At 53.5% G+C, this 57,671-nt stretch carries 55 protein-coding genes and 1 other annotated feature (1 of these 56 running past the window's edge); of the genes, 17 read left to right on the top strand and 38 right to left on the bottom strand.

Features of this window, described 5'->3' with window-relative positions; translation table 11 throughout:
• The 10 genes from M1136_10380 to M1136_10335 all read left to right on the top strand — a co-directional run.
• Positions 1-1,129: the 3' portion of a hypothetical protein gene (locus tag M1136_10380; protein ID MCL5076037.1), read on the top strand. Its footprint begins 236 nt before the window's first position; the window shows 1,129 of its 1,365 coding nt (coding positions 237-1,365); the start codon falls outside the window, past its left edge; its stop codon occupies positions 1,127-1,129.
• 46 nt (positions 1,130-1,175) lie between these two features.
• On the top strand, positions 1,176-1,316 hold the full coding sequence (locus M1136_10375) for a hypothetical protein (protein ID MCL5076036.1): 141 nt from the start codon (positions 1,176-1,178) through the stop codon (positions 1,314-1,316).
• An 87-nt stretch (positions 1,317-1,403) separates the two neighbouring features.
• Positions 1,404-1,622, top strand: coding sequence for a NifU family protein (locus M1136_10370; protein MCL5076035.1), 219 nt, complete (start codon positions 1,404-1,406; stop codon positions 1,620-1,622).
• Positions 1,623-1,718: 96 nt separating this feature from the next.
• Positions 1,719-2,336, top strand: a complete 618-nt coding sequence (locus M1136_10365; GenBank protein ID MCL5076034.1) for a sulfite oxidase-like oxidoreductase — start codon at positions 1,719-1,721, stop codon at positions 2,334-2,336.
• A 33-nt stretch (positions 2,337-2,369) separates the two neighbouring features.
• Positions 2,370-4,958 (top strand): ATP-binding protein, encoded by a 2,589-nt coding sequence (locus tag M1136_10360; GenBank protein MCL5076033.1) that lies wholly within the window; start codon positions 2,370-2,372, stop codon positions 4,956-4,958.
• Positions 4,945-5,892, top strand: coding sequence for a hypothetical protein (locus tag M1136_10355; GenBank protein ID MCL5076032.1), 948 nt, complete (start codon positions 4,945-4,947; stop codon positions 5,890-5,892). The genes M1136_10360 and M1136_10355 overlap by 14 nt, the downstream gene beginning before the upstream one ends.
• A 6-nt stretch (positions 5,893-5,898) precedes the next feature.
• Positions 5,899-6,147 carry a hypothetical protein gene (locus tag M1136_10350; protein MCL5076031.1) on the top strand — a complete coding sequence of 83 codons (249 nt, stop codon included), beginning with the start codon at positions 5,899-5,901 and terminating at the stop codon, positions 6,145-6,147.
• Positions 6,140-6,394 carry a type II toxin-antitoxin system RelE/ParE family toxin gene (locus M1136_10345; GenBank protein MCL5076030.1) on the top strand — a complete coding sequence of 85 codons (255 nt, stop codon included), beginning with the start codon at positions 6,140-6,142 and terminating at the stop codon, positions 6,392-6,394. The genes M1136_10350 and M1136_10345 overlap by 8 nt, the downstream gene beginning before the upstream one ends.
• Positions 6,395-6,404: 10 nt before the next feature.
• On the top strand, positions 6,405-8,993 hold the full coding sequence (locus tag M1136_10340) for a DUF1156 domain-containing protein (protein MCL5076029.1): 2,589 nt from the start codon (positions 6,405-6,407) through the stop codon (positions 8,991-8,993).
• Between the two features lie 9 nt (positions 8,994-9,002).
• The gene (locus tag M1136_10335) at positions 9,003-9,392 is read left to right on the top strand and encodes a hypothetical protein (protein ID MCL5076028.1); all 390 of its coding nucleotides are present in this window, start codon (positions 9,003-9,005) and stop codon (positions 9,390-9,392) included.
• A gap of 39 nt (positions 9,393-9,431) precedes the next feature.
• On the opposite strand, the gene M1136_10330 is transcribed toward M1136_10335, so the two are convergent.
• The 4 genes from M1136_10330 to M1136_10315 form a co-directional block, all read right to left on the bottom strand.
• A complete protein-coding gene (locus tag M1136_10330) occupies positions 9,432-9,908 on the bottom strand; it encodes a hypothetical protein (protein MCL5076027.1) in 477 nt (158 codons plus the stop codon).
• A 78-nt stretch (positions 9,909-9,986) separates the two neighbouring features.
• A complete protein-coding gene (locus M1136_10325) occupies positions 9,987-11,651 on the bottom strand; it encodes a DAK2 domain-containing protein (protein MCL5076026.1) in 1,665 nt (554 codons plus the stop codon).
• A 62-nt stretch (positions 11,652-11,713) separates the two neighbouring features.
• Positions 11,714-12,139: an Asp23/Gls24 family envelope stress response protein gene (locus M1136_10320; GenBank protein ID MCL5076025.1), complete on the bottom strand. Its 426-nt coding sequence runs from the start codon at positions 12,137-12,139 to the stop codon at positions 11,714-11,716.
• Positions 12,136-12,330 (bottom strand): DUF1858 domain-containing protein, encoded by a 195-nt coding sequence (locus M1136_10315; GenBank protein MCL5076024.1) that lies wholly within the window; start codon positions 12,328-12,330, stop codon positions 12,136-12,138. The genes M1136_10320 and M1136_10315 overlap by 4 nt, the downstream gene beginning before the upstream one ends.
• A 121-nt stretch (positions 12,331-12,451) precedes the next feature.
• Between M1136_10315 and rpmB the strand changes: the two genes are divergently transcribed.
• Complete coding sequence (gene rpmB, locus M1136_10310; protein MCL5076023.1) at positions 12,452-12,661, top strand: 50S ribosomal protein L28; 210 nt, start codon at positions 12,452-12,454, stop codon at positions 12,659-12,661.
• Positions 12,662-12,673: 12 nt separating this feature from the next.
• Here the strand turns inward: rpmB and M1136_10305 are convergent, their stop codons facing one another.
• The 12 genes from M1136_10305 to M1136_10250 all read right to left on the bottom strand — a co-directional run bounded on the left by M1136_10305 (position 12,674) and on the right by M1136_10250 (position 23,386).
• Complete coding sequence (locus M1136_10305) at positions 12,674-13,033, bottom strand: hypothetical protein (GenBank protein MCL5076022.1); 360 nt, start codon at positions 13,031-13,033, stop codon at positions 12,674-12,676.
• 43 nt (positions 13,034-13,076) lie between these two features.
• Positions 13,077-13,751, bottom strand: coding sequence for a ribulose-phosphate 3-epimerase (gene rpe / locus M1136_10300; protein ID MCL5076021.1), 675 nt, complete (start codon positions 13,749-13,751; stop codon positions 13,077-13,079).
• Between the two features lie 19 nt (positions 13,752-13,770).
• Positions 13,771-15,150 (bottom strand): dihydropyrimidinase, encoded by a 1,380-nt coding sequence (hydA, locus tag M1136_10295; protein ID MCL5076020.1) that lies wholly within the window; start codon positions 15,148-15,150, stop codon positions 13,771-13,773.
• A 63-nt stretch (positions 15,151-15,213) separates the two neighbouring features.
• The gene (locus M1136_10290; protein ID MCL5076019.1) at positions 15,214-16,731 is read right to left on the bottom strand and encodes a YifB family Mg chelatase-like AAA ATPase; all 1,518 of its coding nucleotides are present in this window, start codon (positions 16,729-16,731) and stop codon (positions 15,214-15,216) included.
• Positions 16,732-16,822: 91 nt separating this feature from the next.
• Positions 16,823-17,329: a hypothetical protein gene (locus M1136_10285; GenBank protein MCL5076018.1), complete on the bottom strand. Its 507-nt coding sequence runs from the start codon at positions 17,327-17,329 to the stop codon at positions 16,823-16,825.
• Positions 17,330-17,493: 164 nt separating this feature from the next.
• The gene (locus M1136_10280; GenBank protein MCL5076017.1) at positions 17,494-18,243 is read right to left on the bottom strand and encodes a glycosyltransferase; all 750 of its coding nucleotides are present in this window, start codon (positions 18,241-18,243) and stop codon (positions 17,494-17,496) included.
• Between the two features lie 140 nt (positions 18,244-18,383).
• Positions 18,384-18,845 (bottom strand): NUDIX hydrolase, encoded by a 462-nt coding sequence (locus M1136_10275; protein MCL5076016.1) that lies wholly within the window; start codon positions 18,843-18,845, stop codon positions 18,384-18,386.
• A 26-nt stretch (positions 18,846-18,871) separates the two neighbouring features.
• Entirely contained in the window at positions 18,872-19,459 is a 588-nt protein-coding gene (locus tag M1136_10270) for an NUDIX hydrolase (protein ID MCL5076015.1), read from the bottom strand.
• Positions 19,440-19,913 (bottom strand): N-acetyltransferase, encoded by a 474-nt coding sequence (locus M1136_10265; protein MCL5076014.1) that lies wholly within the window; start codon positions 19,911-19,913, stop codon positions 19,440-19,442. Before M1136_10265 ends, M1136_10270 begins: the two co-directional genes overlap by 20 nt.
• Positions 19,913-21,673: a DNA repair protein RecN gene (recN, locus tag M1136_10260; GenBank protein ID MCL5076013.1), complete on the bottom strand. Its 1,761-nt coding sequence runs from the start codon at positions 21,671-21,673 to the stop codon at positions 19,913-19,915. The genes M1136_10265 and recN overlap by 1 nt, the downstream gene beginning before the upstream one ends.
• Positions 21,674-21,723: 50 nt before the next feature.
• Complete coding sequence (locus M1136_10255; protein MCL5076012.1) at positions 21,724-22,575, bottom strand: NAD(+)/NADH kinase; 852 nt, start codon at positions 22,573-22,575, stop codon at positions 21,724-21,726.
• A gap of 16 nt (positions 22,576-22,591) precedes the next feature.
• Positions 22,592-23,386 carry a TlyA family RNA methyltransferase gene (locus M1136_10250; protein MCL5076011.1) on the bottom strand — a complete coding sequence of 265 codons (795 nt, stop codon included), beginning with the start codon at positions 23,384-23,386 and terminating at the stop codon, positions 22,592-22,594.
• 191 nt (positions 23,387-23,577) lie between these two features.
• On the opposite strand from M1136_10250, the gene M1136_10245 reads away from it, so the two are divergent.
• The gene (locus M1136_10245; GenBank protein ID MCL5076010.1) at positions 23,578-24,798 is read left to right on the top strand and encodes a S8 family peptidase; all 1,221 of its coding nucleotides are present in this window, start codon (positions 23,578-23,580) and stop codon (positions 24,796-24,798) included.
• Positions 24,799-24,876: 78 nt separating this feature from the next.
• Here the strand turns inward: M1136_10245 and M1136_10240 are convergent, their stop codons facing one another.
• From M1136_10240 to M1136_10185, 12 genes are all read right to left on the bottom strand, one after another.
• Positions 24,877-25,614 (bottom strand): class I SAM-dependent methyltransferase, encoded by a 738-nt coding sequence (locus M1136_10240; protein ID MCL5076009.1) that lies wholly within the window; start codon positions 25,612-25,614, stop codon positions 24,877-24,879.
• A 118-nt stretch (positions 25,615-25,732) separates the two neighbouring features.
• Entirely contained in the window at positions 25,733-27,244 is a 1,512-nt protein-coding gene (locus tag M1136_10235; GenBank protein ID MCL5076008.1) for an FGGY family carbohydrate kinase, read from the bottom strand.
• Complete coding sequence (locus M1136_10230) at positions 27,231-28,511, bottom strand: glycine hydroxymethyltransferase (protein ID MCL5076007.1); 1,281 nt, start codon at positions 28,509-28,511, stop codon at positions 27,231-27,233. Before M1136_10230 ends, M1136_10235 begins: the two co-directional genes overlap by 14 nt.
• A gap of 189 nt (positions 28,512-28,700) precedes the next feature.
• A complete protein-coding gene (locus tag M1136_10225) occupies positions 28,701-29,489 on the bottom strand; it encodes an ABC transporter permease (GenBank protein ID MCL5076006.1) in 789 nt (262 codons plus the stop codon).
• Positions 29,490-29,741: 252 nt separating this feature from the next.
• Positions 29,742-30,686, bottom strand: a complete 945-nt coding sequence (locus tag M1136_10220) for an ABC transporter permease (protein ID MCL5076005.1) — start codon at positions 30,684-30,686, stop codon at positions 29,742-29,744.
• 6 nt (positions 30,687-30,692) lie between these two features.
• Positions 30,693-31,808, bottom strand: a complete 1,116-nt coding sequence (locus M1136_10215) for a hypothetical protein (protein ID MCL5076004.1) — start codon at positions 31,806-31,808, stop codon at positions 30,693-30,695.
• Between the two features lie 187 nt (positions 31,809-31,995).
• Positions 31,996-33,720 (bottom strand): ABC transporter substrate-binding protein, encoded by a 1,725-nt coding sequence (locus M1136_10210; GenBank protein MCL5076003.1) that lies wholly within the window; start codon positions 33,718-33,720, stop codon positions 31,996-31,998.
• Positions 33,721-33,818: 98 nt separating this feature from the next.
• Positions 33,819-35,270, bottom strand: a complete 1,452-nt coding sequence (locus M1136_10205) for a trimethylamine methyltransferase family protein (GenBank protein MCL5076002.1) — start codon at positions 35,268-35,270, stop codon at positions 33,819-33,821.
• 51 nt (positions 35,271-35,321) lie between these two features.
• Positions 35,322-36,476, bottom strand: coding sequence for an amidohydrolase/deacetylase family metallohydrolase (locus tag M1136_10200; protein ID MCL5076001.1), 1,155 nt, complete (start codon positions 36,474-36,476; stop codon positions 35,322-35,324).
• Positions 36,473-37,540: a D-cysteine desulfhydrase family protein gene (locus M1136_10195; protein MCL5076000.1), complete on the bottom strand. Its 1,068-nt coding sequence runs from the start codon at positions 37,538-37,540 to the stop codon at positions 36,473-36,475. The genes M1136_10200 and M1136_10195 overlap by 4 nt, the downstream gene beginning before the upstream one ends.
• 67 nt (positions 37,541-37,607) lie before the next feature.
• On the bottom strand, positions 37,608-38,417 hold the full coding sequence (locus tag M1136_10190) for a creatininase family protein (protein MCL5075999.1): 810 nt from the start codon (positions 38,415-38,417) through the stop codon (positions 37,608-37,610).
• Positions 38,418-38,469: 52 nt separating this feature from the next.
• Entirely contained in the window at positions 38,470-39,162 is a 693-nt protein-coding gene (locus M1136_10185; GenBank protein MCL5075998.1) for a FadR family transcriptional regulator, read from the bottom strand.
• Between the two features lie 148 nt (positions 39,163-39,310).
• Positions 39,311-39,578, top strand: a binding site (T-box leader).
• Positions 39,579-39,636: 58 nt separating this feature from the next.
• Here M1136_10185 and leuS point away from each other — a divergent pair.
• Positions 39,637-42,090, top strand: coding sequence for a leucine--tRNA ligase (gene leuS, locus M1136_10180; GenBank protein MCL5075997.1), 2,454 nt, complete (start codon positions 39,637-39,639; stop codon positions 42,088-42,090).
• Between the two features lie 51 nt (positions 42,091-42,141).
• Here the strand turns inward: leuS and M1136_10175 are convergent, their stop codons facing one another.
• Positions 42,142-42,375, bottom strand: a complete 234-nt coding sequence (locus M1136_10175; protein MCL5075996.1) for a hypothetical protein — start codon at positions 42,373-42,375, stop codon at positions 42,142-42,144.
• Positions 42,376-42,397: 22 nt separating this feature from the next.
• The gene (locus M1136_10170) at positions 42,398-43,573 is read right to left on the bottom strand and encodes an ArsA family ATPase (GenBank protein ID MCL5075995.1); all 1,176 of its coding nucleotides are present in this window, start codon (positions 43,571-43,573) and stop codon (positions 42,398-42,400) included.
• Positions 43,574-43,768: 195 nt separating this feature from the next.
• Between M1136_10170 and M1136_10165 the strand changes: the two genes are divergently transcribed.
• From M1136_10165 to M1136_10150, 4 genes are all read left to right on the top strand, one after another.
• Entirely contained in the window at positions 43,769-44,305 is a 537-nt protein-coding gene (locus M1136_10165; GenBank protein MCL5075994.1) for a cupin domain-containing protein, read from the top strand.
• Between the two features lie 110 nt (positions 44,306-44,415).
• The gene (locus M1136_10160) at positions 44,416-45,618 is read left to right on the top strand and encodes a YgeY family selenium metabolism-linked hydrolase (protein ID MCL5075993.1); all 1,203 of its coding nucleotides are present in this window, start codon (positions 44,416-44,418) and stop codon (positions 45,616-45,618) included.
• Positions 45,619-45,675: 57 nt separating this feature from the next.
• Positions 45,676-47,985: a molybdopterin-dependent oxidoreductase gene (locus M1136_10155; protein ID MCL5075992.1), complete on the top strand. Its 2,310-nt coding sequence runs from the start codon at positions 45,676-45,678 to the stop codon at positions 47,983-47,985.
• Positions 47,986-48,036: 51 nt separating this feature from the next.
• Positions 48,037-49,212 carry a pyridoxal phosphate-dependent aminotransferase gene (locus M1136_10150; protein MCL5075991.1) on the top strand — a complete coding sequence of 392 codons (1,176 nt, stop codon included), beginning with the start codon at positions 48,037-48,039 and terminating at the stop codon, positions 49,210-49,212.
• 166 nt (positions 49,213-49,378) lie between these two features.
• Here the strand turns inward: M1136_10150 and M1136_10145 are convergent, their stop codons facing one another.
• The 8 genes from M1136_10145 to M1136_10110 form a co-directional block, all read right to left on the bottom strand.
• Complete coding sequence (locus tag M1136_10145) at positions 49,379-50,218, bottom strand: CehA/McbA family metallohydrolase (protein ID MCL5075990.1); 840 nt, start codon at positions 50,216-50,218, stop codon at positions 49,379-49,381.
• A 16-nt stretch (positions 50,219-50,234) separates the two neighbouring features.
• Complete coding sequence (locus tag M1136_10140; GenBank protein MCL5075989.1) at positions 50,235-51,104, bottom strand: carbohydrate ABC transporter permease; 870 nt, start codon at positions 51,102-51,104, stop codon at positions 50,235-50,237.
• 1 nt (position 51,105) lies between these two features.
• The gene (locus M1136_10135) at positions 51,106-51,939 is read right to left on the bottom strand and encodes a sugar ABC transporter permease (protein ID MCL5075988.1); all 834 of its coding nucleotides are present in this window, start codon (positions 51,937-51,939) and stop codon (positions 51,106-51,108) included.
• A gap of 148 nt (positions 51,940-52,087) precedes the next feature.
• Complete coding sequence (locus tag M1136_10130; protein MCL5075987.1) at positions 52,088-53,389, bottom strand: sugar ABC transporter substrate-binding protein; 1,302 nt, start codon at positions 53,387-53,389, stop codon at positions 52,088-52,090.
• A 144-nt stretch (positions 53,390-53,533) separates the two neighbouring features.
• Positions 53,534-54,538 carry a D-glycerate dehydrogenase gene (locus M1136_10125; GenBank protein ID MCL5075986.1) on the bottom strand — a complete coding sequence of 335 codons (1,005 nt, stop codon included), beginning with the start codon at positions 54,536-54,538 and terminating at the stop codon, positions 53,534-53,536.
• Between the two features lie 24 nt (positions 54,539-54,562).
• Positions 54,563-55,639, bottom strand: coding sequence for a zinc-binding dehydrogenase (locus M1136_10120; GenBank protein ID MCL5075985.1), 1,077 nt, complete (start codon positions 55,637-55,639; stop codon positions 54,563-54,565).
• A gap of 26 nt (positions 55,640-55,665) precedes the next feature.
• Positions 55,666-56,310 (bottom strand): class II aldolase/adducin family protein, encoded by a 645-nt coding sequence (locus tag M1136_10115; protein ID MCL5075984.1) that lies wholly within the window; start codon positions 56,308-56,310, stop codon positions 55,666-55,668.
• A 116-nt stretch (positions 56,311-56,426) separates the two neighbouring features.
• Positions 56,427-57,437 carry a LacI family transcriptional regulator gene (locus tag M1136_10110; protein ID MCL5075983.1) on the bottom strand — a complete coding sequence of 337 codons (1,011 nt, stop codon included), beginning with the start codon at positions 57,435-57,437 and terminating at the stop codon, positions 56,427-56,429.
• Between the last annotated feature and the right edge of the window lie 234 nt (positions 57,438-57,671).

The raw sequence follows: 57,671 nt of genomic DNA, 5'->3' as shown, positions 1-57,671 counted from the left end.
CGGCGACTGGAATATCTACTACAGCCAGCGAAGCTGGGACACAGGTACGTGGTCTCCAAGCGTGAAGGCGAATGACGATACGACCACAAACATACAGGATTCACCATCCATAGCCGTCGACAAGTGGGGCAACGTCTATGCGGTCTGGCGAGACCTTCGAGACGATCCCAGCAACAGTGTCCATTCCGGCAATGCCAACATCTATTTTTCGCGACTGGTCACTGGAACACTTAGCTGGGGTAGTAACATCAAGCTCAGCGACGACATGAACAATACCGGCCAGCACGGGCCGGTGATTGCCGTCGATTCAAGTGGGAACGCCCACGTCGCCTGGTGGGATCGCCGCAATTCGCCACCTAATACGCAATGGATGTTTTCGGATATCTACTATACCAAGCTCGCCTTTGGAAGCAGCACCCCTGGCCCAAACCAAAGGATAAATGATGACCCCGCTGGTTCTACCGGCCATTTGTGGCCCCAGATTGCGCTAGATACTCAGGACACGGTGCACCTCGTCTGGACCGACTATCGAGGGGGAGCGGGGAGGCCGTATTACTCGAAGCTTCCTGCCGGTTCGTCTACTTGGACGTCGAATCAAAGGATAGTCGACGACTTTCCCTACACCAACGCCATCGCAGTGGATGGCGATGGTAACATGCAGGTGTTGTACCAGGACATAAACTTTGACGTATTTAACGTCAGGTGGGACACCCTTGTGGGAAGCTGGGGTGCCCCGGTCAAGGTGAACGATCAGCCTAAGTCGTCAGGCTCTTCAGGAACTCTGGTGTTTACGATTTCAGTGAAAACCGACTCCTCGGGCAAGGTGTATGCGGCTTGGACCGACTACCGCACTGCGGGTCCGGGTGGCACTTACTGCGGCAATATCTACTTCTCAACGTTAGAGAAGGGCGCGGGCTCGTGGGCAGCGAACGTGCGCGTTAACGACGGGTCAAGCACTTTGTATCACAGGAGTCCTAGCCTCGCCCTGGACGATGCTGGTCACGTCTACGTCGCGTGGCAAGACTACCGCAATGGGACAAGGCCTGACATCTTCTTCGCCGCTGCCGCCGCGCTGCCCTACTGGCCGACAAACAATTACCACGTTTATTTGCCAGCTATTCTCAGATAGCGGCTCTAGCAGCGCTCGCACTGCACGTCAGCTGCATTCTGAAATCGTGACCAAGCACATCTACGCCCTGGACAACCCTGTGGCCTTGAAGCGCAACGGCGTGGTACACTACATCGTGACCGATCATCTGGGGAGAGCGGCAATGAGAATCAGCCTGCGTCCTCGAAAGGTGGACGAACCGTCTTGAACACCTTCAGCAAATGGAAGACGGTTCCGGTCGACCTTGTTGGACAATTACAACGAACCTGTGTAATATAGCAGGGGGGTGATAAAGATGTACGACAGGGTAGAAGAGGCCCTTAACCAAATCAGACCAGCCTTACAGGCCGACGGCGGTGACGTCGAGCTGGTTGAAGTTGCTGATGGGATTGTAAAAGTGCGCTTGACCGGGGCATGTGGCGGTTGTCCCATGTCCCAGCTGACCCTACAATATGGCCTTGAGCGATTCCTGAAGGAGCACGTACCAGAGGTCAAACAGGTATTAGCCATTTGATGTCTTCTTCAGGATATCCAATCCGGACCGTCTGCCTGGTTATATTCCTGTCTTAAATCATCAGTAGCACTATTAAAGATAAGGAGAGGATAAAACGTGGGTAGTGAAAGAAGCGGGATTCCCCCAGGACAGGCGATAACGGAGAAGTTTCCGGTACTGCACTATGGCCCTATCCCCTCTTTCAACGAGGAGGAATGGGACTTACGTGTCTTTGGCCTGGTCGAAGAACCGCTACGACTCTCATACAAAGAGTTTAGGGAGCTGCCCGCGGTAACGGTTGTCTCCGATATCCACTGTGTGACGGGTTGGAGCAGGCTCGCCAACGTCTGGGAAGGTGTACTGTTTTCCGAGCTACTCCAGCATATTCGACTCAAGTCTGAAGCGAAGTACGTTATGGTCCACTGCGATGGTGGATATACGACAAATCTACCGTTAGAGGTTATGTTGGACGATGATGTCCTTTTCGCCTATCGCCACAATGGAGCGGATCTTACCCCGGAGCATGGTCGGCCCCTACGCCTGGTAGTCCCTAAGAGATACTTCTGGAAAAGTGCTAAATGGGTGCGGGCCCTGGAGTTTATGCCTGAGGACCAGTTGGGCTTCTGGGAGCAACGAGGCTATCACAACAATGCTGACCCCTGGAAAGAGGAGAGATACTCCAACCAAACGAGGGAAGATAGACCAGTGGGTGGAGAGCCAAGGGACAGTCCCTAAAAGACAAACTTCAGACAGGGGAGGAAGATAAGCATGCCAACTATAATTGAGGTGGCTACGCTTTCTGACGAAGCGCGGAAGGGCGATATTTTCGGCATAGTAAAGCTATACAACATAAATAACCCGACCAAACCAGAAGCCTCAGCGGACCGCATCCTGTCTATCACCTACCCCTCGCACCCTCTCTCCCAAGCGCTAAAGGCGGTAGCCGAAAGACTCTCAGGCAAAAGAGCTCAGGGCGCCTTCATCTTCGCTGGGGGCTACGGCACAGGCAAGTCGCATTGTCTGCTCACCCTATTCCACATGTTTTCCTCTCCCAATGTGGCCAAGGCCTGGCAAAACAGGTGGTCCATCAAGGTCCAACTGCCACAGGTTGTGCCGGTCGTATTGCAGTTAATGGAGGGCGAAGAGGGGAATCCAGAGTTCTTATGGGAGCCAGTATTCAAGAGGCTGGGGAAGAACTCTATGCTTGGCCAGATTCGTGACTATCCCACAATCACCCAGTTCAAAGAGGCTATTGGCAAAGAACCCACCGTTATCATCCTGGATGAGCTGGAATCCTGGTATGAAGCCATCGCTGACCCGGTGAGGAAGACCAGGAATCTCAACTTTCTCCAAGTCCTCTCAGAGGTAAGCTCAGATAGCGATTGCCGGTTGGTTGTCTTGGCTTCGCTATATGGCAGAAACGAAGAAATCTTGGGAAGACTGGGCAGGGAGCAGGTCTTTATCCAAGACTTGGGAGCTTCGGAGGACAAGGCCGAGGTAATTCGGTTCAGACTCCTTCAAAGCATTGATCAGGCCAAGGCCAAGCGAGTGGTCGAGTCCTACGTCCAACGCTATACAGACCTCAAAAGATCTCTGGGGACTATGGTTGAGCCTATTGACGAATATCGTTCCCGGATGCTCAATTATTATCCACTGCACCCTGAGCTCCTGGAGGTGCTCTTCCAAAGCTTTAGCGCTTCCCGAAACTACCAAAACACCCGGGGCATCCTTTACCTTCTGTCCAGCGTCCTCCGAGACCGAGCCTCGGAGAGGGACTTGCTGCTTTCCTCGGACATAAACCCGGAGAATGAAGAGGTGCAAGACGACCTCTTTAAGCTGGAGCCTCGTTTGGTGGAGCGGTGCCTCGAAGACATCCGGCGGACCAAAGACGAAAATCTGGCCAGAGGCATTCTGTCCACAATCCTCCTTCGTTCCTTTGTTGCGGGCCAGCCTGGCGCTAATGAGGGACAAATAGTTCTGGGGAACCTTGCCCCGGGCAGGGACATCAACGAGATTCATAGGGTGCTGGCCAAGCTGGAGCGCAGCGCCTGGTTCCTGCATCGTTCAAACGGGCGGTATCTGATTAAGGCTGAGGAGAACCTGCCCGTTAGTATCAACGCCCGGGCTGAGCGGCAGCTTGCCGAATACCCCAAACCCGCTCAGGACAAGGTGGCTGAGGTCATCGAAAGCTTCCTCAAGGGCATGGAGGTCAGCATCTACCCGTTAGATGCGGAAATCCCTGATACGCGGCAACTTAGGGTGGTGGTGTCAACAAAATTCCTGGAGAGCGACGAAATAAGGGACAAAGTCTTCCACGGCAGGGAATGGAGAAATATGGTTATCCTGGTTCGCCCCAAAACCGGCAGGGACCTGGCCCAAAGTGAGGAGCTGCTGATCAGGGCGCAGCGACTCCTGGTCTGCAAGGCTATGGAGCAAGAGGTATCCGACGACAAGAAGAAGGTGCTCTTTGAGTATCAGCAGCAGCAAGAGGATGAACTGCGAGAGCGGGTGCAGCGAGCCTACGGGGAGTGGATGAAGGCCAGTGGTAAAGGAGCCCAGGTCTATTTTCGCCCAGTGGCCTGTGAGCTTAGCACTGAGGACATCGTAGAAAAAGTCAGGGGCGCCGCCAGCACTGAGGTGGTAGACGAGGCCATAATAGCGGAGTTGGACGAAGCTCGGGAGCAGGGTAGAAGATTCGATGAACTGAAGAGCATGTTCATGAAGCAGGCAGGCAGACCTCTCCTACTGGATGCCGCAACCTTACCCTCTCGCGTGCGTAGCCTCTGTGCCAGCGGTGAGATAGTGCTGGAGCTGGAGAAGCGCCTTTACGACAAAAACAATCCCGCTCGTGAGGTCTTGGACGAGATGCGACTGTACCTACCGCAATACGGGCCTTCGGCCCCCACGGGGGTTGTCATTGCGCCTGAGAAGGAGGCAGAGAAGGTAGCCCGTGGGGAGAAACTGGCGTACCAAGTGGGGGTTGGGGTCGAGGGCACAGCGGTGAAAGAGAAGGAGACCGTCGTTGAGGTGGAGAGGGTGCCGCTGACCAGCCAAGAGCACACCACTCCCTTCAAGATGATCACCGAACTGGAAGGACGCCTCTCCTCGGACGACAAGGTGGCCTCGGTGACCATCGTACTCCGGGGTGCAGCAATGGAGGAGGCAGACAACCTGGAACAGCTCCTTGCCGACTTCAAGAGCAAGGAGGGCGTGACTCAGGTCGAACTATCGGTCAAGCTCTGGATGCCGCGGGCAATGGCCAAGGATGAGCTTATGAAGCTCCTCGGCAAGCTACCAGTCCCTACAGAGGGCACCATAAGGGCTACCCTGGAGGTCGAGAAGCATGAACCTGAGTAGCCTGGCCACACATCTTCTCGCCCCGGATGATCCCGTCCAGCTATTGTTCCAGGCTCTGAACGAGGTATGGGCGCCTCAAGGCTCGGCTGACCTGGACCCCTTCTATGCCCAGCAGGAGCGGGAGACCAACCATCTGGAGGAGTTCATACGGGACACCTATTTTGAGCTCTACGATGTGCTGTTGGAGCGGGCGAGATCCCAGAACAGGGCAGCCGAGTTCAGTTCTCTGGATGCTTCCATCGTTGTCCTGGATGGCCTCTCTATCAGGGAGGCGAACTGGCTGATGCCCCGGCTCAGGGAAAGGGGCTATGAGATTGCAGATTACTCCTATGCCTTCTCAGGAATGCCCTCCACGACGCAGACCTTCTTCAGGGATGTCTTTGGCGTTTCAGGGGCAGCGGCTATGCCCAAGAAGTGGCAGGGATTCAACTTCCGCTCCATCAGGTCGGGCGATGTTCCCGCCTTCATGGATGGGCCGAAGGCTCTGGTGTGGCTTTCCTTCCCCGACGAGCTGATGCACCCCATGAGGGGCAAGGGTGTAACTCCTTCCTTCGCCTTACAGCGAACCGAGGAAGCCCTTCTGAAGATTCTCAATCTCCTGGAAACCCCAGAGGTGGTGCTTACCTCGGACCACGGCTACATATATGCTCAGTCGGCGGCGCTCTTCTGGCACGCCCCCATCTCCAACCGCAAGGTGCTTCTCAAGCTCTTCGGTGCCCAGCGGGGGCTTCCGGCCGACAGCGCCAAAGCCCAGGAGTTTGAGGGGCTGCGTGCCCTGCCCAAGGATCAGACCTATGTCCTGTTTGACGATAAGGGCTGCTACGTCCGAGGGCGCTATTACTGGAGTGCACCGGGCAAGCAGTCGGATGTAGCTCATGGTGGCATCTCCTTAATGGAGTGCTTGGTGCCGGTAGTCAAGGTGAGAAGGGGGTGATGAATCATGGCTAAGGCCGGTGGTTACAAAGGTAAGCTACTGGAACAGGTGAAGTCGCTCTCCGAGGAAAGGGTCAAGGCGCTGGCCGACTTCGCCGCCTATCTCAAGGAAAGGGAGGAGTGGGAGGCAACGGCGGAAATTCTGGGGAACGAGGAGCTGGCCCAGCAGGTGAAGACGTCTCGGAAAGCCTGGGCTGAGAGCAGGAAGGGGGAATTTGTCTCTCTGGAGGAGCTAAAGGCGAAGCTGAATGTATGAGCTGGTCTTCAGCAGGGAAGCGGTAAAGAGCCTGGAAAGGGCTACTCCGCAGATGAGGCGGCGCATCATCAGGGCACTGGAGCGGACGAGAGCCGATCCCCTGAAGGGAAGGAGGCTCCGGGGCGAGCTGGAGGGGCTGTTTAGCCTGCGCATCGGCGGGCTGCGTGCCGTCTACGAGGTGGACGCCGAGGCAAGAGCAATGATAGTCCATGCCATCGGCCCCTGGGGCGACATCTACAAGAAGTGAGAGATAGCTTATGCGCTATATAGAGCGTGACCTGCCCATAGAAGGTCTTAACGCCATAGCTGAGAAGGAAGGCAACGCCAAGAAGCCCATCTACCAGATTCACAAATGGTGGGCCAGGCGACTGGGCAGCGTCTTTCGCATGCTCATCCTGGCCACCTTCACCGAGTGGGACGATACCCTTTCTCCCGAGGAGAACCAGCGTCGCCTCTGGAACCGCTTCTACTCCAGGAACGAGCTCAAGAACAAAGAGGGCAAGCCACCCATCATCCTGGACCCCTTTATGGGCGGCGGCACCACGGTGGTGGAGGCGTTGCGCCTGGGCTGCAAGGTCATCGGCATTGACCTCAACCCGGTGGCCTGGTTCGTCACCAAGAAGGAGATAGACCCAGTAGACTTCAACGCCCTAGACGCCGCCTTCAAGCACCTCGAGAGCTCTGTTGCGCCCCGCATCAAGCACTACTACCGCACCACCTGCCCCAGGGGACATGAGGCGGACATCATGTATGTCTTCTGGGTGAAGAAGGTGCCCTGCCTGGCCTGTGGCGAGGAGGTGAGGCTCTTTCCCTCCTTCCGCATCGCTACCAGGAACGACCAGCACACCGTCTTCTGCCCTCAGTGCTATCACATCAAGGGCGATGTCTCCTCCCTGGATAGCCAGGTGGAGTGCCCTGAGTGCGGCACGGAATACATACCCGAGGAAGGCTACTCAGGGGGCGGCAAATACACCTGCCCCGCCTGTGGGCAGAAGGAGACCATCCTCAAAGCTGTCCAGAGGCGGGAGGGGCCGCCCGAGGCCGAGATGTTTGCCCTGGAGTACTACTGCAAGGTCTGCGGACGGGGCTACAAGGGGGTCACCGGCAGCGACCGGGCCCTCTACGAGGAGGCCAGGGCTGAGTTTCAGCGGCTTAGAGACAGGCTGCCTTTCCCCAGGCAAGCTGTTCCAGAAGGGCTGAAGACGAGAGAGCTCCTTAATCATGGCTACAAATACTTCTACCAGATGTTCAACGAGCGCCAGCTCCTGTGCCTGTCGCTGCTGCTGGAGGAGATTTTGAAGATTGAGGACGAGAATACCAGGGAGTATATGCTGCTAACTCTTTCTGACTGTACCAACTTCAATAATATGTTCTGCCGATACGATGGAACGAAACAGCATAGCACAGATCTTTTTTCTCGGCACGCCTACTGGCCTACTAGTCAGCCTGTAGAAAACAATGTTTGGGGAACCAAACTAGGGCGGAACACGTTTGTCAAGACGTATGAAAAACTACTGCAAGCCAAAGAGTATGCCATCAAGCCATACGAATTGGAATCGCTTTACAATCCGGCGAGGAAAGTTATCGGTGACTCGGCGCTGTCAGTAGTAAGTGATGAGCAATTCGATGGCTCTAATACTGTGCTAAAGGCCGAGACTTCTGAGGATATGTCGTTTATCAGGCAGAAGGTGGATGCTGTCATCACAGACCCACCTTACTGCGATAATGTGATGTATTCGGAACTGGCTGACTTCTTCTATGTCTGGCTCAGGCCTGCTCTTAAAGATCGCTATCAGTGTTTCGAGACGGAGATTTCACCGAGGGCCAGGGAGATAGTAAAGAACCCCGCCCGCCACGACACCAGCAAGAAGCCCGGGCAGGCGGATAAGGATGCCGAGGAGTTCTTCTTCCAGGGCCTGACTCGGGTCTTTAGGGAATCACATCGGGTACTACGCGATGATGGGCCTTTTGTCTTCACCTTCCACCACAAGGAGCCCTGGGCCTGGAAAGCGGTGCTACACAGTATCGTGGAGGCAGGTTTCTATGTTACAGTTGTGTACCCTGTTCATGCCGAGATGAAGACCTCTACCCATCTTCTGGAAACAGGCGGCATCGCCTATGACATTCCCTTTGTCTGCCGCAAGCGGCTGGAGGAGCCCAGGAGAGTTGCCTGGGAGAGCCTCAAGGATGAAATATACGCCAGGGTGGAGGAGACAGTTGCCTCCATCCGCCGCTCGGGGCGGCGCATCAGCGACTCTGACCTCTTCGTCATCGCCATGGGGCGCTGCCTGGAGGTCTATTCCAAACACTGGCCCAATGTGATGCAGGGTGGCCAGCCCGTGGATGTGGATACGGCCGTGGACGAAATTGAGGCCATGGTGGACTCCTTCATCAAGTCCCACGAGCTTAAGCTGCTACCGGCTGGCCTGGATGAGATCACCCAACTTTACCTCCTCTACGTCGCCGGGGAGAGAGGTCTGACCTGGGACGACCTGCGCAAGCGCTTTACCACCGGCGGCGGCTTCAGCCTGGAGGAGTTCAACCGCCGCCAGTATCTCGAGGAGCGCAAGGGACGGACCTTGGTGCCAATGGCACCCTCAAAGCGCCTGGAGTTCATTGAGAAGGAGATAGAGCGGGGACGGCCCTTACCCCTTATTGATGTTGTCCACTACCTGTATTCAGTTCTGGAGAGCGGGCTGGATATTCGCCCTGAGCTGGAGCGCTGGCGGCGAGATGGTCTGGTGCAGGTGCTGGATTTGCTCTACAAGAAGACCGGAGTGAGGGTCTACGACCGACTGCGGGAGCACGCCGAGGCGGTGGGCGCCGGACAGCGGAGGCTGATGTAGAGGCAGGTCATGGAAGGATTGAAGGCGGGCTACAACCTGGTGGAAAGGGCGCTCATCGGTCAGCGCTACGAGGATGCTTCCGAAGTGATGAGCATCGTTCAATTCCTTCGGCATCTGGAGAGTGGGGAGAACCTGCCCAGGCGGTTCAAGGTCACCGGGCTGGACCGGCTAATGGCCGCAATAGACGACTCTGGGACGATCCGTAGCATTCTCTACGAGGCTGGTGAGAAGCTGTTACGTCGTAGCCCGGTCGTCCTCTTCCCTGTGGATAAGCTAACGATGGATGCTGAGCCTAAAATGTACTGGCGCAACCAGGAGATTCGCCTGCGGCCCCTCTTCGGCAACCGCCTTGAGCCGCAGGGCGTGGGCTATTTCTACAGTCCGTTTAATATACCATGATTGGAATAGAAAAGATGAATCATTCGAACTCTTATGCCCCTAAGTTGCCAAAATGCGCTTTATATAGCCCGCAAGCTCTGACTGTTTTTGGGGGTCCAGGAGATGGAGTTCCCCTACCCTGAAGAGATCTGAAGGCTTTTTGGGTAGTATCTCAACCACCTCTTCCACTTTTCCTGCTGAAACGCTAAGCAATCCGATGCCGAGTTTTTCCAGAATCCTAAACCTTTGGCATTGTTCTTCCGGGTAAGCCAAGTATACGAACGAAGCAGTGGTTTTCAGGAGCATGCATTTTCCTATAGCTCCGAGAACCTTATCCGCGTCCGTCTCGACTTCCACAACGGCAACGTCAGAGTCTTTGATCCCAATGAGATCCGGAACGATGTACGGCTTTGTAGGAAGTAAGTCCTTTACAGGTATTACTATCCCTATTGACTTATCACCTGTAATCAAAGCCTTGAATCCCTTGGACTCAAGCCATTTCTTAATAGGCTCAAAGAGTTCTGCTTGATCCTTCATGCTTTCCTCTGGCATCGCCAGGCAACCGAAGGGGGCTTCTATAGCTAGATTTTACCTTGGTAGTAAGGTGAGAACGCCTTACTCAACGGAGATAATGTAACTATAGAAAGGCTGACCGCCCTCGACTAACTCCACCCGCTGCTGGGGATATTCTGCTCGGACAAGCGAGGCCACCCCCTCAGCTTGTGCCTCGCCCACCGTCTCCCCATAATAGATGGTGATGAGCTCTGCCTCCGCAGCCCACATCTTCCGCAGCGCTCCTTCGACGACACCCAGCTCATCCCCGCCCGCAACAGCCAGCTCCCCATCGACCAGAGCGATAGGTTGCCCCTCCTCAACCTGTAGATCCTTATATCTCGTCGAGCGCACTGCCCTAGTTATCTCGGCAGTCTTGATGCTTCGGGCTGCCTTCTCCATCATCTCCGCATTAACGGCCAGATCGGCGTCGAGATTAAAGGCGAGCAGAGCAGCGATCCCCTGGGCGAGATTTGTGGTCGGGACAATAGCTAACGTTTTCGAGGTATGAGCCTGAGCCTGCTGGGCAGTAGGAAGTATGTTACTGTTGTTGGGCAAGATGATCGCCTGTGCGGTCGGTAATCCTTCAATCGCCTGAAGCAACTCCTCCGTACTCGGATTCATCGTTTGCCCACCGGGTATTACGGCTGTTGCTCCCAAGCTTTGAAACACCTCCATCATCCCTGTACCAGCGGCCACAGCAACGATAGCGATGCCACTAATCTGCTCCACAGTAACCTTAGGACTGATCGGAGTTACACGTTTGATTAAGAGCTCACGATGCTGCTCCTGCATATTGTCGACCTTGATCTGATGAAGCGTGCCGAGAGCAACCGCATAATCAATAACAAGCCCAGGACGAAAGGTGTGAATATGCACCCTAACCGTATTGTCATCACCGACCACCAGGGCCGAATCACCGAATGAGACAATGTCTGAGCGGATCTTCTCAATATCTAGATCCTTGCCGCACAAGACGAACTCCGTGCAGTAGCCGTAGGGCTCCCCGCTTCCATCAGATGGGGCTACCTCAGCCCCACCGATTGTCATTCCAACGACCGCCCTGGATACAGCGGTCGGCTCGGTGCGTTCGCCACGGAGATGCCGCAAAATGCCCTCCAAGATGATAAATAATCCTTCTCCCCCAGCATCGACCACGCCGGCCTCTCGTAATACAGAGAGGAGGGTTGGTGTCCTGGCTACCGAAACCTTGGCGGCACGTACAGCCGCTTCCAGAACGTACAAAAGGTCTCTGTTTTCTTTAGTCGCAGCCATGGCTGCCTCAGCTATATCCTTACTCACCGTCAACATGGTCCCTTCGACAGGCTTGATGACCCCTTTATAGGCCATAGCCGAGGCCATGGAGAAGCCGCTGGCCAGATCTGCACCATCGATGGCCTCCCTCTTCTCCCAAGCCTTGGCCAAACCCCGCAAAAACTGGGAGAGGATAACTCCGGAGTTGCCTCGAGCACCCATAAGGGCACCGTAGGATACGGCTTGAATGATGGCCCCAATGGAATTATCCGTGGAAACATCAATCCTTCTCAGGGCCGCTTGCATCGTCAAGAGCATATTTGTTCCCGTGTCACCGTCGGGAACGGGGAACACGTTCAGCAGGTTTACTTCCTCTGCTTTTTGTTCCAACCAGGTCGTGGCCGCAGCCAGGCTTTCTTTTAATGTCTGTCCATCACACGCCGTCATCCGCCATAAAGCTAAGTCGTTCCCCAATACCTCTCCAAACACCCCTTCGCCAGTCGCTTTCTATCACCAGAACAGAGAGTTTTTGCTCCCTAGTCTTGACTAACCCTTAACCCTCGCACATTTACGTTCACTCGCACCACCGGCAACCCCAAGGACTTTTCAACGATGAATTTCACATTGCTGGCAATATTATGGGCCACTTCCGAGATGCGTGTGCCGTATTCGATTATTACGTAAAGATCGATGACGATCTGTTGATTCACAAATTTAACCTCGACGCCGCGGCGATAGTTCTCTATGCGCAAGATCCTGGCTAGCCTATCCTTTAGGCCATGGGAGGCCATGCCAACCACACCATAACACTCTATTACTGCACGTGCGGCGATATTAGAGATAGCGCGAGCGGAGACTTCAACCCTACCTATCTGCCTATTTTCTTCCATCGGCAACTCACTCTTGGCCTTCTTTCCATAAAATCGTTTCAAACCGACAAGAATCCAGTTCATACCTTTCATTTTTCAGCCACCTTATTGAGCTCCTCCAGTAGCCGCTGGAGGTCAATCCGATGCATGCGGGCCCCACTCTCGATCGTCTCTTCGAAGGCCCCCATACAAACGAGACAACCCATACCATGCATCATAAACACAGACCTAGCTTCTGGATAGCAACGGATAACCTCGCTGATGACCGATTCCTTAGTGATCACGCCCATCGCCATTCCTCTCCTACAACTTTACGACCCTTGCTAATCCCTACGCTCTTATGCTATCATTAGCCCACTTACATCATACCGAAAACAACCGACCTCGTCAAAGGAGAGAATGCGAGTGGCTAAGTGTGAAATCTGTGGGAAGGGAACCACCTTTGGTCGTCATATCCGTCATAAGGCATCCGGACGATGGGCCAGACGAGCTCCAAAAACAAGCAGAACCTTCAAGGCCAATATCCAGAAAGCCCTGTTACAGATCGATGGCGAAACAAGAAGGATGCATGTCTGTACACGCTGCTTGCGAACACAGCGGAAAGCAGCGCGCTGAGAGAACTACCACTCACCGGTAAGAAAGTTTCTGCTTGACGGCGCTTTTTAGGCGACCCGTCAATGTTCTTGTTCTCCACCAGCATATCAGGAGGAGGATACCAGGGCTAAGGAAGGGTAGACTGTAGATCAGCGCGGCGAGAATCTTATTACGCCAGGCCACTGTATAGACGAAGGTGCCCAGCGCAATGGCGCCAACCACCGTCACCATCCCGCCAATCCCCTCCCAGCGCCAGGCAGTGAGGACACCCAGTACCGCCAGACCCAGGAGGAGCAGTAGCACTCCCGGTGTCGCACCTTCGGTGGTGTCCTCGCCGATGGCGAAAACTAAGAAGAAGCCCCCGCCAGCAGCCCTAGCCCTCGCCCGCTCCAACGCAGCCAGCTTGTTACACGGTCTTTGGTATGCTGGATGCCTATCACGATTTACACCCTATCCCTCTTAAACCTTCACGTAATTCCTCAATGGCATAAATAATGCCACGCTTGTGATGGAAAATGGCCGATCCGGCCACTAAAACATTGGCTCCTGCCGCCGCAACCCTAGGTGCTGTCTCCTTGTTTATGCCCCCATCAACAGCGATCTCCACGCTCAGACCTCTCTCAGAGATCAGCGTGTGCAACCTCTCTATCTTCAGGATGGAGCTGGGGATAAAAGATTGTCCCCCAAAACCAGGGTTTACGCTCATCAGAAGAACGAGGTCCACATGTTCTATTATCTCGCTTAGATGGTCGACCGGTGTCGCTGGATTCAGGGAGACGCCAGGCTTGGCTCCTAACGATCTGATCATCTGGACAACGCGGTGAAGATGAGGACAGGCCTCGTAATGGACGGTCAACATCGCTGCTCCGGCCGCAACGAAGCTCTCCAGGAAACGCTCTGGCGCGGTTATCATAAGGTGCACATCAAGGGGTACCTTAACCAGGGAACGGATACTCTTGAGCACCGACGGCCCGATCGTAATGTTAGGCACGAATACGCCATCCATCACGTCGACATGGATACGATCTATACCGGCTTTCTGCACCTCCTCAACCTGCTCGCCTAGGCGGCTGAAGTCAGCCGAGAGAATTGATGGGGCAATCTTATACAAGGTTATTCTCCTTCGTATGCTACAGTAGGGTGAGCCCATGCTCAAAGGGTTGACGCAAAAGGAAGCGTCCCATTCCTGGCTCGCCCAGAAAGTGGCCATCGCGGACGATGACCCGTCCACGGGAGAGGGTCACAGACGGATAACCCCTGACGGTCAGATGGGCATAAGGGTTATGGTCTACCCTCTGATGTAGACTCTCCGCCGTAAGTCGTACCTCCCTATGCGGATCAAAGATCACTAAATCAGCATCGCTCCCAGGCATGATCGTGCCTTTCTGGGGAAAAAGGCCGAAGATTTTGGCCGGGTTTGTCGAGGTAACGGCTGCCAGCCTATTGAGGGAGAGGTGGCCGGTTCTAACCCCAAAGGTATATAGCAAGGGCAATCTGGTCTCGATGCCCGGCAATCCACCGGGTATCTGGGTGAAATTCTCCGCCTGGTCCTTTTGCCCGCGCAGCCACCAGGAACAATGGTCAGTGGAGACCACTTGCAGATTGCCCCTGGCCAGGCCTGGCCAAAGGTGCTCCTGATGTGAAGGGTCCCGCAAAGGGGGAGAGCAAACGTAGCGCTCTGGCTCCGGTTCGTCAAAGCAAGCACTGGAAAGGAGCAGGTACTGGGGACAGGTTTCGGCAAAAACCATTAATCCATTATGCTGCGCCGCAGTGATTTTGGCTAACGTTTCAGAGCAAGACACGTGGGCGATGTAGACTGGGCAACCCACCAGTTCACCAGCCAGGATGATGCGGCCAGCGGCCTCAGCCTCGCCCTCTGGCGGTCTGCTGAGCGGATGATAAGCGGTGGCCGTCTTGCCCTTACTTAATAGACGGCGCACCTTCTGCCTGATATACCAGGCATTCTCTGTATGCACCATCGGTATACCGCCAGACTCAGCCAGCTGGTTTAAGACGCTCAGCAAGTCATCCTGTTGCAACATGATCTCTTCGTAGGCCATGTAGAGCTTGAAGCTGGGATAACCAGACTTTACTAATTCGTTGATCTCCGCCAATACCCGCTCATTGACCTCGATGATTTCCAGATGAAGAGCATAATCGATCACGGTCTTCGAATCGGCGACAGCCCGACGTGTCGCGATGGCCTGAGAGAGCGGCTTGCCTCTTTCCTGCGTGGCGAAGTCGATGATACAGGTCGTTCCACCGTGGGCCGCAGCGACGGTGCCGCTGAAAAAGTCATCACTGGTGACCAGAGCACCACTAGGCATCTCCAGATGGACGTGGACATCTATAGCCCCAGGAAAAACATACTTCCCAGTGGCATCGATGATCTCATCTGCCCCTTCCAGTCCAGTACCTATTTGGACGATCTTACCGGCCTCGATAGCGATATCACCTGTATAACATTCGCTGGCTGTGACTATAAGTCCATTCCTAATAAGCGTATCCAAAGACTCCTCCCACTTTTATCGCTCTCAATGATTGGTCATGGGCAGGTCATTAGGCCGGTGTCCCTACCCTCTTCCTCTCGGCCGGTATTGTACAGCCTCGGCAAGGTGAGCTGCGGAGATGGTCTCTGCCCCGGCCAGGTCTGCGATCGTTCGGGCCAGCTTCAACACCCGATGATAACCCCGCGCTGATAGATGCAACTGGTTCATGGCCGCCCGCAGTATCCCTTGGGCGCCTGCTTCCATCCGACAGAGCTCCCGTACCTCCCCCGGCCCCATCTCGGCATTGCAGGTAAGCCTGGTGTCCTTGAACCGCCATCGCTGAATCTCTCGGGCTGCTTCCACCCTTTCCCTCACCCGCTCCGAAGGCTCCCCCAAACGCTCATCGGCCAGTTTTTCGTATTCGACGCGGGGCACTTCCACATGGATGTCAATGCGATCCAGCAAGGGACCGGAGATACGCCGCTGATAGCGGCTGACGGTCGCCTCGCTACAGGTACACTCCTTGACCGGATCACCATAATAGCCACATGGGCAGGGATTCATCGCGGCCACAAGCATAAATTTAGTCGGGAAGCTGACCGTCCCCTGCGCTCGACTAATGGTCACCACCCCATCTTCCAGAGGCTGGCGCAACACCTCCAATACGTGCTGCCCAAACTCGGGCAACTCGTCCAGGAAGAGAACCCCACGATGGGCTAGACTGATCTCCCCCGGCCTTGGCCAACGCCCGCCCCCCACTAACCCAGCATGACTGATCGTATGATGAGGAGCACGGAAGGGGCGTTGCCTAATAAGGGGCGTGTCTGCCGGTAATAAACCAGCCACACTGTATATTTTTGTTACCTCAAGAGACTCTCTGATATCCATCCTGGGCAGGATAGAGGGCAAGGCCCGCGCCAGAAGCGTCTTTCCTGCACCCGGAGGGCCGCTCATCATAACATTGTGTCCACCCGCCGCCGCCACCTCCAGGGCCCGCTTCGCATGCTCCTGCCCTTTAATGTGCGTAAGATCGCCGGCGACGATATCACTCCATTCCAGTAGATGATCATCAGGCTCATAGGCGGGGATGACTCTCTCATTGCGCAGGTGATCGACCAGCTCAGCTAGGGTCTGTACGGGGATGATCCGAATACCATCTACTAAAGAGGACTCTTTGGCGTTAATCGCCGGGACGAAGACCTGGGTGACGTCTCGCTCCTGGGCAAAGGAAACCATCGGTAAGATGCCAGTGGTATGACGTAAGGTACCATCTAACGAGAGTTCACCCAAGAAGAGCTGCCCAGTGGCTTCGAGAGGGACCTGTTCAGAGGCTAATAAAATACCGATCGCTATCGGTAGATCGTAAGCTGGACCCTCTTTTTTCAGATCGGCGGGGGCTAAGTTCACCGTGATGCGTTTGAGAGGAAAAAGACAGCCTGAATTTTTGATCGCTGCCCGCACACGCTCCTTTGCTTCCTGAACAGCTGTGTCCGGCAGCCCTACTATTGTAAATGCCGGCAGTCCTTGCGCGATATCTACCTCAACCTCAACGATGGCACCCTCCAGGCCAACCACAGCACAAGTCAGGGCTCTGGCGAGCACAGCCGGCTAACCTCCCACAAACTGGATATATAGTTTTGAGAGGAGAGAAGAACAAGTTATCTCAGCGGAGCCGATCACTCTGAAGAGCATCCTAACGTCGCTGTTGCCCCCGGGGCCGTCTCTCAATGAAGCGCTCCTCCACCTCCCCAGACCTAGTCCAAATGTTCTTCCAGTAGGGGCGTGAGTACTCGCTTCCCTCCAGATGGAAACCTGGTAATTCCTGAAAGATATTATTCCAAGCGGTGAGGTCTGATCTGATCTTGACCGTCACCGCCGGAGGCCAAAATAGATGAAGCAACTCTCGGACAAGACGCTTAATTATGACCGGATGAGGCTCATCACCCACCGAACCAGCATCCTTGATGGCCACCGTACCATCCACCCGCGTACGCCACTCCAGGAAGCCATTGACCTTGCACCCTCGTTCTTTAGGATCATAGCGCTCCAATACCAGCATCTCTCTGCGAAGGACAGCACCTTCGTAGTGTTTCCGCAGCACCTTGCCCTCTGGGCTGGCCAAGGTACAGTGTATCTCTTTCTTGATGTCCTCGATATCTTCTAATGTCGCCAATCTGATACGGTAGGTAGCCTCTTCCATTTTTCCCTTCGATTTCTGCTACTAGGTGCCCGTCCATCGCTGCCCTCATTCTAGCACGCCCAGACATGGTGTCAAGGTAGCCGCCAGTCTGAAAGATGATTGATGGAGAAAGAATAGGTCTTTCAGGGAACATGCCACCAGAGTCGAACGTTGAAAACCCATCCTTACCGTCTCGTGCGCATCCCTGGGGCGCTATCCAGGGGCCTCTTCGCCATTCTCCTCCAATGAGATGACTCCAGACCTAGATAGAGCCTCAATAAAACAGGCTTATCCTGTACTTGTCTGCGCATTAACCGCCAGAACCCCTCACCGTGCGAATGATACACAGCCGCTGCTGGCTCGTAGACGATGGCATAGCCCAGATCCTGAACCTGCTTAGCCCAAACAAAATCCTCGCCACCACTCAAACTCTCATCAAAAGGAATAAATTCCCAAATCTGCCGTCTGATAGCACCATTAGCGTTCGAGAATCTGAAATCTCGCGTTTGTCGCCTTCTCTGTCCGTCTATGGTGCCACCCCAATGCATCCCCCACACCTCCAGCTTGGTGGCGTTGGCCCGTGGCACGTGACGGCCATAGACGCCCGCTACCGTCAGATCAGCGAAGGCAGCCAGTAAATGTCTCAACCACTGTCCATCGGTCGGTAAGGCATGCGCACTGAGACTAACGATGAAGTCGCCCGTTGAGTTCCTGATGCCAATATTCAGCGCTCGGCCATAAGTAAAAATCGTTTCTCTAATACGAATGATCTTGACTGGGTAGCTGCTGGCGATCTCCAAGGTCTTATCTCTGGATCCAGAATCTACAATAATGACTTCGAAATCCTGTTCGTCCTGCTCAAAAATAGCGCCTAGAGTTTGGCCGATATAAGATTCTTCATTTTTGGATCTGATTACGATAGATGTTTTCGGCACAAAAAACCCTCCTCCTGCATTGAGACACGCTGAAATATGGCTGATGAGTTAGAGACTAACGAAAGAAAGGCGGCACGCCCGCCGCTCTTATATATCAGACCAGCGAAGCCGCTTATCTTGTGTTGATACCGCGATCATGACTACTGAGAGCTACGGGAGGCTATGCCTCCTGTTGCATATCTCCCGATGAGCTCTAGTGCACGTTGCACTATTCCGGACTCATTGGCATAAGTTAATTGCTGCAGAGCATCTTGTGCAGAGAACCATTCGACGAGATCATACTCAGGGTCATGTCTGGAAATATCGCCACCGGTCACTTCCATTAGAAAGAAATAAACCGTCTTGTGAAAACGATGCCCTTTCAGGACAAACCAGTATTCAATCTCCCCAATAGGTTCAAGAAGACGAACAACCAGACCAGTCTCTTCGGATACTTCTCGCAGAGCCGTCTCCTCCAAGCTCTCACCTTGCCGAGGTGTTCCTTTCGGCAAACCCCATGTTCTCGGCTCATTCCGTCCCACTAGAACTATCTGTATCTCTCCGTCTTGACGAAAGGCAACTCCTCCAGCGGAAACGGCTCTTACTGTTTTCAATTTGCTCACTACCGACCCCTAACCAAGGCAGTTATTTAACCATACCTGAGTTGGGCATACTGCGCGTCCAACGCCAACAGCCCGATGATGGTCTTGCCATCATAAATACAGCCATCGCGCAACAGTTCGAGGGCCCTTTTCAGCGGCAATTTGGCCAGTTCGACGCGCTCATCTTCTTCCAAAACGGGCTTGCCGAGCCTAAGGTCCTTAGCCAAATAGATATGGAGATACTCGCTACAAAAACCAGGCGTGGGATAGAAGTCAAGAAGACGCTCGATTCTACCGGCTTGATACCCCGTTTCCTCCTGCAACTCACGCCGCACACACTGCTCGATATCTTCATCCTCCTCCAATGTGCCGGCCGGTATCTCTAACAACACCCGACCTACTGGATGACGATATTGCCTGACCAGTAGGATGTTTTCATCCGCATCCAAGGCCACGATGCCTACGGAACCGCGATGCTCAACAACCTCGCGCTTAGCGGTGTGTCCACTGGGCAAGCGAACCGTGTCTACACGCAGATTCAAAATGCGCCCACTGTAGATCCGTTCACTGCCAATAACCAATTCCTTACCAGCCTGCTCATCCATAGGAGCACGGTCAGGAGTTCGTGAGCTCATATACCAAAGGCACCTCATCACAGTTCGGAAACTTGGGACAGCGAAAACATTCTCCCCACATCTTGCGGGGCAGAGCAGCGAGGTCGATCCGTTTAAAACCCAACTTCTCAAAGAATTCAGGCTTCAAGGTCAGAGTCGATACAGTCTTGAAGCCCATCTCCCGTGCTTCACATAGGCATGCCTGGACAAGGTCGGCCCCAACCCCCTCTCCCTGATAATCCTGGTGCACAGCCAAAGCCCTGATCTCAACAAGATCCTCCCAAATTATATGCAAAGAACAGCAGGCCAGGATCTGGCCATCATGGATGGCCACCATAAAATCTCTCAAGTTTTCGTAGATCTCGGCCAGGGAGCGGTGAAGCATCTGTCCTTGATCAGCAAAGTAATTCACTAACTCGTGGATGCTCCTTACATCCTCGATCTTCGCCTTCCGTAGCTCCATGACACACCCCATCACGCTGTAACCTTCACCTGCTCCGCCTGTTTCCAACGCCGTGCTTCCTCCAAAAGATCCGTAGCGCTGCGCCGAGCTGACTCGCTACCCTTCGTCGCTCCAAGCATAGTGGCCATCTCCTCGATGCGCTCCTCCTCAGAGAGCAAACATACCTGCGCTACCGCTCGGTCGGCCACGATCTCTTTGCTGACATTATAATGGGCATCCCCAAAGCAGGCAATCTGGGGGAGATGCGTAATACAGATTACCTGGCGATAGCGACCGAGATTCGCCAGCTTTTGGCCGATTATACGCCCGCTCCGTCCTCCAATACCTATGTCAATCTCATCGAAGACGAGCGTAGGCACACTGTCAACAGAGGCCAAGATCGTCTTTAGGGCCAGCATGACCCGTGCTGTTTCTCCACCTGAAGCAATTTTAATCAAAGGTTTTAACGGCTCGCCAGGGTTCGGCGCGATCAAGAATTCGACTCGATCAATCCCCGTGGCCATAAAGGCGTAGGTCGGACTGCCCTCAACGGAGATACCATCAGCGGCAGGCACCTGCTCGATAGAAACAGCAAAACGCGCCCTGCTCATATTCAGGTCAGCCAATTCTTGCTCTACAAGCGGCGCGAGGCGGGAGGCCGCCTCCCGACGGGCGAGGGACAACCGCCAGGATAGCTCTCCAATCTTTTGCAACAGCTCCCTTTCCTGTTCTCTCAGCTGAGCGAGGCGCTCCTCCCTCCCTGAAATACCCTCCAATTCTGCGGCGGCGCGCTCCGCAAACTGTAGTATCTCTTCAACAGAATTACCATATTTACGTTTAAGGTTGTAGATAAGATTTAAGCGTTCCTCCACAATGTCCAGGCGGCTGCGATCGTACCCAAGGCTGTCCCGATAAGTTCGTAATGTCCTGGCCAGGTCCTGTACCTGCCAGGTCAAATCTTCCAGTGTCTGCCGCTGTGTGCTGAGCTGCGGATCGATGTTACTTATCTCAGATACCTTAGCTGCCGCCGTTCCCAGCAAGTCGATCACCGATCTCTGTTGCTCTTCTCCCTCGTAAAGCATGCCGTAAGCTGAATCGGCCGCCAATATCAGACGCTCGGCATTACTCAATATCGTTTGCTCCCTTTTTAGTTCTTCCTCCTCACCCGGCTGCAACTGCGCTGCCCTTATCTCAGCGATCTGAAACTGCAATAGATCGATCCGTCTGGCCAGCTCGCGCTCATCTCCAACCAGCGCCTGTATCCCCTGTCTTGTTTGCCGCAGGGCAGCTACCTTATTGGACAAATCTCTTCTCAGATCAGTTAAGCCAGCATACTTATCAAGCAGCTCCAGGTGATAAGGCACCCGTAGAAGAGAGAGATGCTCGCTCTGAGTGTTGATATCAACTAGCCAACGCCCCACCTCTTGCAAGACACCAATCGACACAGGTCGGCCATTTATACGCGCCACACTGCGCCCGATGCACGCTATTTCGCGGGTCAAGATCAACACGTCATCTCCCTCGCCACCCAGACCGAGATCCCGTAGCAAGGACCCTACAGTCAGACAGACTTCTCCCTCCGGCAGATCGAAAATGCCCTCGATCCGGGCCTGCTCCGCTCCACTCCGCACAAACTCGGTACCCCATCTTCCACCTAATAGAGCGCTAATGGCGTCAACCACGATCGATTTTCCCGCACCAGTCTCCCCGCTAAAAGAGTTTAAACCCGCCGCGAAGGATAGGGAGAGATGATCAATGATGGCAAAGTTCTTAATATCTAATTCAATTAACAACCTAGCTGTTCCTTCCAGGACGATAGTGAAATCGCCTGCGACCTGCTTCTTTACCGTAGCTTCTCAGCTATGGCTTGATAGAAGTAGTCAGGCGGCTTCCTGCGCGCGAAGCGGCTCACCACAGGGGCCACCGTCACCTCAACCTTATCACCGTTTCGCAGAGGCACATCGATTTGACCATCGACACTCATCGCCGCCTCATAGCTGGTGAAGACTTGCAATCCAATTCTCACTTCCGCCGGCAAAACAAGAGGCACACTCCAGGTGAGATGGGGACAGATCGGGATTAACACCAGATTCTTCGACTCCGGATGCAGGATGGGACCACCCGCTGCTAGCGAGTAGGCTGTTGTCCCGGTGGGCGTAGACACAATTACCCCATCGGCTTTATAAGTGGTCCAAAGCTCATCGTTGATCGTAGTACGCACCCGTACTACTCGCCAGGCTCCTATACGTCCGACGGCGATGTCATTCAAGGCCAAATACGATTCTTCAGGTGCAGAAACAGCAGTGGATGGCTCAGCTGCATCGGCGCAGCGGCTTACTTTCGCCTGGAGCATGAGGCGCTCCTCTAGCCAATAATCCCCTTTCAAGAAGAGAGGCACCTTCCCCATAGTCTCTTCAACCGTCAATTCGGATAGCAAACCCAATTGCCCACAATTGATCCCCAGAATGGATACCCCATAAGGGGCTACCCACTTGGCTATCCGAACGATCGTGCCATCACCTCCCAGAACCACGGCTAAGTCGAGCCCACCAGCCTGACTTCGGATGGTCACCTCGTCCTCGGCTGTTCCGAGCCACGCTTGCGAGACCACACCGACGATAGATTGGTACAAATCTCTAGCTAGGCCAACAGCCACAGCCAGCTGCCGATTGTAGATTACAGCGACGCTCTGCACAGAACGTCCCTCCGGATTATAGGTCGGAATGGCCCATCGCCTCCTTTATTGCCCTCTCTATCGCTTGATCAATACTCACACCCTTGTCACCCTTGGCCAGACAGATCAGAAATTCTCGATTGCCAGCCGGGCCTCTCAAGGGCGAGGGAATCAAACCGCGCACCGATAGACCCTGGTCCTTGGCCCAGGTGCAGATCTTTTCCAGGACAGCCCGTAATATGGCTGGATCTTTGACTACACCACCTTTGCCTACCTGTTCCCGGCCGGCCTCAAATTGAGGCTTGATCAGGGCAATTATCCAGGCATCTGGCTTGGTTAACTTTAAGACCTGGGGCAGAACTAAAATAAGCGAAATGAAAGAGACGTCCACTACTGCCGCATCTATCGGTTCAGGGAACGAATCTAGATAGCGGATATTGGTGCGCTCAAGAGGAACGACGCGGGGATCACTGCGCAGATTCCAATCCAGTTGCCCATATCCCACATCAACGGCATATACCCGTTGGGCACCGTTACACAGAAGACAATCAGTGAATCCACCCGTGGAGGCACCAACATCGAGCATAACCAGTCCGCGCACATCCAGACTGAACCGCTCCAGGGCTGCGGCCAATTTGAGTCCGCCCCTACTGACGTAGGGTAACCGTTTCTTAACGAATATTGGGCTCTCCTCGCTCACCAGAAAGCCCGCTTTATTGACAACACGCCCCTCAACAAGCACGTCCCCGGCCATGATGAGGGCACGGGCCTTTTCCCGGCTCTCAGCCAGCCCTCTTTCGACGAGGAGTACATCCAGTCGCCGCTTGCTCATGTTTGGACAGGATTCCCTCCGTTAGGATAGACTTGGCAAGATCAAAAGTCAAGCTTGATTACAGACCATATAAATGATATAATATAAATATACAGAAAATATACTTATGGGGGGTGAGATGGCGCACGTTCGATTGCCTGGTGAAAGTGGGACGTAGGCTTAGTTGTTAGTTGAGTGAAGGGGAGCACACGATGAATGTTAAGATGTGGAGGATCGGCCTCGCTGTAGCCGTAGCGTTTCTGATGATGTTCAGTTTAGTTGGTCTGGCCGGAGCTGACAAAGCCCCCCCAGGAACCATCCCGACACGTCATATCGTGGTGTTTCAGGATTGGGTAGTGAATGAGGCCGCTCAACAAACCATCATCGAGCGTACCGGAGGGCGTTGGGTCAAGTCGTTGCCACTGATTAATGCCGCTGTCGTGCTGGCTTATCCAGCGAACGAAAGAGCGCTCGAAACACACCCAGGAGTGCTCCGGGTAGACAAGGATACGGTCGTTTATGCCTTACCAGGGCCAGTGACAGTAACAGCTAAACCCCCTAAGCCAACCCCAACTCCCCAGCCCGCAGAGGTGCTGCCCTGGGGCGTTGACCGTATCGATGCTGACCTGGCCTGGGCTACCAGTAGAGGGGCAGGTGTAAAGGTAGCGGTTTTGGATACGGGGATCGACCTGGATCACCCTGACCTCCAGGCCAACATTAAGGGTGGAATCAATACCATCAATAGCCTGAAAAGCGCCAATGACGATAATGGACATGGCACCCACATAGCCGGGATCATAGCCGCCGTAGATAACGACATTGGCGTGATTGGTGTGGCCCCCGAGGCTCACCTTTATGCTGTAAAGGTATTGAACCGCCAGGGGTCTGGGTTCGTCTCAGACGTTATCGAAGGATTACAATGGTCTATCGACAACGGAATGCAAGTGGTCAATATGAGCTTCGGATCATCCGCCGATAACCAGTCCCTCCATGATGCCGTTATCAAGGCTTACAACGCTGGAATCGTATTGGTGGCGGCAGCTGGCAATAGTGGGCCAGCTGATAATACCGTAAATTACCCTGCCAAATACGCAGAAGTCATCGCCGTCTCCGCTACGGATAAGACAGATGCTCTGGCTAATTTCAGCAGCCGAGGACCAGAAGTAGAATTGGCCGCTCCAGGCGTGGATGTCTATTCCACCTGGAAAGGCGATGGTTATAATACCCTCTCTGGCACCTCCATGGCTACACCTCATGTGAGCGGTACAGCTGCCCTGTCCATCGCTTCCCATCCTGGTTACACCAACCTCCAAATTCGTACATTGTTGCAGAATACAGCTGATGACCTGGGTGCCGTTGGCCGGGATAACCTGTATGGCTATGGATTGGTGGACGCGGAAGAGGCTACGACCGGCGTTCAAACCCATCCGTAACAAATCGATTCTCATCGGTACGGGCAAAAAGACACCCCTCCTCTCACGAGGGGGTGTCTTTTTTTATGGGCGACTGATCTAGGATAAAACCTTGCGCGCTATCAGGAGATGTGAAAGGCCAAAGATGCGCAGGGGCGTTCTTTCCAGAAAATACATAATGCGGCGCAACGCCGCACCCAGGCGCTTATGTCCAGCCGTTACGTTATCGAAACCCGGATAAACATAGGTATGGACAACGTACTGCACCGCTAACCCAGAAAAGAGCCGCCGCAGGGTGTTATGAGTGTAGACACGGGCATGGGGACAGAATATCCGCCGCAATCGATCCGGCAAGTAGTTTACCAAGGGCACAAGCCGAAAAATGAACCGTCTGCCCCAATAAATGCCGTGAGTCTCGAAAGGATAGAGTCGATTGGGGGCATAAACGACGATGTGCCCACCAAGTTTCGTCACCCGTACGGCTTCTTTTATAGCCAGAGCATCATCCGTTACATGCTCGATTACTTCGTGGAGATAGACCACATCAAACAACTCATTCGGAAATGGCAGCGACTCGGCCGGGGCAACCGAAATATTGGGCAATGCCTGACTAGCTAAGGCCACCTTCTCTGCATCTATGTCCACCCCATACACCTCGTCGCTGAACTCACGAAACTTGCGTACATAGAGCCCCAGGCCGCAACCAACATCGAGGATTTTTTTGCCTTCCAGAGGAATGTAGGTGCGGACCAGATTCAAACGACGGTCCTGCCCAAATCGCCAAACATAACTGGGGTGTCCTAAGGTTATCCATTTTGCTTCATCGGCAGTGGACATTGCTTTATCCCAAGTCGCCCCAGGGCTTCTCGAATCGGCCCTGGCGGAAGAATAGATGCCCCTTCAGGAGAGAATACTACCAGAAGCAGCTGCAATCGTGCAAGCGAGCGGAGAACCCCTATGGACAACTCATTGTGGCCAATTTAGGGAATAAAGGTCGATTTCTCTGATAGATATCTTTATATAGGCTATATAATTGAATATAGGGGGCGATTAACTCTCCCTTTGGATTAATCGATTTCTCGATAGTGATGGTTCTTCTCACGCCTTCTGCCACATTCGCAAACAGGCCGATGCCGACGCCAGCCAGGATCATGGCTCCTAATGCCGTCGGTTCGCTGGACTGTGGAAACAGCAAAGCCTTACCATATACGTTGGCCCGTAGACTCGCCCACGCTGGATCCCTGGCAAAGGTGCCTGTTACCACTATACCCTTAGGGGATAGGCCAGCATCCAGAATAGCTTCCAATATGTGATTCAAGGAAAAAGCGATGCCCTCGAAAACTGCCTGTATCAAGTCATTACGTGTATGATTATGGTTTAAACCAAAGAAGACACCCCTGGCGTTAGCATCCCAGATTGGGCAGCGTTCTCCATTTAAATAGGGCAGGAAGACTAAGGGGTTATTAACCTGGGGATAGGCCTTGTCTGGTAAATTTAGCTCACGCCTTGACTCATCTTCATAAAGTATTTCTGTAGCCCAAGCCAAAGCCCCACCAGCATTACTAGTAGAACCACCAAGGAACCATCGTCCAGTCTCAACGTGCGGGTACACGTCTAACCTCATCTGGGGATCCAATACGATTTGATCTGTACAGATCATTATGGATCCGGTGGTACCCAGATGCTCCAGACACATACCTGGCTCTATAACGCCAGCACCTAAGGCCACAACATCATCACCGGCGCCCACTACGACAGGCACTCCCGCAGACAGGCCCAATTGGGCAGCTACGGCGCTGTTCAGTCTGCCAGCAAGGGCTGATGAAGACGATATAGGCGGCAATTTCGCTAGGGGAATTCCGATGGCCATCAATAATGGTGCAGCCCAATCGCCTCTATGTAGATCAAAGAGCAGCATGCCGGATGCGTCTATAGGATCCGTTGCAAATCGTCCGCTAAGCCGGTAGCGTATATAATCCTTGGGAGGCAAAAAGACCTGTACTCGGTCGAATAGGGAAGGATGATGCTTTTTCAGCCAAAGCAATTTGGCAATCGGAGCCGAAGGATCTAATCTCCCTCCGGTAAGATGGTAGACTTTCTCTGCCTCTAAAGAGGTTAGGATTTCGACTACTTCAACGGTACTTCGCTGGTCCCTGAGGGTTAAACAGGGGCCAAGAACCTGGTCATCCTTTCCTAAAGCAACCACACCATGCATCTGTCCAGTCACGCTTATGGCGGCCAGGTTCAGATTGGTTGACCGTTGTCGCTGGACTAACTCTTTAACCGTCTTGATAACAGCAGCCCACCATTCCTCAGGATCCTGTTCAACCCGACCCGGTCCAGGATAATAGGTTGGATAGGAATCAATGGACTGATCAGCTATTCCCCCCTCAAGGGAGAAAAGAGTAGATTTACAATTTGTTGTCCCTACATCAATAGTCAAAATATACTCATTAATCTGAGCCATAGTAGGACCCTTTCAAGGACGGAGAGTCCCAGGAGAAATGCAGCCCCTTAAATCGCTCAGCGTATCGCTTAGAGCGAGGACGCACCTCTTCAGGTTTTTTCTTTTGCATAACGACATCGGTAATCAGTTCGGCGAGATCCGGCATATCCTCCTCTTTCGCTCCACGGCGGGTAATCTCTTGCACACCTAAGCGCACCCCTTCGCTCCCTAGCTCTTCTGGCAACCCTGTAGGATTAGCGATAATGCCTGCTTCTTCCAGCAGGGATCCGACCTCCCTAGCCGTTCCAAAGGGGCTTGTCTGCAAGAGAATAGTATGTGAGGCCGTATAACCGAGCTGTGCTCCAACAACCTTAACCCCGCGCCTATGGATTTCCCTGGCCAGACTTTGGGCATTGCTAATCGTCTGAGCCGCATAGCTCTCCCCCCATGTGATCATCTCCAATAGAGCCATACCAAGGCTGGGGGAGCGAGCAATATGGTGGTTTGTAACTAAGCCGGGATAGACCATCTCGCTAACCCTCTCGATAAGTGGGGCTGAATTTGAGAGAATCATTCCCCCTTGAGGTCCGGGGAATGTTTTGTGCGTGCTACCAAAGACGATATGGGCCCCTTCTCTTAGTGGATCTTGGAACCTTTTACCAGCGATTAGTCCGAAGACGTGTGAGGCATCGTAGGCCAACACTATGTCCCCCATTTCCTGTATCACCTCAGCGATCTGCTGCACCGGATGAGGGAAAAGGAAATTACTGGAACCCAGGATGATTAACCTTGGCCTGCTTTCTCTGATAAGGGTGATGGTACGTGTGATATCGATGTTGTAAGTTGTCGGGTCAAAGGGCAAGAACTGAACGTCTAACCTAACCAGCAGACTAGTTGTCAGCTTTTCGGCTAAGCGATGGCCGCCACCTTCCCGACCCAGCTCCAGGACTGTATCACCTGGCTGTGTAAGGCCCATGATTACGGCGCTGCCCGCCACGTGACCTGACAGGGGACGCGTTTCTACACATGATGCTCCAAATAACTCCCCGGCTAGATTATTGACTAGCTGCTCTATCTCGATCAAAAATTGATTTCCAAAGTATTTTCTCGCCCTGAGGTCTCGACCAACGTAGTCCCCATAGCGCTGTGCGAGGTCAGAGTATAAGAACTGCTTAACCTCGGTACTCATGACATTTTCAGCAGCGATGAGGTTAATACAAGCCTGCCGCCAGTTTTCATGTTCCCTCACCAACTGCTCCAACGTTTCCTTTTCTCGACGTGTATTCATTCGATATAAGCCTCCTCTAGCCATCAGCCCTCCTCCCCAGTGATTACAGTTTGGTGACTGTGAATCAGGGCTCAAATGGCCTAAAATTTTTCCAACTCAAGCCCGATTGGTACGAATCTCTGTCCCTGAAAATCTACCTCGCCAAGCTTAAGGCAGTGGATAAAACAACTACATATGGAGATGCGCAACCTATTTAGCCCTCCGTAATAACGTGGGATCAAGAGCATCACGTAGCGAATCGGCCAGAAAACTTAGCCCGAGTATCAATGTTGTGATAGCTACGCCGGGAAAGATACCGTACCACGGATTGGCATTAAGGTGAATGCGTGCGTATTGCAGCATAGTACCGAGAGATGGCTCAGGTGGTTGTGCTCCCAAGCCAAGAAAGCTAAAGGCCGCTTCCAGAAGGATAGCCTGTGCTGTAGACACCGTCACTTGTACCAAAAGTGGGGGCGTAGCATTGGGAAGGATGTGCTTGAACATAATATGATTACTGCTTGCGCCGATCACTTGTGCGGCCTGCACATATAGCTTCCCTCTCTCAGCCAGTGTGCTGGCCCTGCTTACTCGAGAGAAGATGGGGATGTTGACGATGGCCACGGCCAAAGCTACATTAGAGGAGCTGGGGCCTAGAATAGCCATGATTGTAAGTCCTAGCAGGATGATCGGAAAGGCCAGTAAAAAATCCCAGAGCCGCATGATCACTGCATCGACCATACCCCCAAAGTAGCCAGAAATGAGCCCAGTTGGGACACCAACGGAAACGGCTATGACTACGGCGCTCACAGCCACACCCAGGGATATCCTGATCCCATAAATGATTCGACTGAGGATATCTCGTCCAAACTCATCAGTTCCAAGGAGGTACTTCGCTGAAGGTGACTGAAGCCGTTCAGCCATATGTAGCTCTAGCGGATTATAAGGTACCAGCAGTGGAGCAAGAATGGCCGCAGCCAACATCGACAAAATTATAACCATTCCAATCGCGCCGGTTCTCTCCTGCACAACCCGGCCCAGGGTTAAGAACCATGAGCTGTCACTAATTTGGATTCGGTGTTTGAGAAAGAATCCCCTATCAGACAGAATGGTTCTTACGGAATTCATAACTGACCTTTCTAAACCGGCGCAAGAGCACTTAATAAATGAATTAATCGACTCCGCCAACTCGGGAAGGTTGCCATAATTCTGACCGTGCCCAAAGGATGGCTAAGAATATCGATTCCATGGAACTTATCCATAGCGAATGCGGGGATCAAGAAAGGCATAGATGATATCCGTGATCAGATTGATGAAGATGAAGATAATAAGGTAGAGGAGTATAGCGCCCTGCACAACGGTATAATCTTTTTGAATGATCGAGTAGAGAATCAAATTACCTACCCCTGGCCAGTCAAACACGGCTTCCGTGACTACAGATCCGCCCAGGAGAGTGCCGAACTGAAGCCCAAAGGCTGTTACCACAGGGATAAGAGCGTTCTTCAGCACATGTCTGTAAGTGATCAAGGCCGTCGGGAGCCCTTTCGCCCTAGCCGTCCGGATGAAATCCTGGTTGACTACCTCCAGTACGCTGGATCTTACATAGCGCATTAAGACCGCGGAAAGCGCCACTCCTAAGGTGATAGCAGGCAGAGCTAAATGGCGCATAGCCTCCCAGGGATCGGACAGAAGGACAGCACGTCCTGTTGCAGGTAGCCAGTGCAATTTGATGCTGAACAACAGTATTAGAAGGACACCAAGCCAGAAGGTGGGCACAGCCAATGATATGGCCGTGAAGCTGGAGCCAAAGTAGTCGATCCAGGAGCGGTGCTTTAGAGCGCAGAGGATCCCTCCGGGGAAAGAGATGATCAATGTGACGGCGATGGCGGCGAGCGCCAGCTCGACCGTCGCTGGGGCCTTGAAAAGTATTAGGTCCAAAACAGGGAAATCGTTGATATAAGAGAGCCCTAGGTCGCCGCGGATAACGTGACTGAGCCAGATCAGATATTGCTCAGCTAAAGACTTATTTAATCCCATCTGCGTGCGCAGGGCCTCTACCCGTTCCGGCGTTGCTTCAAAGCCCAGCATAATTACGGCCGGATCCCCTGGAATGAGATGGATAATAAGGAATACGACCACAGAGGACAGGAAAAGTACCGGAACAGCTTGGAGTAGCCGCCGAATTATATAGATCGTCATCTCGGTCTAAACAACCTCAGGTAGGTCTAAAGGGTAATCGCCTAATTCTCTCACGATCTCTCGAAAGTACTCATAGTTAGCGATGGGTACATCTACTCCCACCGAATGAGAAGAGCCAATAATGTAGCCCCCGCCCCTTGCTGCATGCAGTTTGTGGATAACCTCTTTTCTGATATCCTCCCTTGAGCCCACTCTCAAAGTCCCGGTGTTATCAATATTGCCAATAAAGGACAATTTATCCCCGTACATATCTTTAAGTTCAAGCACATCCATCCCTGCTCGGACCTCTAATGGTTGAATAGCATCGACGCCCGCCTCGATTAGCATGGGGATGATCGCTCTGAAATCACCATCGGAGTGATGGACGATAAACTTGGCCCCGTTTTTCTTCAACACCTGGCACATCATTCGGAGAGAAGGGAAATATAGTTGCCGGTATAGCTCAGGGGAGAATAGCATACCATTATTGTAGGCTACATCGTCAAAGATCCAGACCCCCAATAGGTCGCCGATCATTTGCAATTGGGCAACGCCGGCCGCCGTCATAAAAGCCATTGACTTCGTAACTATCCGTTCAACGAACTCAGGTTTCTCAACCATGTCAAAGAAACTTTGCAGAGGACCGCGCATCTGCCAGTGGGTCCGGTATGGCCCCAGAATTCGCCCAAAGAAAGCGAAGCTGTCCTTTTCACGCGCCACCTGTTGAATACATGAGTGGTACCTTCTTAAATCACGGGGAGGGTCAAAATGGAAGGCTTCAAGATCCTGCTCATCTTTGATTGGGAAATCCTGCATTTGTGGTGGAGAATAACTATCGAAGAGCCTTCTTTGTACAATCCCCCAGCCATCTCGGATGATTTCAAAGGCGGAGGTCTTCTCCAATAGTACCTCACCACCGATGCGTGGGTCTATATCAGGCGAAAGAAATCTGACATCGATCTCATAGTATCGATAAATATCTATATTTGGGGAAAAGCCCTTTTCTCTTCGCCATTTTTCCTCAAACTGGGGCCAAAACCACTCCCAGGTCGGCACACGATCTGGCTCTTGGTGGCTCAAGGTCGCTGTCACTCGTTCCTTAGACGTCATTCTTCTTGTCCCTGTGGCCCATATCTTTATCATAGCATCATCACACAGGCCATTTCACTCAATGGAAGACGACCCGTATAACTCGCTGCCTAAAAAGCTGAGGGCTATCTGAGCCAGAGCATGCTGTAGGCAAGTAAGCGGATAGCTACATGGCTAGAGCACCCCCTCAAAATAGCCCTCACGTCATAACAAAGGCCACCGAGTACCTATGCCTAATCTACTACCCCAGCCATGACCTATGGAACATCCAATAAGTATCGACGTCGTTGCGGAAATCGTGCAGGTTGGATGTGCGGACGCCGTAGAGCATGACCGCACGGGCAATGATGATCTCGAAAGCCTCGTCCAGCAAGATCTCCTGTATCTTCTTATAGACTTCCTTGCGCTTGGCTTGGTCGAACTCCCTTGTGCCCTCCCGAAGCAGGCGCTCATACTCATCAGATTGCCAGCCGAGCATGTTGCCCCCAGTGCGATAGGCAGGCTGTATGGCGAGTGGATAGGCAGGATCCTTATGGCCACGGCCCGAGGAGCTCATCATGACCTCGAAGTTGCCCGCGAATAGTCTGTCGTAGTATTCGGCGGAGGCAACCTCCTGGAGATTTAGCTTAACCCCGATCTTGGCCAGGTCAGATTGCCAAATCAATGCGTTTTGCGTGAACTCAGCGAAGATAGGCGAGCCGATAGCGGTGAATTCGAAGCCCTTATCATAACCGGCTTCCTTCAGCAATGCCCTGGCCCGGTCCAGGTCAAAGCCGTAGTGGCGGTTCAATACTGGATCGTGGGCCCAAGAGGTCTTAGGGTAGGGTGTACAGGCTGGCTCACTCCATCCAGATAGAACCTTGTCCACGATGGTTTGGCGATCGATCGACCAGGCCATAGCCTGCCGAACCTTCTTATTATCGAAGGGTTTCTTCTTTGTGTGTATATACACATTAAAGAAGAAGAGATCTACCGGCCGAAACACCTTAAAGCCAGGCTTCTTATCTATCCGTGGAGCATCACTGTAGGGCAGTGACCTGACTACATCCAGCTCACCCGCCTCCAAACTAAGAACCATGGAGGGAATATCCTTGAAGGATCTGATGCGGAAGGCGTCCACACAGGGTAGGCCAGGTTCCCAATAGTTCTCGTTCCTGACGAATAGCGACTCCTGACCCGGAATCCACTTCTCAAGCTTAAAGGGGCCGGTGCCAACCGCCTTCGACTTAATCTCTGCGACAGCCTCCTTCGCCACCATGCCCATGAAGGTCAAGACGTCGAACAGATTGGCCGTTGGTTCCTTGTAAAGGATTTCAACGGTATATTTGTCTACGGCCCTGGCGCCCTTCATAGTCAGGGTCTGGGGGTATACAGAGCGGCCCGTCTCCTTGCTCATGCCCCGCTCTATGTTGAAGACCACATCATCAGCTACAAACTCTCGACCGTTGTGCCACTTGACTCCCCCCCGCAGTTTCACCGTCAAGGTGAGCTTGTCATCGCTCAACTTGTAGCTCTCCGCCAAGGCTGGGATCACCTTCAGATCCTTGTCATAGTAGAATAGCGGAGTGTACACGTTATGATGGAAGGGGAACCGTATAGCGCCAGTCTCAAAGGGGTCGAAGTCGGTGTAATCACCCGTTTGAGCACCAACGATAGTCCCACCTCGCTTGGGCACTACCCCCGGCGGATTTGGGTCAAGGATAAGCCCAACCTTGGCCAGTGGGCCTGTATCTACAAATGGGGTGGCTGTGGGAGTCGGCTTCGGTGGCGCAGGCGTCGGAGTCGCCACGACGACTTTAGTCGGCGTCGGTGGAACTGGTGTTGGTGATGGTGCCGGGACGCAGCTGGCGAGTAGTGAATCGAGAGCTAGTGCACCCACTGCACCAGCGCTTAGCTTGAGAAGCGTTCGGCGGTCAATCTTCTTTTTCGACAACTTATCGATGCTATCTAACACTTGCCGATCCATTGTCTAATCTCCTTTTCTAAACCTCTACATTCTAAACCCATACACTACACCCAGAAGACATCCGTCCGATCGCAAATTAGCCTCTATGTCTTGATATCTCACCCCCTTCTTTCCCCCAGCCTTCCCTGGACATACCCCTTGACCCTTTCTACTATACGTTCCGGTACGGCGGGCACGTGTTCTCGCAATATCTCTTTTACTTTTTCACCTGCCGCAGCGATCATTTGTTTGCCCTCTTTTTCCCAGGCAGCTGGGAAAAACAATTGGGAATAATAGTGCTCTCCACTCCTCAACCATTTCAAGGTATGCTCTTCCGCCAGATAATGCCCGCCATGCCCAACTTTCTCAATAGTCGTTAAAGCTAATGTTTCCTCATCTACTGCTATCCCCTTCAAGAAGCGGCTAGCCACGTTGTAGAATTCGTTGTCGAGTATTAGTTGTTCGCCTGAGGCCACCTTTGCCGAAGCAAGTTGACCAGCCCCAATAGATATATTTGCTCCGCTGGCTAAGCCGCTGAAGATACAAAACATTTTCTGGCCTCCGTTATAGCCATCGAGCTCCGCTGACTCGGTCATAGCGTGAACCCCATACGAGGGGAGGCCATAGAATCTGGCTAGTTGAGAGGTTGCGCATGCCAGTAGGGCATACTCCGCGCCTCCCCTGGAGATGTTGCCCGTCCTCATATCCATGATGGATGAGACAGCTCCATATATTACTGGGGTCCCCTTGTTCATGATCTGTGACAGTGTCAGGGAGAAGAGGAATTCCGCATTTTGGATAAGGAGTGTGCCCGCCAGGGTGAGGGGAGAGGTTCCGCCGGCCATCGGCACCGGGAGGGTGATAAAGGGGATATTCCTCTCGGCGATGAGGGCGAGCATCCTCGCACTCTCTTGATCAAATCGCAGGGGGCTCGTCGTAGAAATAGCCATACTCAGGATCGGATTCGTAGCTAGACCTCCATCACCACATATAACTTCGGCCAATTCCACACATATCTTCGCTTCGTCACAGGTCTGCGGGGCAGCCAACCAGTGCTTAGCAGTGTTCAGAAGCAAGGCTTCATATTCATATAGGGCAGACAATTGTTCGGGAACATCACTGGCATGGACAGGGGTAGCTATTATCCTAATGCTAGAGAGGGCATCGGCCAGACGAACGAGGTCGGCCACATCCTGCCTAGTTGCCCTCCTTGTTTCACCTGTATCTGGCTGCCAAACATACGGTACATTTGCACAGGTTCCGAAGTAATTTCTCCCCCCTGTAAGATCTAGAGTATTCCCGGCTATGTCACAGAGCTTGACCTCGTGCGGGACTGCTTGAAGAGCGTCTATAATCATGGCTTCTGGTAATCTGGCTACCCATGTTGTTTCGTCAACATCAGCCCCGGCCTCTCTCAGAATATGGCGAGCCTCACCGTCTTCGATCCATAACCCCACCCGTTTGAGGACATCGACGGAATCGTCGTGGATTCTCCGTATATCCTTTTCACCCAAAGGGTTAAATAACGCCGTATACTGTTTGGCTGTTTCCATCTGTACCAGATCCTTCACCCTGTTAGGCTTCCCGGGCCAATCCATACGGACAAGAGCACCTATCGCCCCCTATATGGCCTTGTTGCCTTCGAACACCTTACCATCCCGCACTGTCAGTATCGGCTCTAATCTTCGTTGTCCAATCATTGAGTTGTTGTGGGCATCGCGGAACTCAAACTCCCCTTCCAGCATATCGAACACCGCTATGTCACCCACTGCACCGATGCGCAGGCTGCCCAACTCTTTCCCCCAACCAATGGCCTTGGCTGCATCTATGGTGGTAGCCTTCACCACTTCTGGCAATGAGAGCCCCAAGGCTATAAATTTCGACATAGTGGTGGGAAGGTCGTAAACTGGACCCTTGATGCTAAGGCTCTGTAAGTCGGTGCTGATCGTCGGTCTGAGGCCTTGAGCGAGGGCTAGCTTGGCCACATTGAAGCTAAAGCTTCCAGAACCATGCCCGACATCCAGGATCACCCCTCGGTCCAGCGCCTCTTGTATGGCCGGGATAACCTTACCAGCATAATCAAGTATACCGTTGGCTAGGCCGGTGAAGCAGTGAGTCAAGATGTCCCCTGGACGCATCAGTCCAAGGAACTCCGTCAATGGCGTCGGCGTATTGCCGATATGGATCATCAAGGGGCATTGAGCCTTGTCAGCCACGAAGCGTGCCAGCCATAACGGTTGTAATCCCTTGTTCCAAACATAATGTTGACTCAAGAGGACCTTGATGCCAATGATGACGTCTCGATTCTCCTGAGCTAAGCGAATCGGGCTGACGACATCAGCGTATTGCAGGCTGCCATACAGATCGCTGGGATAAAAGGTCGGAAGGCCAGTGGGGGCGATATTGAGGAAGCATAGAATCCTGGTTTGGGATCTTTCTACCACATACCGCTTAAGACCGGGGAAATTAATCGCTCCCGCCGTTCCGGCGTCAACAGCGGTAGTTACCCCTTTGGCCAAACATGCTGGATCCGCCTCAACTGCCGTGTCGGATACACCCCAATATACATGAGTATGAAGGTCTATTAGCCCTGGTGTCACTATTTTCCCAGATACATCGATCGTTCTTAAAGATTGGGATACAGGAATGTCTTTATCTATCTTGGCTATCTGTCCACCAGTTACCGCTATATCCTGATAATCATCGATGGACTGGCTGGGATCAATTACTCGGCCACCTTTTAGAAGAAGATCGTACATCGCAACCGGACCTTTCACTGGGCTGACATTCCACCTTTAACGAGATGCGGGGTCAATTCCATACGATAGGCGAACAGGAGCGGTGTTCCACCAGTGTGAAGAAATGTCACCGTCTCCCCCCGTCCAATTTTACCTCTCCGAATGTGATCGATCAGGCCAGCCATGGCCTTACCGGTGTACACCGGGTCCAGTAGGATCCCCTCGGTCTCAGCCACGAGGCTGATAGCTTCTCGACACTCTCTAGTCATAACCCCATAGCCCTCTCCCACATAGTCCTCATAGTTTGTGATTTCATCCGGAGCTATGACCAGATCGATTCCTAAAAATTTGGCCGTATCGCTGGCAATGCGGGCGATGCGGGAGGTCGCCCTCTCCTTCAAATGGGCCGGGGATATACCTACCACCCGAAAGCCAGGGTTGAGCAATTTAGTCCCCAGGGCCAGCCCAGCTGGTGTCGCATCTGTCGCCGCCGTAAATATGTGATCGACGCTTAATTTCATTTCGTCTAATTGTTGACAAAATTCCAATACGAAGTTCACGTAACCTACCGTGGCCAGCGTCCCGGCGAAAGACCAGGGATTAATAATGTATGACTTTTGGCCTCTCTGGCGGCATTCGACAGCCACCGCCTCATAGAACGTTGGCAATTGATAAAAATCCGCCGTATCGACGAATCTCACCTCTGCTCCGAAGAGGCCGTCTAGCAGAAGATTACCCTCTATGTCTTGACTCTTGTCGTCTCGCATCAGCACTAAGATGGCTCTCATCCCCAGTTTACAGGCAGCGGCCGCGGTCAAGCAGCAGAGATTCGACTGAGAGCCGGCGCCGACGATGACCATCTCACTCCCCTTGGCCAGCGCATCGGCCATGATGAACTCCAGTTGGCGTACCTTATTTCCCCCAAGGGCCAGCCCAGTTAGATCGTCACGCTTAAAGAGGATACGGGGACCGCCTAACGTCTCGGATAATCGTGGACAGTCGTGTAAAGGGGTGGGGAGATTGGCCAGTTGCACTCGAGGTACCCGGTCGACCAGCACTTGCAGATCCCCTGGCGCAAATAGTTTTTCCTCTCTGCTTGTCATTTCACTTCTCATATAGGGCAACTCAGAGCACTACTCAAAGACAACGAGAAATGACTAACCTATTTGGTCACCCCCGATTCCTCTTAATGATGTGTCTTTGGCGTGGAGTCAAATCCATATCCTTAAAGTATTTGGCGAAGGCGATCAAGTTATCCACAGCGGCTTCAAACAGCGTTTTCCCCTTCTCGGCGGTGGCTAGGGTTGGCATCCCTTCGACACCCCATCTCGACCTCTGGCTCCAGAACGGCATAAAATGGACGGGGCCCCAACCTAACAGGTCATGAACTATCCACGGCGATTGATCGGGGGCAGGCTCGTCCTTTATTTTGTCTCTTTTGACCAGTTCAGGACAAAGGTACATATACAAAGAGGTTTCAAACTCGCAGGCGTGCGCCACACCACCCAATTTGGACTCCCTGATCTTTTCACCAACCTCTCTGAACAGGTCAAAATAGTTCACCGCCGCAGAGAGAGCAGATGTTTCATTAGTTACCCTGCGGGCCACTACCTGACAAAGGGGGCTATTACTCCCGTGACCATTCACCCAGATTATCCGTTCGAATCCCTGCCGGGCGAAGCTCTCGCCCACGTCAAAAAGGTAGTTGATGAAGTTCTCAGGTTTAACCGTGATTGTACCGGGAAAGTCCATATTGTGCTCATTGAAGCCATAGTGTATTGGCGGAGCACAAATAAGCACACCTGGTGATCTTTTGGCTGCTTTTTCACATACAGATAACGTAGCGAGGTTGTCCATGTCGATGGGCAGGTGAGGACCGTGCTGTTCGATGGCCGCCACGGGGATCACCACTACCCGCCCTTCCCGTACCGCCTCATTGACCTCCTCCCAAGTCATCTGAGCATAAAGGTGTTTCCTCATAGACGATTATGCCCCTTTCACTTATATTACCCTATGCGTCATTGGTACCATCCTAAGCAATTTCCCTGGCGGCCAGGCTGCGTACATACTGCAGATGACTGTACATCACCCGCTTAGCCTTCTCCGCATCCCGGCTGCGGATGCTTTCATAGATCTCCCAATGAGCCTTAACCTCCACCTGAGGGTCGCTATAGCGTTCATATGCTGGCCTTTGATGCGCCTGCAGCAGGCTCATTATTGGGCGATAGAGCTTAACCAGAACGGCGTTATGAGCTGCCTTAGTCAGGGCGAGGTGGAAGGCCATCCCTGGGTCGTAGACACTATGGCTGGTCTTTGCGGCCCAATCCATATCCTCCAGTGCCTTCTCCATAGCTATAAAGTCCTCCGGTATGGCGCGCTGAGCAGCCAGGCCGGCGATCTGAATCTCCAGCAGTTCTCTTGCTTCGTGAAGGGCGATGGCTGTCTCGTCAGCCAAGAGCAGGTGCAGTACATCCACGTCCACAACGGCTTCCGGACTGATCTCTTTCACGATAGAGCCTCGACCAGGACGAGCCTCTATCAGTCTCATGGCCATCAGGGTGCGCTTAGCCTCCCTGACGCTAGACCTACCCACCCCCAGCATCTTCCCCAGCTCATCCTCCGAGGGCAGCTTGCTACCCGGCTTGAGGTAGCCGCTCTTGATCAGGGATATCAGCTGTTCCACAATGGCCTGTGTGGCACTGATTGTTTGAACCTCTTTCAACATATCGTTCCATCCTATTATCATATTGTCTGATAATCTGAATTAATTATAACAACCAAGGAGGAATCTGTCAAGCTGCACTGCCCCAGAGAGCCATTTGGCCCTTGCAATCAAGACGAATTTTGGTTAAAATTGAGCCCAAGTGAACAAGATAAATGCGTTGAACAGGAGTAGTAGGCTAATACCCTTCAGAGAGTCACGTTGCGGTGGAAGCGTGACAAACCAATGGCCGAACTCGCCTGGGAGCAGCAGCGGCGAAGGGGAAACTTGCGTAGCCGTTGCCGGAAGGGCCACCGTTAATACGCTTGAGTGGATGAGAGCGGGCCTGTAGATAGTGATCTTTGGCTAGCGGAAAAAGCAGGTCCAGGCTAATACTCATCAAACAGGGTGGTACCGCGGAGCAACCCTTCGTCCCTGAGCTGTAGACGAAGGGTCTTTTGTTTAATCTTTCTGAAGGCATTAAGGAGGGTTAAAACCGTGAGGGCTAAGTATGAGCCAGCAAAGGTCGAGGGGAAATGGCAGGCCAGATGGGAGGCTGATAAACTCTACGAGGTAACCGAGACGAACGATAGGGCAAAATGGTATGCCTTAAATATGTTTCCTTACACCTCCGGTGATATCCATATTGGTCACTGGTATCATTTCGCACCGGCCGATACGCACGCTCGTCACAAGCGTATGCAGGGCTACAACGTAATGGAGCCTATAGGTTTCGACGCCTTCGGACTACCAGCTGAGAATGCGGCTATTAGAAGCGGCATTCATCCTTACATTTGGACGACGCGTAATATTGAGAATATGCGCCGCCAATTAAAAAATATGGGGGCGATGTACGACTGGAGCCGGGAAGTAGCTACGTGCCTGCCCGATTACTATAAGTGGACACAATGGTTCTTCCTTCAACTATATAAGCACGGTCTCGCTTACAGGGCCAAGGCCCCGGCCAACTGGTGTCCTTCCTGCGCCACAGTGTTGGCCAATGAGCAGGTGATCGACGGCCGTTGCGAGCGCTGCGACTCCATCGTTACCCGAAGGGACCTGGAGCAATGGTTCTTCCGCATCACGGCCTACGCTGAGGAGCTGCTTGATCATAGTAAGATCGACTGGCCCGAGAGGGTATGCACTATGCAGAAGAACTGGATCGGCAAGAGCGTTGGCGTAGAGATCATGTTCCAAGCCGAGAGCGGACAGGAGATGCCAGTATTCACCACCCGTCCGGATACTGTTTACGGGGTAACCTTCATGGTGCTGGCTCCGGAGCATCCGCTTGTGAGTAAGTTAACAGCACCTGATCGCCGTGCGGCGGTAGAAGAATATGTGGAATTGGCGCGGCGTGAGTCGGAGATAGAGCGCTTAGCCACGGAGAGGGAAAGGACCGGCGTCTTCATTGGGGCGTACGCCCTAAACCCCGTAAATGGGGAGCGAGTGCCAATCTGGATCGCCGACTACGTCCTTCTGACCTACGGCACGGGCATAGTCATGGGCGTGCCCGGACACGACCAACGGGATTTCGAGTTTGCCAAACAGTTTGACTTGCCCATAAGAGTGGTTATCGCCCCACCTGGTTGGCAGGGAGAGGAGCTTGCCCAGGCCTTCATTGATGAAGGGACCATGGTCAACTCCGGACCATTCGATGGCCTACCTTCAGCGGAGGGTAAGGAGCGGATAGCCGAGTACCTAGAGCGGGAGGGAAGCGGCCAGCGTAGGGTCAATTATCGCCTCCGTGATTGGCTCGTGTCTCGCCAACGTTACTGGGGCGCGCCGATCCCAATCATCTACTGCCCCCAATGCGGTATCGTCCCTGTGCCTGAGGAACAGTTACCCGTGTTACTGCCGGCTGACGCCGAGTTTCGCCCGACCGGTGAATCACCACTTAAACTGAGCCGCTCCTTTGTGGAAACGGTATGCCCGGCTTGTGGTGGCCCGGCCGAACGCGAGACGGATACTATGGATACCTTCGTTTGCAGTTCCTGGTATTTCCTACGCTATTGCAGTCCTAAGTATCAGCAGGGACCCTTTGATCCAGAGAAGGTCCGCTATTGGATGCCTGTCGATCAGTATATCGGTGGGGTCGAACACGCCACGATGCATCTTTTGTATGCCAGATTTTTCACTAAGGCCCTACGAGATATAGGATTAGTAGATTTTGACGAGCCTTTCACTCGTCTCTTCAATCAAGGATTGATCATCTGCCAGAGTCGTAAGATGTCGAAATCCAGAGGTAATGTTATCGCCCCGGACAACTTCGTCGCCGAGTTAGGTTCCGATACCGTCCGCGCTTACCTGATGTTCATCGGTCCCTGGGATCAGGGTGGGGAGTGGAGCGATGAGGGCATTAATGGAATCTATCGCTTCCTCAATCGGGTTTGGAACCTAGTGCAGAACGAACTCCATCAATCTGAGCGAAGAAGTGCCGACCCCGTTTTCTATTGCGCCGAGGCGGAACGAGAATTACAACGGATGACGCATAAGAAGATCAAGCGGGTTAGTGAGGATATAGAAAAATTCCGCTACAATACGATGTTATCCACCCTGATGGAATTTACCAATTACTTAGTCAAGGCCCAAAACACAGATGTCGTCCGTTCCCCATCCTGGCCGAAGGCGATCGAAACCCTTCTACTGTTGCTGGCGCCTACTGCCCCGCATTTAACGGAGGAGCTTTGGGCCCGGCTGGGCCTGCCCTACAGTATCCATCAGCAATCCTGGCCAAAATGGGATGAGGATTTTGTCACCGAGGAGATGATAGTCCTCGTCATCCAGGTGAATGGTAAGGTACGAGATAAGGTAAGCGCACTGGTCTCATTAACTGAAGCTGAGGCTAAGGAACTAGCCCTGCGCAGCAAAAAGGTACAGAATTTCATTAACGGCCGACGGGTGACCAACGTCGTTTACGTCCCAGGCCGTTTGGTTAACCTGGTAGTAGCGTAGATTCATCCCCCGCTTGAAGAGCGGTCGAGCGTCGCCTATCAGCGGCGTTCCTTACTGTACTTCTACTTTGGTTACCTTCTTGCCTTTCTGACCCTCAGCCTCTTCCAGGTGCTCAATACAGCTATCGATGAGGCTTCGCAGCGCGAGCAGGAATTCCTTACGAGACGCTCGCAGGTGGCGCCTTGCTTCTTCTGGTATAATGCCACGCATCCTATCCCTGAGCTTGGCCACTCGCTCAGCTATCTCGTATTCGATCCGCTCCTCCCTCTCCTTTTCCGCAGCCATTTTCACTCACCCCCTAAAGGTGTCACCTCGCACTACCATCCACAAAAGTGACTTTAAGAACGTTGTCCTCCAGCTTCGCCTCCTTCGTCTCCAGGCTGATTAAGGCTCGTGGCAAAGTAAGGTTACGCTTCTGGTTACCGATTCTGGCGATCAACTCGTCGCCACTACGGGTCAGCTCTACCTCTTCTTTGGTCACAAACGGTAGGATGATGCGTAAGATATAACCCCCATCGACTCTTTCAACAGTATGAGTCTGACCCTGAAAGTAGATCTTACTCGGGTCATCGTGACCAAAGAGAGCTAAAGCCATATCATGTAGCATCCGCTGTCCAAGCACCTCTGACCGAAACAGAGGCGCGGAGAGAATAGGTAGAGGAGCAAAGGACTCCTCTATAAGATTTCTATATCTTCCTTGAATATCCTTCCAGTCCTCAAAGTGGGCATCGCTAACGGACTGGGGGATGACTCGGTTACAGATGATAGCGTCGGTGGGATAGCTGTAGAGATTAAGATAGGTGAAAGTACGCTGTGCTTCCTTAATCACCATCTTCTCCGCATTAAGAACCAAGCGAATAGAAGACTTATTACGGTCAATAAGTAGACACCGCATCGTATCCAGTTTCCCGAACAGATCCTCGATGGCCCCAAAGACGTCATCCGCAGGCAAGGGGATATCAGAAATAGTGCGAACCACAGGGCGAATCAGCTTGTAGGCCTGGCGCTGTATAGGCAAGATCTTCTCCAGCCACCAGCGAGCCACCTCTGGGAAGGTCAGTAATCGTAGCGTCTCCCCGGTGGGAGCACAATCGACGATGATGACATCATATTGTCCGCTGTCGTGATGATCGGTAATGAGTAGTAGGCTGGAGAGCTCCTCCATTCCCGGCAGCACCGTCATCTCTTCGGCCACGATCTCCTCTAAGCCACGCCAAGCCAGAAGGGTTGCCAGGTAGCTCTGAATAGTGCCCCAATGTTCCTCGATTTCATGATAGATGTTTACCTCTTGTCCCCACAGGTTGGGGATGATCGGCGTAGGGTCGGCTCCCAGAGGAATATCAAACGAATCAGCCAGGCTGTGAGCGGCATCGGTGCTGAGAACAATCGTCCGATAGCCCATCTCTGCGCAGCACAGGGCGGTAGCCGCGGCTACAGTCGTCTTCCCAACCCCACCCTTACCCGTATAGAGAATTATGCGCATTTTTTGCTCCGTGACATGAAATCCTGCTTTCATTTTAAGCCGCCCTCGGCGCATGGTCAAGTGGCCTATTACTTTATGCAATGATACTATAATATTGAGCCAAATCGTTAACCCTTGCTTGACAATATAGAGATGTCCGTGTTACACTGCCACCAGGAACAGGGTAGGATAGCTTTTACCAGCAGAGAGAGCAAATTGATAGGCAAAAGACTACACGCCAAACGGATGGAATTGGGGATCAGTTTGCGTGAATTGGCTAACCGCACCAATCTCACCGCCAGTTTCATCAGCCAGATCGAACGGGACCTGACTAGCCCCAGCATCACATCACTGCGGAGAATCGCCTCGGCCCTGGACGTCCCCATCTTCTACTTCCTTATGGATGATGGCATGCCCAACCCGGTGGTGAAACGCGATCGACGCCGCAAGCTGATTCTCCCTAATTCACACCTTACTTATGAACTCCTCTCCCCCGACCTCAATCGTAAGATGGAGGTCTTCATGGCCAGGCTGGAGCCGGGGGCAGTCAGCTGTGATGTGCCCCTGGGCCATCCGAGCGAGGAATGCATCTTTGTCCTGCAAGGCAAGATGGAGATCCAGATAGGAGAGGATAAATATATCGTCGAACAAGGGGATAGCATCTATTACGATGGTTCTGCCCCTCACAAGATTACGTCTATTGGAGACGAAGCGCTGGTCTTTATCTCCTCCACGACTCCACCGGTATTCTGATCTCCCGTTATCCTAGCCAGCGTAAGCCCATTCCATACCAACAGAGCAACGACTATCCAGGTAAATCTAACCAGAATATAGCCTTATAGGCAACGACTTAAAGGAGTTGGGTGAGCACAGATATCACTTTTCTTCCGGCTGATGAGGCGGCTATGACCCATTTTCTGCAAGAGCTCATCGCTTTGCCGAGTCCCTCCAACCATGAGGAAAAGGCCATACGACGCATCGAGCTCGAGATGAAGCGGGTAGGTTTCAGCGAAGTCTGGATCGATCGCATTGGTAACGTGGTCGGACGTCTGGGGAAGGAAGGGGGCAAAACCCTGTTGTACGATGCTCACGTGGACACCGTGGGCATCGGTGATCCCTCCTCCTGGTCCTTCGATCCCTATAAAGGCCATCTAGACAACGGGATCCTTTATGGGCGCGGCACTGCTGATAACAAGGCTGCCTTAGCAGCGATGATTTATGGCGCCAAGGACCTGATACAGAGCGGAGCAGAACTAAATGGTATACTATACGTAGTAGGCATCGTCCAGGAGGAGAATTGTGAGGGGCTGGCCCTCAGAGTACTCCTGGAGGAGGAAGGAATCCGACCAGATTACGTAATTTTGGGTGAGGCCACTGATCTCCAAATTAAGCGCGGACACCGTGGACGGCTGGCCTTGACTCTGACCGCTTTCGGGCGTTCCTGTCACGCCTCTACCCCAGAACAAGGGGTTAATGCCATTTATGCTATGTCCAGGATCATTCCGGCTTTAGACCAACTCAATGGCCGACTCAGAGAAGGGCCAATTCTGGGCAAGGGGACGATCGCTGTCACCAAGATCGAATCGACTGCCGGAAGTCTGAATGCTATCCCTGATTCTTGTACAGTTTACCTTGACCGGCGTCTTACCATCGGGGAGAGCGTGGAGGAGGCCCTCGAACAATTGCAAGAGATCGCCATTCAGGTATGCCCTGATTCGAGAACGGAAGTGGCCGTAACAACCTACCGGGAGCCGAGCTGGCGTGGCTACGTCCGCGAAAACAAGGAATATTTCCCAGCCTGGCTTTTGCCCGAGGATCACGAACTCATCCAGATGGGGATCCGCAGCGTCCAGCAGGCGCTTGGCTTCTGCCCAACAGTGGGTACCTGGGACTTCGGGACAGATGGCAGTTACACTATGGGCATCAGACAGATTCCGACCATAGGTTTTGGGCCGGCTGAGGCGCGCCATAGCCATACCGTTGAAGATCAGGTCAGGCTGGCTGATGTATCCCGAGCGGCGCGCCTTTACGCCCAGCTGGCCACTGATATTTTACAGACAGACTGACAAGCCGTAGTCAAGCGTATCCGATAGTAGACCTCACAATGATTAAGGAGGCAAACGATGCCGCTGATTGGACAAAGGGTGGCCAGGGTAGATGCCCTGGATAAGGTTACAGGCAAGGCCCAATATCCCGACGACTTGAAGATGGAGAGTATGCTTCATGGCCGGGTTCTGCGCAGCAGGTACCCCCACGCCAGGATACTGAGCATCAACACTGAGAGGGCCAAACGCTACCCCGGAGTGGTGGCCGTCCTCACAGCTGATGACATTCCAGGTGTCAACAAAGAAGGACACGCCGTTATGGATAAACCGATTCTAGCTAAGAATAAGGTTCGCTATATGGGCGATGCGGTGGCTGTCGTGGCCGCTGAGACAGCGGAGATCGCCGAGGAGGCTCTCGATCTCATCGACGTAGAGTATGAGGAGATGCCCGCTGTCTTTGATCCTGTGGAAGCGATGAAGCCTGATGCCCCCAAGGTGCACGATAAAGGCAATATCCTTAAGAGTGGGAGAATCCGACAGGGCGATGTGGCCGCCGGCTTTGCCGCTGCCGATCTGATCGTTGAGGAAACCTACTACATTCCCAAGATCGATCACGCCTATCTCCAGATCGATGCCAGTCTGGCCAAAGTGGACGAGAACGGCGATATGCTCGTTTGGACGGCCACCCAATGGCCCCATGCTGACCGCCATCAGATCGCCCTTGCCCTCGGATTGCCCGAAGAGAAGGTGAGGGTCATTCAGATGACCACGGGAGGAGCCTTCGGGGCTCGTGAGGATATCATCACCCAAAGCCTGGCTGCCCTGCTGGCCCTCAAGACCAAACGTCCAGCGAAGCTGGTCTTCAGTCGTGAGGAAACTGTCTTAGTCCGGGCCAAAAAGCATTCAGGGGTACTGAGATACAAGACTGGGGCAACTAAGGAGGGGAAACTCACAGCCATAGAGGTAGAGATCGTCTATGATGCAGGGGCATACGCTTCCTCCAGTCCTGTTGTGCTTCTCGATAGCGTCTCCTTTGCCGCTGGTCCCTATGAAGTACCAAACATCAAGATTGATGGATATGTCGTTTACACGAACAATACCTTCACTGGAGCCTGGCGTGGCTTTGGCTCTAATCAGCCGGCCTTCGCCTATGAGCAGCAAATGGATAGGCTGGCCAAGGGACTGGGGCTTGATCCAGTGGAGTTTCGCCTGCGTAACCTCTTCCGTCCCGGCTCGACCTTCGCCACCGGGCAGAAGATGCCGGAAAGCGTGGGCATAAGAGAGACCCTGCCTCGCGCCGCCGAGGTAGCCGGCTGGCCCAAAAAGGGGAGGCCTTCCGGTCCAACTAAGAGACGCGGCGTAGGAATTGCCTGCGGCTTCAAGAATGTTGGTTATAGCTTTGGCTTCAGCGATAGGGCCACGGCCATCATCGAGGTATACCCAGAAAAAGTAGCAGTCAAGATCGGGGCCTGCGAGGTTGGCCAGGGCGTGACCACCGCCTTGGCCCAGATGGCCGCTACTGAATTGGGTTTGCCCCTAGAGAAGATTGAGATGGTACTGAGCGATACGGCCATCGCTCCCGATGCGGGCAGCTCTTCCGCCTCTCGACACGTCTTCACCTCCGGCAACGCTGTCCGCCGGGCTGCTGCTGAGGCCAGACAACAGGTCCTGCAAAAGGCTGCTGAACTGCTGGAGGCCGCCGTGGAGGATCTCGAGATCCAGGAGGGCCAAATTTACGTCAAAGGCTCACCCCACCGGTCTGTTCCCTTCAACACTGTCGTCACCGCTATACAGCGCTCTGCTCCACCGGAGACAGCTTCCGAGCCGCCTATCCGGACAGAGCATCTCTGGATACCACCGTTAACTGTGCCCATGGATAAAGAGACCGGATCAACAGGAGACGGGATGGGCCACTACTCCTTTGGCTATTGCAGCCAGATAGCTGAAGTGGAAGTAGATATTGAGACTGGGATAACGGAAGTGGTAAAATTAATCTCCGTCAACGATGTGGGACGGATCATCAATCCAACCCTGGCGGAGGGACAGGTCCACGGAGGGGCGATGATGACCCTCGGCTACGCCCTGATTGAGGAGTACGTTCAAGAGCAAGGGAGGGCTAAAACCCTTGACCTCCACGAATACCTGATCCCGACTGCACTGGATATTCCAGCCGAGTTTGTGCCCGTTCTTATCGAGATTCCTGATCCCAACGGGCCTTTCGGGGCAAAGGGGCTTGGTGAACTGGCCACTATACCTACCCCACCGGCCATCTACAGCGCCATCAACGACGCCTTGGGAATCTGGCTCAACGAGCTACCGGCCAAGCCAGAGCGAATTCTGCGGGCCCTACGCACCCAAGGAGCGCTAGTTCAGAAAGCAGCCAGTTAACCACTACAGCGGTTACGAAACCAGCAATATTTATTCTAAGGAGGTTTAGAAATGAAGCTAGCTAGTCGAATGAATCGTCTGGGAACAGAAACGGCCTTTGAAGTGTTGGTGCGCGCCAGAGCCCTCGAGGCCAAGGGGATGGATGTCGTCCACCTGGAGATCGGCGAACCGGACTTCGATACCCCCCGCAACATCATCGACGCCGGTATTCAAGCTCTGAACTCCGGTTATACGCACTACGGCCCCTCTGCCGGTCTTCCCGAGCTACGGGAGGCTATCGCTGAGGATATCTCCCGAAGCAGAGGGATCAAGGTCAACGCCAACCAGGTCGTAGTCACACCAGGTGGTAAGCCAATAATGTCCTTCGTCATCATCGCCCTCGTTGATGAAGGCGATGAGGTGATTTACCCTAACCCCGGCTTTCCCATCTATGAGTCTATGATCAACTTCGTCGGCGGTAAGCCGGTGCCCATCCCGCTGCGTGAGGAGAACGATTTCCGCATGGACGTGGCTGAGCTGCGGTCAAAGGTCGGCCCGAAGACAAAGCTGATTATCATCAACTCACCTCACAATCCAACCGGCGGCATCCTTAGCGACGATGATCTACGCCAGATAGCCGAGGTAGCAGTAGCTAACGACATCCCCGTGCTCTCTGATGAGATCTATTGCCGCATAATCTACGAAGGGAAGCACACCAGCATAGCGACCTTTCCCGGTATGGCTGAGCGGACTATCATCCTGGATGGCTTCTCCAAGACCTACGCTATGACGGGCTGGCGGTTGGGTTATGGCGTGATGCCGGAGGGGCTCGCCCCCCATATCGCCCGTTTGATGACCAACACCGTTTCCTGTACAGCTTCCTTCACGCAACGGGCCGGCATAGAGGGTCTTAAGGGGCCCCAGGATGAGGTAGAGCGGATGGTGGCTGAGTTCAGGCGGCGGCGCGATGTCATCGTTGAAGGATTGAACAGCATTCCCGGCATCACCTGTCGCAAGCCCCACGGTGCCTTTTATGTCTTCCCTAACGTAAAGGGGGTAGGGATGAGCTCGCGGGCTTTCGCTGACTACCTGCTGAACGAGGCAGGCGTAGCCGGCCTCTCAGGGGCTTCGTTTGGCGAGTATGGTGAGGGATACATTCGGCTTTCCTACGCCAACTCCATCGAAAACATTGAAAAGGCCATCGACCGAATCGGGAAAGCAGTAAGCCGACTACCGGTAAAGGTTTAGTTCGTTACCGCTCGCGGCTCGGCTGCCATTTGAGCGTTACGAATAGCGGCGAGAGCCCATACTGCCACCTTGACCAAGGATATCGCTTATCATCCATGGTGACCATATGTTTGTTCAGCGTGATACACCAGGGGTGTGGACATGGGGATATCCTCTAGGTCACCCACTAGCGACCAAAGGACGACGGGGAGACGAACAATGGCTGGGTGTAAGCTGCTCCTTGCGGACCCCGGCATTCCGCGCGCACGTACTTCTCATCACCCCGAGAGATGTACCTAGCTACACTTCCCCCTACCCGTTCCAAAATCTGTCCTCCCTCGCCAATGAAGATGATCTCCTGAGCCTGGCATGCCGCAATGTAAAGCGTGCCCTTGTCCATCGAAAGCGTTTCCAACTCAACACCAGTGGAGGCGTAGAAATCGCCGCGTACCAGCGCGCCCAGGATCGCCGCCTGGCTCAATTCAGGTGCACGGACTACGACCCAGCCACGACCAGCTAAGCCTCTCGCCAGGTCGTGCACATCGTCTGAAGCCATCCCCCACACCTGGCGTCCTTTGGTTAACAGTTGATCCCACTTGTCGAGCGCAAAGGCCGACCCTTCCAGGGTGGTGATGTTGGCATTGAAGATTTCTATGCCGATGTAGCCCACGGTGGACTCTAACAGCGCCAGCGGCCAGTGATCGTGCTGCCAGTTGGGGTGTGCAACGATGCAGCACCCGCCTTGCTGGCACACATGCTCAACTTTCTCCTGCATGGGCAACTGCTTATTTATCAGATCCCACACGTTTAGCGCGAGCAAGTGGTTGCTGCTCACCTCCTCGCCGCGGATTGTCAGTAAGCCGTCGGGTGATTGGTAATCCGTCTCATCGGTGATGTGGTCGTGGTCGGTGAACGCCAGGAAGTCGTACCCGTGATCCCGATACCAGTTGCATAGCTCTTGAGGCGTGGATTTGCCATCGTTGCTGTTCGTTGTATGTGTGTGTAGATTTCCTTTGTACCACCTCATACACGGGACCTCCCCCTTAACCCTTCAACCCACCACTGGCCAAACCACCAATGAGGTATTGCTGCAAGAAGGCAAAGGCCACTACGATGGGCAAGACCATAACAATCGCCGCGGCGGCAATTTGGTTCCAGCTGATAAGATATTCACCAATGAAACTGCTGAGGCCTACCCCCATCACCCACTTGGATTGACTGTTAATCAATGTTACCGGCAGGATGAACTCGTTCCAACCGGTGATGAGCGCAAAGAGAGTCGTCGCCGCCAGCCCGGGCAGTGATAAGGGCAGAACGATGTGGAAGAGCGCGCCGATGTGCGAGCAGCCATCTATCATTGCTGCCTCCTCTATTTCAACGGGGACGCTATCAAAGAAACCCTTAAGGGTCCAGATACACAAGGGGAGGGTGAAGGTAGTGTACGCGGCGATAAGGCCCACATACGTATCAAGTAAATGGAAGTCTCTAAAGATCACATACAGCGGGATGACAAGGAGTGGTGCAGGCAACATCTGGGTGATGAGATTCAAGGTAATTATTGTCAACCGCCCTCGATAGCGAAAGCGCGACAGGCTGTAAGCGCCAAAGGTAGAAACGAAGAGGGCAAGAACCGCTGCGCTCACAGTGACCAGCAGCGTGTTGCCAAACCAGAGCAGCAAGGGTCTGGCCTCCATAATCTCAGCAAAACTAGCAAGGCTGAGCCGCGGTGGCAGGAAAGCGGGGGGAAAGACGAATATATGGCCGCGCGACAACATGGAGGTGACGCACATCCAATATAAGGGGAAGAACGCAATCACAGAAGTGATAATGACGATAATATAGAGCAGAACCGATCTCACCCAGGCGCCTAACTTATGGCCGAACCGGCTGTATTGCCGTGTACTTGCAACCATCTCATAACTCCCCACGCCGCATCTGGACACCTAAATATACTAAACTGAAAGTCAACGAAACCAACAGAATGATCGTACCAATGGCCGTAGCATAGCCCATGTTATAGAAGGAAAAGGCTTGTCGATAGGTTTGTATCACCAACGTTTCAGTGGCACCCACTGGACCACCCCCGGTCATCACATAGATGATCGTGAAGCGTTTGAGGGACCATATCGCCAGTAGGATGATGATGGCTGTATTAACCCCCTTTAGGCCGGGCCAAGTAATGTAGCGAAAGCGGTTCAACGCTCCCGCCCCGTCAACGATGGCGGCTTCGTAGAGTTCAGGTGCGATCCCTTGCAGGCCAGCAAGATGCATCAGGGTAACGAAGGGGTATTGTGTCCACACGGTCACCATCAGGACGGCGAACATGGCTGCCCAAGGGTCTACAAGCCAGGTGATTCCTTTGACAATGAATCCAGATTTGATCAAGATGTAGTTGATTACACCGTAGTCATTGTCGAGCATCCACTCCCAAGTGAGGATGGCCGCGATATATGGCACAGCCCAGGGGAGGATGATGATGGTACGGGCGACAATCCTTCCCCTAAACTTCTCGTTCAGCAGCAGGGCCGTGACGAGACCGATGAGAAAGGAACCGAGCATGGTACCCACTGCATAGACGAACGTTACCCAGGTCGCATGCCAGAAGTCGGCTTGACCGAGGAGACGTCCGTAGTTTGCCAGCCCAATGAAAGGGCGCCCTGTCTGTGGACGCAGGTAGTCCACCTGATGCAGGCTCAGCCAGATGGCGTAGGCGACGGGATAAAGGATGATCAGACCCATCACAAGCATGGAGGGCGCCACCAGCATATAAGGGAGCGCTTTGCCGCGCAGACACCCCCAGCGCGCGGCAAAGCGCTCCGGCTGAATAGTGACTTTGTTCAGGGGAGACCCAACTGGTTCAGCTGCTTCAGCCGTGTCTTCAACAGTACCTGAATTACTACTTCTTCTTGCTCGCGACAAACTCTTCCAACGTCTTCTGGATATCCTGGGCGACCTGAGCCGGTGGCCTGTTATTATAGAACATCCCCTCCACCTTATCCCCCACCAGTTTCTGCCACTCGCTGAAATAAATCTCGAAGCCAGGGGGCGCGATGGTGATGGTGTAAGGTTGAGCATCAGCAAAGATCTTGAACCAGGGATATTTTGCCTGGAAATCAGGACTCAGAGCATCGCCCATGCCTGGAAGCGAAAAGGTCATCTCGGGAAATTTGCGCTGCCAGTCCGGTTGGGCCAAAAATTTCATAAACTCCCAGGCAGCGTCACTGTTCTTGGCCGCAGCAGGGATGACCAGAACGTTCTGCGGCCCACCGGTGGAAGTGTGGTTGGGAGAGGGCAAGCCAGCGAAGCCAATGTCCTGAATCTTGTCAGGAAATCGCTGTTCGATGAACTTATAGACGAAGGGGCCGCCGTGCAACATTCCTAACTTGCCTTCGGCAAGCCACTGTTGCGTTTGATCGAACCCAACACCTTTGGGGGTGACGCCGGCATCAAAGAGGCTCTTCATGAACGCCAAACCCTTAATAGTATTCGGGTCGGTCGCTGTGACTTTCCCATCTCTGGCGAAGTTGCCGCCGAAGCAGTTCACCCAGAGCACGATGTCCTCATAGAACCCATAGTCCTTCTGGGTTGTGGCAAAGGCGTAGCCATAATTTTGCTCACCGGTGATCCCCTTCTTTGTCAGCTTTACCGCTGCTGCGTAGAACTCTTCTGGTGTCTGCGGGAACTTATCAATGCCCGCCGCGGCGAAAGCCTTCTTGTTATAGACGATTTGATAGTTGCGCGTCATCATCAGCAAGCCATAAATCTTTCCATCGACTTTGAGGACGGAGGTCTGCGCCGGGTCCCAGCGGCTGAGGATGTCAGTTTTGGCCAGATAGTCGTCAAGGGGCTTGAGCACTCCCATGCTGACGTACTGCAGATAGTTGGCGCCCCGTAGCATGATAAGGTCTGCGGGCGAGCCGGACTGGACCTCAATAAGCATCTTGTCAAAGTACTGGCTTACCGGAAGACTATACTCTTCGATGTGGATGGCAGGGTTTGCCACTTCGAACGCTTTCGCTGCTGCCCGATAGAAATCACCGAAGCCTGGCTCTCCCCATTGCCAGCTGGCAAAGCGGACGACCGTCGGTGGCTTCTGGGGAGTGGGGGTTGCTGTAGTGGGAGCTACCAAGGAACATGAGGTGAGCAGCAGGCTCAGAATGAGCCCTAGACTGCACAGAAACCTTGCTGGTTTTAACATCTTTCATCTCCTCTGTGTGCGAACACTTGCCATTTCAACCCTGAAAAGGGGTGCGGGGCAAGTCACCGCAAATACCCACTTCATCTTGCAAAATTTGGGGGACACCATCCCCCGCCGGCGGGACATTTCGATATATTAACGATCTCACTTCAAATTATCTGTTCGCCTCACCTCCTTTCGGCCCCCTATGGCTTCCGGGTTGGCGCAGTGGAGCGGAACCTGACCGCTTACCGCTCGGCGTAGCTCATCTTTTAGATCCTCATTCTCCAGCGCGCACACCTCGATAGTATTCCAGGCCACGTGAGGAGTAATGATGACATTGTCCATGCGCAGGAGCGGATGATCTTGCAGTGGGGGCTCGTCTGTGAGCACATCAAGCGCTGCTCCTGCGATCCATCCTTCCCGTAAAGCATGCACCAAGGCGTGCTCATCCACCAACGCACCACGGGCTGTGTTCACCAGCAATGCGGTCGGCTTCATCTGGCGCAACTCCGCCTCACCAATCAACCCATGATTGTCGGGCAACAAACGCGCATGCAGGGAAACGAAGTCGGCCTGTCGCAACAAGTCTGGCAAACTCAGCAGCGGCACCGTGCTCTCGCCCTGATTGGTATGCGGGCTGTGAGCCACCACGCGCAATCCCAGGCCGGACGCCTTTTCTGCCACGAGCTGTCCAATGCGCCCCAGGCCGACGACTCCCAACACTTTCCCTTGCAGCTCAAACCCCCTCAGATGCTCTCGTGCTTCTTTGGGCCACCCCCCAGCCCGCCCAACCGCTATCGCTGAAGCCAGATGGCGAGCCAGAGTAAAGATGAGCGCCAGGGTATATTCGGCAACTGCGTTCTGAGACCGGGTACGCGGCTGAGCAACGACGACACCGTACCTGGTCGCCGCGTCCAGGTCCACCCAGGTCAGTGGGCCGACGTCATAGCAAATGACACGCCCTAGCCGTTCGCTCGCCCCAAATATCTCCTGGTCCAGTGGGACAGTACCGTTGGCCAGCAGGACGTCACACTCCGATTGCACGGCGGCGACCAACTCGGCGTGGCTGGTGCAAGAGCGAGAGACAACACGGCCTTGTGTCCCCACTTGTCGCTGTTCCAAGTCCGCGTCGCCCCAGTGTTTCAGGATCGTCAACACCCTCGTCATTCCTTTTCTAACATCCATGGAGGCTCACACAGCTAGCTCGGACTGGGGTGGGATGATCGAATACTTAATACCATCTTGCTCCAGGATGCGCTTCAAAGCATCCTCAACGTGGGCCAGGGGCACGCGGCCACTGACAAAGGCGTGGGCATCCACATCGCCCCACCGGATCATCTCCAATGCCCGCACCGCATGGCCAGGCTTATAGGAAAAGACCCCCTTGATAGTCAGAGCAGAATAGTGGAGCAATTTCGTATCTATGGTGATGCTGGTGTTGGCAGCACAGCCACCGAAGAGGTTGACTAGGCCTCCCTTGCGTGCCATCTTAATTGTCTTCTCCCATACCCCTGGCAGCCCAACGGCCTCGATGGCAACATCTGCCCCGCGCCCAGCGTCCGTCAGCATACGGATGGCTTCCACTTGATCGTCCGCTTCGCCAACTACGACCACCTCGTCAGCGCCGAAGCGCCGGGCAAATTCGAGTCGAATTGCGCTCAGGTCGGTGGCGATGACACGGGCTCCCTGAAGTTTCGCCAGCCGGACGAAGAGAAGCCCCATCGGTCCTGCGCCATTGATGACAACCGTATCGCCAGGATGGATGTGCGATTCCTCGATGCCATGAATCACGCAGGCGAGAGGTTCGGTTAGGGCGGCTTCCTCGTAGGAAAGGCCATTGGGGATGGGTAGGAGATTCTGACGCGCCACCTGCTCTGGGATGAGTACATACTCGGCAAAGGCACCAGAGATGAAGACCTGATGCTCACAGACGTTCTGCCAGCCGATCTTACAGTAATGACACTCGTTGCATGGGGCCAGGTTTGTCGAGACAACCCGCATCCCCTCCTCAAAACGTCGTTGAAGGAAACGCTCATTCACTTCCTTCCCTACAGCGACGATTCTCCCTGCCGTCTCGTGTCCAAGCATGTAAGGCGGTGTCTGTAAGGGATAACCACGCTTGTATTTCTTTACGTCGGTACCGCAGGTGAGCGTCGCTTGCACCTGGATGAGCACGTCGCGTGGCCCCAGATGCGGGACCGGAATCTCCTCCACCCTCAGGTCAAACGGGCCGTAGAACATAGCCGCTTGCATAGTCTTGGGCAACATGGCAACCGTCTCCTTATTGAGCGTCTTCAGTCCTTGTAACCAGCGCGCCCCCGGAGCTTGCACACTTCTTCTGGGGGGAGCAAGAAAGGTTTTCCCACCTGCAAGGCGAGATAATAGATGTATGCTGCATCCTCCAAACTGACCGCGCCGTGCAGGGCCTCATCTAAGGTCTCACCGATGTTGACCGTGCCATGGTTTTGTAAGATGACGCCCTTGCGGTCTCCGATAATCCGTAACGCTTCCAGCCCCAGTTGCTCGGTGTCAGGTGTTGTGTAAGGCGCGACCGGCACGCTGCCGCCCAGTTTAAAAATGATTTCCGGCATTGCAGCAGGCAGTTCGGGGCACACCATGGAGAGCGCTACGGCATAGGGGGCGTGCGTGTGTACGACCGCATGTACATCCCGACGCTCTCGATACCAGACCGTGTGCAGAGGTGTCTCGTTGGAGGGCCGCCAACGACCCTCGACGACTTCGCCTGATGCAGTGATGACAACTACATCTTCAGCTGTGATCGTTTCATAGTCACGGCCCGAGGGGGTAATTACCACGTAACCGGTCTTAAGATCACGCGCGCTGACGTTCCCGGATGTTCCTCTGACCAGTCCCCAACGGAACATCTGCAGTGCAGTCAGCGCAACTTCGCCGCGTAACTTGGCTAGCAACAAGGTCATTGTTGTCCTCCTGTTATGACCTCTACAAAATATTTTCAAGTCCGCGGCCACAGCGGGCAGATTGATAAGCGTTATTATCTACAACTTTTGGCTCATTGGCGACGAGCTGATACCTTTCAGAAATCCCTACCTACTTGACGAGAAATGCTTGATTCACGTACAGCTAGATGTACTGGCAAGATTACCCGACGCTTTGCCAGTGACGGTGATTCGATGCGTGATACTAATAACTCTGCCGCTTGACGCCCTAGTTCATGTTTGTCAACGACGACCGATGTGAGAGAGGGGGTGGAGAATTGGCAGAGGGGAAGATCGCCAAACCCAACGAGCGCTACATCGTCTGGCACACGCCAACCGAGTACCTGCAAGCCTCGAAGGAGTCCGAGTGCGAGCAGGTCGTTGCTGGCGAAAATGGCCGTTGGATGGAGATCGAGTGCCATCAAGCGCTCAGCGGCTGAAGCCCCTTCTGTCAGATTGAAGCCATCGGCTTCAACATAATTCGTAGGCAGAACAAGGCCATGCTCACGCACAACCTCTCGGAAACCCTGGAGACGGGCAGCGCCTGCGTAGGTGCCAGGGAAACCAACGACAATGGCGATATGGCAGTGCCCCTGCCCGATCAGATGCTCTGCAGCTAGCCGCCCTCCTCCAGCATTATCTATGCAGATAACATCAGCGCTGGCTGAGCTGGGATCGTGATCCACATAAACCACTGGTGTATCCTGAATGAATTCAGGCAGTGCCCTATCCGACAGGGGGGGACTGACCAGGATTACCCCATCTACCTGGCGCCCACGAAGTAATCTATAAATTCCAGTTTCCCCTGCCCCCTGCAAACCGGTTCTACAGAGAACCATACCGTACTGGTGATTTCGCAACTGTTCCTCGCAACCTTGGGCCACGTAGGAAAAGAAGGGATTAGTAATCTCAGGGACAACCAGCCCGATGAGGCCACTGCGTTGGGTTGTCAGGCTTCGGGCGAAGGAGTTGGGAATGTATTGCAGCTCTTCAATCGCTTGCAGTACCTTCACTCGAGTATCGGGATGAACTACCGAGGGTCGATTCAGGGCGCGAGAAACGGTCGCTACGGAAACGCCGGCGTGGCGAGCGACATCTTTAATGGTCATTATGCCGCCTTTATGGGTCAGCTTGCTACGATATAATGTAACCGATTACTGTAATCGATTACATTATATCATACTTTATTATTTTGTCAATGCCCAGTTTCCAACTATGTGAATGGTCTATGATTCTGTCACCTGTTAACTGTTCAGTGAATATGTCACCATTAAAGTATGAATACGGAGATGGTGACGTTGAGCAAGAAGGAGAACAAGCGAGCGGTGGTTCTGGCTAAGATT

The organism is Chloroflexota bacterium (assembly GCA_023475225.1).
In the GTDB taxonomy this organism is placed as follows: domain Bacteria; phylum Chloroflexota; class UBA6077; order FW602-bin22; family JAMCVK01; genus JAMCVK01.
This window is presented reverse-complemented; position numbering and strand designations above follow the sequence as displayed.

Bases quoted from the DNA above. Each gene is read 5' to 3' on its own strand.
- M1136_10370 (MCL5076035.1), top strand. From the start codon at position 1,404: ATGTACGACAGGGTAGAAGAGGCCCTTAACCAAATCAGACCAGCCTTA.
- M1136_10360 (MCL5076033.1), top strand. From the start codon at position 2,370: ATGCCAACTATAATTGAGGTGGCTACGCTTTCTGACGAAGCGCGGAAG.
- M1136_10355 (MCL5076032.1), top strand. From the start codon at position 4,945: ATGAACCTGAGTAGCCTGGCCACACATCTTCTCGCCCCGGATGATCCC.
- M1136_10350 (MCL5076031.1), top strand. From the start codon at position 5,899: ATGGCTAAGGCCGGTGGTTACAAAGGTAAGCTACTGGAACAGGTGAAG.
- M1136_10345 (MCL5076030.1), top strand. From the start codon at position 6,140: ATGTATGAGCTGGTCTTCAGCAGGGAAGCGGTAAAGAGCCTGGAAAGG.
- M1136_10340 (MCL5076029.1), top strand. From the start codon at position 6,405: ATGCGCTATATAGAGCGTGACCTGCCCATAGAAGGTCTTAACGCCATA.
- M1136_10335 (MCL5076028.1), top strand. From the start codon at position 9,003: ATGGAAGGATTGAAGGCGGGCTACAACCTGGTGGAAAGGGCGCTCATC.
- M1136_10330 (MCL5076027.1), bottom strand. From the start codon at position 9,908: ATGAAGGATCAAGCAGAACTCTTTGAGCCTATTAAGAAATGGCTTGAG.
- M1136_10320 (MCL5076025.1), bottom strand. From the start codon at position 12,139: ATGAAAGGTATGAACTGGATTCTTGTCGGTTTGAAACGATTTTATGGA.
- M1136_10285 (MCL5076018.1), bottom strand. From the start codon at position 17,329: ATGGAAGAGGCTACCTACCGTATCAGATTGGCGACATTAGAAGATATC.
- M1136_10270 (MCL5076015.1), bottom strand. From the start codon at position 19,459: ATGAGCTCACGAACTCCTGACCGTGCTCCTATGGATGAGCAGGCTGGT.
- M1136_10265 (MCL5076014.1), bottom strand. From the start codon at position 19,913: ATGGGGTGTGTCATGGAGCTACGGAAGGCGAAGATCGAGGATGTAAGG.
- M1136_10250 (MCL5076011.1), bottom strand. From the start codon at position 23,386: ATGAGCAAGCGGCGACTGGATGTACTCCTCGTCGAAAGAGGGCTGGCT.
- M1136_10245 (MCL5076010.1), top strand. From the start codon at position 23,578: ATGAATGTTAAGATGTGGAGGATCGGCCTCGCTGTAGCCGTAGCGTTT.
- M1136_10240 (MCL5076009.1), bottom strand. From the start codon at position 25,614: ATGTCCACTGCCGATGAAGCAAAATGGATAACCTTAGGACACCCCAGT.
- M1136_10235 (MCL5076008.1), bottom strand. From the start codon at position 27,244: ATGGCTCAGATTAATGAGTATATTTTGACTATTGATGTAGGGACAACA.
- M1136_10230 (MCL5076007.1), bottom strand. From the start codon at position 28,511: ATGAATACACGTCGAGAAAAGGAAACGTTGGAGCAGTTGGTGAGGGAA.
- M1136_10225 (MCL5076006.1), bottom strand. From the start codon at position 29,489: ATGGTTATAATTTTGTCGATGTTGGCTGCGGCCATTCTTGCTCCACTG.
- M1136_10220 (MCL5076005.1), bottom strand. From the start codon at position 30,686: ATGACGATCTATATAATTCGGCGGCTACTCCAAGCTGTTCCGGTACTT.
- M1136_10215 (MCL5076004.1), bottom strand. From the start codon at position 31,808: ATGATAAAGATATGGGCCACAGGGACAAGAAGAATGACGTCTAAGGAA.
- M1136_10210 (MCL5076003.1), bottom strand. From the start codon at position 33,720: ATGGATCGGCAAGTGTTAGATAGCATCGATAAGTTGTCGAAAAAGAAG.
- M1136_10195 (MCL5076000.1), bottom strand. From the start codon at position 37,540: ATGACAAGCAGAGAGGAAAAACTATTTGCGCCAGGGGATCTGCAAGTG.
- M1136_10190 (MCL5075999.1), bottom strand. From the start codon at position 38,417: ATGAGGAAACACCTTTATGCTCAGATGACTTGGGAGGAGGTCAATGAG.
- M1136_10185 (MCL5075998.1), bottom strand. From the start codon at position 39,162: ATGTTGAAAGAGGTTCAAACAATCAGTGCCACACAGGCCATTGTGGAA.
- M1136_10175 (MCL5075996.1), bottom strand. From the start codon at position 42,375: ATGGCTGCGGAAAAGGAGAGGGAGGAGCGGATCGAATACGAGATAGCT.
- M1136_10170 (MCL5075995.1), bottom strand. From the start codon at position 43,573: ATGCGCATAATTCTCTATACGGGTAAGGGTGGGGTTGGGAAGACGACT.
- M1136_10155 (MCL5075992.1), top strand. From the start codon at position 45,676: ATGCCGCTGATTGGACAAAGGGTGGCCAGGGTAGATGCCCTGGATAAG.
- M1136_10150 (MCL5075991.1), top strand. From the start codon at position 48,037: ATGAAGCTAGCTAGTCGAATGAATCGTCTGGGAACAGAAACGGCCTTT.
- M1136_10145 (MCL5075990.1), bottom strand. From the start codon at position 50,218: ATGAGGTGGTACAAAGGAAATCTACACACACATACAACGAACAGCAAC.
- M1136_10140 (MCL5075989.1), bottom strand. From the start codon at position 51,104: ATGGTTGCAAGTACACGGCAATACAGCCGGTTCGGCCATAAGTTAGGC.
- M1136_10135 (MCL5075988.1), bottom strand. From the start codon at position 51,939: ATGCTTGTGATGGGTCTGATCATCCTTTATCCCGTCGCCTACGCCATC.
- M1136_10130 (MCL5075987.1), bottom strand. From the start codon at position 53,389: ATGTTAAAACCAGCAAGGTTTCTGTGCAGTCTAGGGCTCATTCTGAGC.
- M1136_10125 (MCL5075986.1), bottom strand. From the start codon at position 54,538: ATGACGAGGGTGTTGACGATCCTGAAACACTGGGGCGACGCGGACTTG.
- M1136_10120 (MCL5075985.1), bottom strand. From the start codon at position 55,639: ATGTTGCCCAAGACTATGCAAGCGGCTATGTTCTACGGCCCGTTTGAC.
- M1136_10115 (MCL5075984.1), bottom strand. From the start codon at position 56,310: ATGACCTTGTTGCTAGCCAAGTTACGCGGCGAAGTTGCGCTGACTGCA.
- M1136_10110 (MCL5075983.1), bottom strand. From the start codon at position 57,437: ATGACCATTAAAGATGTCGCTCGCCACGCCGGCGTTTCCGTAGCGACC.